51 protein-coding genes (2 of these 51 running past the window's edge) are annotated in these 56,787 nt (G+C 66.7%); 29 read left to right on the plus strand and 22 right to left on the minus strand.

What is annotated here, in order from left to right:
- From shc to AAHB16_RS05130, 3 genes are all read right to left on the minus strand, one after another.
- Positions 1-1,480, minus strand: the 5' portion of a protein-coding gene (gene shc / locus AAHB16_RS05120) for a squalene--hopene cyclase (RefSeq protein ID WP_150376700.1). The gene continues 533 nt to the left of window position 1, outside the view; the window shows 1,480 of its 2,013 coding nt (coding positions 1-1,480); the start codon lies at positions 1,478-1,480; the stop codon falls past the left edge of the window.
- 124 nt (positions 1,481-1,604) lie between these two features.
- Complete coding sequence (gene hpnD / locus AAHB16_RS05125) at positions 1,605-2,456, minus strand: presqualene diphosphate synthase HpnD (protein ID WP_150376702.1); 852 nt, start codon at positions 2,454-2,456, stop codon at positions 1,605-1,607.
- 192 nt (positions 2,457-2,648) lie between these two features.
- Positions 2,649-2,852 carry a cold-shock protein gene (locus AAHB16_RS05130; protein WP_011301065.1) on the minus strand — a complete coding sequence of 68 codons (204 nt, stop codon included), beginning with the start codon at positions 2,850-2,852 and terminating at the stop codon, positions 2,649-2,651.
- A gap of 996 nt (positions 2,853-3,848) precedes the next feature.
- On the opposite strand from AAHB16_RS05130, the gene AAHB16_RS05135 reads away from it, so the two are divergent.
- From AAHB16_RS05135 to AAHB16_RS05175, 9 genes are all read left to right on the plus strand, one after another.
- A complete protein-coding gene (locus tag AAHB16_RS05135) occupies positions 3,849-6,659 on the plus strand; it encodes a bifunctional glycoside hydrolase 114/ polysaccharide deacetylase family protein (RefSeq protein WP_223851820.1) in 2,811 nt (936 codons plus the stop codon).
- Positions 6,622-10,821, plus strand: a complete 4,200-nt coding sequence (locus AAHB16_RS05140; protein ID WP_342050285.1) for a tetratricopeptide repeat protein — start codon at positions 6,622-6,624, stop codon at positions 10,819-10,821. The genes AAHB16_RS05135 and AAHB16_RS05140 overlap by 38 nt, the downstream gene beginning before the upstream one ends.
- Positions 10,822-10,873: 52 nt before the next feature.
- Positions 10,874-11,425: a penicillin-binding protein activator LpoB gene (locus AAHB16_RS05145; protein WP_342050286.1), complete on the plus strand. Its 552-nt coding sequence runs from the start codon at positions 10,874-10,876 to the stop codon at positions 11,423-11,425.
- 28 nt (positions 11,426-11,453) lie between these two features.
- A complete protein-coding gene (locus tag AAHB16_RS05150) occupies positions 11,454-12,887 on the plus strand; it encodes a PelD GGDEF domain-containing protein (RefSeq protein ID WP_150376708.1) in 1,434 nt (477 codons plus the stop codon).
- Positions 12,880-13,881: a lipopolysaccharide N-acetylglucosaminyl transferase gene (locus AAHB16_RS05155; protein ID WP_150376710.1), complete on the plus strand. Its 1,002-nt coding sequence runs from the start codon at positions 12,880-12,882 to the stop codon at positions 13,879-13,881. Before AAHB16_RS05150 ends, AAHB16_RS05155 begins: the two co-directional genes overlap by 8 nt.
- Entirely contained in the window at positions 13,878-15,467 is a 1,590-nt protein-coding gene (gene pelF, locus AAHB16_RS05160; RefSeq protein ID WP_150376712.1) for a GT4 family glycosyltransferase PelF, read from the plus strand. The genes AAHB16_RS05155 and pelF overlap by 4 nt, the downstream gene beginning before the upstream one ends.
- 1 nt (position 15,468) lies before the next feature.
- A complete protein-coding gene (pelG, locus tag AAHB16_RS05165) occupies positions 15,469-16,839 on the plus strand; it encodes an exopolysaccharide Pel transporter PelG (protein ID WP_150376714.1) in 1,371 nt (456 codons plus the stop codon).
- A 313-nt stretch (positions 16,840-17,152) separates the two neighbouring features.
- Positions 17,153-17,851, plus strand: coding sequence for a response regulator transcription factor (locus tag AAHB16_RS05170; RefSeq protein ID WP_150376716.1), 699 nt, complete (start codon positions 17,153-17,155; stop codon positions 17,849-17,851).
- A complete protein-coding gene (locus tag AAHB16_RS05175; protein WP_342050287.1) occupies positions 17,844-19,550 on the plus strand; it encodes an ATP-binding protein in 1,707 nt (568 codons plus the stop codon). Before AAHB16_RS05170 ends, AAHB16_RS05175 begins: the two co-directional genes overlap by 8 nt.
- A gap of 192 nt (positions 19,551-19,742) precedes the next feature.
- Here AAHB16_RS05175 and AAHB16_RS05180 read toward each other — a convergent pair whose 3' ends face one another.
- Both AAHB16_RS05180 and AAHB16_RS05185 read right to left on the minus strand, forming a co-directional pair.
- A complete protein-coding gene (locus AAHB16_RS05180) occupies positions 19,743-21,551 on the minus strand; it encodes a sensor histidine kinase (RefSeq protein ID WP_150376720.1) in 1,809 nt (602 codons plus the stop codon).
- Entirely contained in the window at positions 21,548-22,294 is a 747-nt protein-coding gene (locus AAHB16_RS05185; protein ID WP_191002299.1) for a response regulator transcription factor, read from the minus strand. Before AAHB16_RS05185 ends, AAHB16_RS05180 begins: the two co-directional genes overlap by 4 nt.
- 308 nt (positions 22,295-22,602) lie before the next feature.
- Here AAHB16_RS05185 and AAHB16_RS05190 point away from each other — a divergent pair, with 308 nt between their 5' ends.
- Entirely contained in the window at positions 22,603-22,974 is a 372-nt protein-coding gene (locus tag AAHB16_RS05190; RefSeq protein ID WP_191002300.1) for a transposase, read from the plus strand.
- Here the strand turns inward: AAHB16_RS05190 and AAHB16_RS05195 are convergent.
- On the minus strand, positions 22,971-23,804 hold the full coding sequence (locus tag AAHB16_RS05195; RefSeq protein WP_150376726.1) for a hypothetical protein: 834 nt from the start codon (positions 23,802-23,804) through the stop codon (positions 22,971-22,973). The two genes, AAHB16_RS05190 and AAHB16_RS05195, sit on opposite strands and share 4 nt — an antisense overlap.
- Before the next feature lie 7 nt (positions 23,805-23,811).
- Between AAHB16_RS05195 and AAHB16_RS05200 the strand changes: the two genes are divergently transcribed.
- The 8 genes from AAHB16_RS05200 (at position 23,812) to AAHB16_RS05235 (ending at position 31,012) form a co-directional block, all read left to right on the plus strand.
- Positions 23,812-24,357: a GspH/FimT family pseudopilin gene (locus AAHB16_RS05200; RefSeq protein WP_191002301.1), complete on the plus strand. Its 546-nt coding sequence runs from the start codon at positions 23,812-23,814 to the stop codon at positions 24,355-24,357.
- Positions 24,354-24,833, plus strand: a complete 480-nt coding sequence (locus AAHB16_RS05205; protein WP_150376728.1) for a prepilin-type N-terminal cleavage/methylation domain-containing protein — start codon at positions 24,354-24,356, stop codon at positions 24,831-24,833. Before AAHB16_RS05200 ends, AAHB16_RS05205 begins: the two co-directional genes overlap by 4 nt.
- Positions 24,830-25,534, plus strand: coding sequence for a PilW family protein (locus AAHB16_RS05210; protein ID WP_191002302.1), 705 nt, complete (start codon positions 24,830-24,832; stop codon positions 25,532-25,534). Before AAHB16_RS05205 ends, AAHB16_RS05210 begins: the two co-directional genes overlap by 4 nt.
- Positions 25,527-26,069: a pilus assembly PilX family protein gene (locus tag AAHB16_RS05215; protein ID WP_150376732.1), complete on the plus strand. Its 543-nt coding sequence runs from the start codon at positions 25,527-25,529 to the stop codon at positions 26,067-26,069. Before AAHB16_RS05210 ends, AAHB16_RS05215 begins: the two co-directional genes overlap by 8 nt.
- The gene (locus tag AAHB16_RS05220) at positions 26,069-29,380 is read left to right on the plus strand and encodes a pilus assembly protein (protein WP_150376733.1); all 3,312 of its coding nucleotides are present in this window, start codon (positions 26,069-26,071) and stop codon (positions 29,378-29,380) included. The genes AAHB16_RS05215 and AAHB16_RS05220 overlap by 1 nt, the downstream gene beginning before the upstream one ends.
- Positions 29,377-29,859, plus strand: coding sequence for a type IV pilin protein (locus AAHB16_RS05225; RefSeq protein WP_150377548.1), 483 nt, complete (start codon positions 29,377-29,379; stop codon positions 29,857-29,859). Before AAHB16_RS05220 ends, AAHB16_RS05225 begins: the two co-directional genes overlap by 4 nt.
- A gap of 171 nt (positions 29,860-30,030) precedes the next feature.
- On the plus strand, positions 30,031-30,453 hold the full coding sequence (locus AAHB16_RS05230) for a pilin (RefSeq protein WP_411859860.1): 423 nt from the start codon (positions 30,031-30,033) through the stop codon (positions 30,451-30,453).
- Between the two features lie 82 nt (positions 30,454-30,535).
- Positions 30,536-31,012, plus strand: a complete 477-nt coding sequence (locus AAHB16_RS05235) for a pilin (RefSeq protein ID WP_150376735.1) — start codon at positions 30,536-30,538, stop codon at positions 31,010-31,012.
- An 86-nt stretch (positions 31,013-31,098) separates the two neighbouring features.
- Here the strand turns inward: AAHB16_RS05235 and AAHB16_RS05240 are convergent, their stop codons facing one another.
- The 7 genes from AAHB16_RS05240 to hpnN form a co-directional block, all read right to left on the minus strand.
- On the minus strand, positions 31,099-32,874 hold the full coding sequence (locus tag AAHB16_RS05240) for a type IV pilus secretin PilQ (protein ID WP_342050288.1): 1,776 nt from the start codon (positions 32,872-32,874) through the stop codon (positions 31,099-31,101).
- The gene (locus AAHB16_RS05245; protein ID WP_150376737.1) at positions 32,871-33,419 is read right to left on the minus strand and encodes a pilus assembly protein PilP; all 549 of its coding nucleotides are present in this window, start codon (positions 33,417-33,419) and stop codon (positions 32,871-32,873) included. Before AAHB16_RS05245 ends, AAHB16_RS05240 begins: the two co-directional genes overlap by 4 nt.
- Entirely contained in the window at positions 33,416-34,048 is a 633-nt protein-coding gene (locus tag AAHB16_RS05250) for a type 4a pilus biogenesis protein PilO (protein WP_342050289.1), read from the minus strand. Before AAHB16_RS05250 ends, AAHB16_RS05245 begins: the two co-directional genes overlap by 4 nt.
- Positions 34,045-34,725, minus strand: a complete 681-nt coding sequence (locus AAHB16_RS05255; RefSeq protein ID WP_150376739.1) for a PilN domain-containing protein — start codon at positions 34,723-34,725, stop codon at positions 34,045-34,047. Before AAHB16_RS05255 ends, AAHB16_RS05250 begins: the two co-directional genes overlap by 4 nt.
- Entirely contained in the window at positions 34,722-35,762 is a 1,041-nt protein-coding gene (gene pilM, locus AAHB16_RS05260) for a type IV pilus assembly protein PilM (protein ID WP_150377550.1), read from the minus strand. Before pilM ends, AAHB16_RS05255 begins: the two co-directional genes overlap by 4 nt.
- Positions 35,763-36,020: 258 nt before the next feature.
- A complete protein-coding gene (locus AAHB16_RS05265; protein WP_150376740.1) occupies positions 36,021-36,884 on the minus strand; it encodes an MlaA family lipoprotein in 864 nt (287 codons plus the stop codon).
- A 143-nt stretch (positions 36,885-37,027) separates the two neighbouring features.
- The gene (gene hpnN, locus AAHB16_RS05270; protein WP_342050290.1) at positions 37,028-39,748 is read right to left on the minus strand and encodes a hopanoid transporter HpnN; all 2,721 of its coding nucleotides are present in this window, start codon (positions 39,746-39,748) and stop codon (positions 37,028-37,030) included.
- Positions 39,749-40,010: 262 nt separating this feature from the next.
- On the opposite strand from hpnN, the gene AAHB16_RS05275 reads away from it, so the two are divergent.
- The 8 genes from AAHB16_RS05275 (at position 40,011) to AAHB16_RS05310 (ending at position 45,626) form a co-directional block, all read left to right on the plus strand.
- A complete protein-coding gene (locus AAHB16_RS05275) occupies positions 40,011-40,658 on the plus strand; it encodes an MlaC/ttg2D family ABC transporter substrate-binding protein (protein WP_150376742.1) in 648 nt (215 codons plus the stop codon).
- A gap of 280 nt (positions 40,659-40,938) precedes the next feature.
- Complete coding sequence (gene bufA1 / locus AAHB16_RS05280; RefSeq protein ID WP_342050291.1) at positions 40,939-41,214, plus strand: BufA1 family periplasmic bufferin-type metallophore; 276 nt, start codon at positions 40,939-40,941, stop codon at positions 41,212-41,214.
- Positions 41,211-41,636, plus strand: a complete 426-nt coding sequence (locus AAHB16_RS05285; protein WP_342050292.1) for a DoxX family protein — start codon at positions 41,211-41,213, stop codon at positions 41,634-41,636. Before bufA1 ends, AAHB16_RS05285 begins: the two co-directional genes overlap by 4 nt.
- A 10-nt stretch (positions 41,637-41,646) precedes the next feature.
- A complete protein-coding gene (bufB, locus tag AAHB16_RS05290; RefSeq protein ID WP_342050293.1) occupies positions 41,647-42,510 on the plus strand; it encodes an MNIO family bufferin maturase in 864 nt (287 codons plus the stop codon).
- A complete protein-coding gene (locus AAHB16_RS05295) occupies positions 42,507-42,704 on the plus strand; it encodes a hypothetical protein (protein WP_342050294.1) in 198 nt (65 codons plus the stop codon). The genes bufB and AAHB16_RS05295 overlap by 4 nt, the downstream gene beginning before the upstream one ends.
- Positions 42,701-43,453, plus strand: a complete 753-nt coding sequence (locus tag AAHB16_RS05300; RefSeq protein ID WP_342050295.1) for a DNA-binding domain-containing protein — start codon at positions 42,701-42,703, stop codon at positions 43,451-43,453. The genes AAHB16_RS05295 and AAHB16_RS05300 overlap by 4 nt, the downstream gene beginning before the upstream one ends.
- Positions 43,454-43,537: 84 nt before the next feature.
- A complete protein-coding gene (locus tag AAHB16_RS05305; RefSeq protein WP_342050296.1) occupies positions 43,538-44,263 on the plus strand; it encodes an alpha/beta fold hydrolase in 726 nt (241 codons plus the stop codon).
- A 37-nt stretch (positions 44,264-44,300) separates the two neighbouring features.
- Positions 44,301-45,626, plus strand: coding sequence for an acetamidase/formamidase family protein (locus tag AAHB16_RS05310; RefSeq protein WP_150376749.1), 1,326 nt, complete (start codon positions 44,301-44,303; stop codon positions 45,624-45,626).
- Positions 45,627-45,718: 92 nt separating this feature from the next.
- On the opposite strand, the gene hpnH is transcribed toward AAHB16_RS05310, so the two are convergent.
- Positions 45,719-46,885 carry an adenosyl-hopene transferase HpnH gene (gene hpnH / locus AAHB16_RS05315; RefSeq protein WP_150376750.1) on the minus strand — a complete coding sequence of 389 codons (1,167 nt, stop codon included), beginning with the start codon at positions 46,883-46,885 and terminating at the stop codon, positions 45,719-45,721.
- 20 nt (positions 46,886-46,905) lie between these two features.
- Positions 46,906-47,916, minus strand: coding sequence for a 4-hydroxy-3-methylbut-2-enyl diphosphate reductase (ispH, locus tag AAHB16_RS05320; RefSeq protein WP_342050393.1), 1,011 nt, complete (start codon positions 47,914-47,916; stop codon positions 46,906-46,908).
- Positions 47,917-48,082: 166 nt separating this feature from the next.
- Between ispH and hpnA the strand changes: the two genes are divergently transcribed.
- Positions 48,083-49,081 (plus strand): hopanoid-associated sugar epimerase, encoded by a 999-nt coding sequence (gene hpnA / locus AAHB16_RS05325; RefSeq protein ID WP_342050394.1) that lies wholly within the window; start codon positions 48,083-48,085, stop codon positions 49,079-49,081.
- A 23-nt stretch (positions 49,082-49,104) separates the two neighbouring features.
- Here hpnA and AAHB16_RS05330 read toward each other — a convergent pair whose 3' ends face one another.
- The 4 genes from AAHB16_RS05330 to AAHB16_RS05345 all read right to left on the minus strand — a co-directional run bounded on the left by AAHB16_RS05330 (position 49,105) and on the right by AAHB16_RS05345 (position 52,173).
- Entirely contained in the window at positions 49,105-50,247 is a 1,143-nt protein-coding gene (locus AAHB16_RS05330; RefSeq protein ID WP_150376751.1) for a glycosyltransferase, read from the minus strand.
- Between the two features lie 26 nt (positions 50,248-50,273).
- Entirely contained in the window at positions 50,274-51,284 is a 1,011-nt protein-coding gene (locus AAHB16_RS05335; protein ID WP_342050297.1) for a ferritin-like domain-containing protein, read from the minus strand.
- Positions 51,285-51,438: 154 nt separating this feature from the next.
- Positions 51,439-51,717, minus strand: a complete 279-nt coding sequence (locus AAHB16_RS05340) for a hypothetical protein (protein WP_150376753.1) — start codon at positions 51,715-51,717, stop codon at positions 51,439-51,441.
- 183 nt (positions 51,718-51,900) lie between these two features.
- Complete coding sequence (locus AAHB16_RS05345) at positions 51,901-52,173, minus strand: hypothetical protein (protein WP_223851632.1); 273 nt, start codon at positions 52,171-52,173, stop codon at positions 51,901-51,903.
- A gap of 197 nt (positions 52,174-52,370) precedes the next feature.
- Here AAHB16_RS05345 and AAHB16_RS05350 point away from each other — a divergent pair, with 197 nt between their 5' ends.
- Positions 52,371-53,486 (plus strand): AGE family epimerase/isomerase, encoded by a 1,116-nt coding sequence (locus AAHB16_RS05350; RefSeq protein WP_342050298.1) that lies wholly within the window; start codon positions 52,371-52,373, stop codon positions 53,484-53,486.
- A gap of 38 nt (positions 53,487-53,524) precedes the next feature.
- Here AAHB16_RS05350 and AAHB16_RS05355 read toward each other — a convergent pair whose 3' ends face one another.
- On the minus strand, positions 53,525-54,382 hold the full coding sequence (locus AAHB16_RS05355; RefSeq protein WP_150376755.1) for a LysR family transcriptional regulator: 858 nt from the start codon (positions 54,380-54,382) through the stop codon (positions 53,525-53,527).
- A gap of 162 nt (positions 54,383-54,544) precedes the next feature.
- Here AAHB16_RS05355 and mdtD point away from each other — a divergent pair, with 162 nt between their 5' ends.
- On the plus strand, positions 54,545-55,906 hold the full coding sequence (mdtD, locus tag AAHB16_RS05360; protein ID WP_150376756.1) for a multidrug transporter subunit MdtD: 1,362 nt from the start codon (positions 54,545-54,547) through the stop codon (positions 55,904-55,906).
- Here the strand turns inward: mdtD and AAHB16_RS05365 are convergent.
- Both AAHB16_RS05365 and AAHB16_RS05370 read right to left on the minus strand, forming a co-directional pair.
- Entirely contained in the window at positions 55,896-56,267 is a 372-nt protein-coding gene (locus tag AAHB16_RS05365; protein WP_191002304.1) for a hypothetical protein, read from the minus strand. The genes mdtD and AAHB16_RS05365 overlap by 11 nt on opposite strands.
- Positions 56,264-56,787 carry the 3' portion of an alpha/beta hydrolase gene (locus tag AAHB16_RS05370; protein ID WP_342050299.1) on the minus strand. Its footprint extends 187 nt past the window's final position, so the window shows 524 of its 711 coding nt (coding positions 188-711); the start codon falls outside the window, past its right edge — the gene reads right to left on this strand; the stop codon is at positions 56,264-56,266. Before AAHB16_RS05370 ends, AAHB16_RS05365 begins: the two co-directional genes overlap by 4 nt.

Genomic DNA, 56,787 nt, shown 5'->3' on the forward strand with positions numbered 1-56,787 from the left:
TGGCGGGCATCTCGCCGATCTGGCACAGCAGCGCCAGACAGCGTGCCGAGACGTCGGCCGTGGGCGGGTCGAGCAACGCGCCATGGTCCGCGAACGGAATGTTGTTCAGATACAGATGGGTGTTCTCGGGCTCGAACGCGCCCCAGCCACCGTTGCTGCTCTGCATGCCGACCATCCATTCGCGCGCGCGCGCCACCGCCTCGTCGTAACGGTGCGTGCCTTCTTCCTTGTCGGCGCGATGCATCGCCAGGCCGACCACCGCGGTATCGTCCACGTCGGGGTAATGCGCGTTGCGGTACTGGAACGCCCAGCCACCCGGACGCACATTGGGCCGGCGCACGGCCCAGTCACCGATCAGGTCGAGCTCCTGCAGGGGGACGAGCCAGTCGAGGCCGCGCGCGGCGGCCGCGATCGCGCGCGGTTCGCGCGCTTCCAGCAGCGCGTGGGCCGCGAGCGAGGTATCCCATACCGGCGACAGGCACGGCTGGCAGTAGGCTTCGTCGGCGTCCTCGTCGATGACGAGCAGCTTGTCGATCGACTTGCGCGCGATCGCGCGGTTCGGATCGTCGGCCGGCACACCGAGCACGTCGAACATCATCACCGAGTTGGCCATGGCCGGGAAGATCGCGCCCAGGCCGTCCTCGCCATTCAGGCGTTCCACGGTGAATGCGCGCGCGCGTTCGATCGCGCGCTGGCGTGCGCTGCGAGGGAACAGCGGTTCGGCCGCGCGCACCACGACGTCCAGCGCGGTGAACACGCTGTGCCAGAAACGGCTCTGATGCGGCGCCTTGCCCGGCAGGCCCAGCGTGCGCGCGGGCTTGAGGAACAGTTCGTCGATGCCGATCTTGCGCGGGTTGCGCGCGCGGGGGCGCAGGCTGTTCAGCACCAGCAGCGGCACGATCACCGTGCGCGCCCAGTACGAAACCTTCGACAGATGGAACGGAAACCACTCCGGCAGCAGCATGATCTCCACCGGCATCATCGGCACCGCGCGCCACGGCATGACGCCGAACAGCGCGAGCATCGTGCGCGTGAAGACGTTGCTGGCCTCGGCGCCGCCCATCGCATGGATGGCCTTGCGCGCCCGCACCATATGCTCGGCCTGCGGGTCCTCGCCGATCATCTTGAGCGCGAAGTACGCCTTGACGGAGGCACTCACGTCCGCGGCGCCTTCATGGAACAGCGGCCAGCCGCCATCGGCATTCTGGATGCGGCGCAGGTATCGGCCGATGCGGCGCTCGAGTTCGAGGTTCGGCGTCTCGCCGAGGTAATGCACCATCAGCACATACTCGGCCGGGATCGTCGCGTCGGCTTCCAGCTGGTAGACCCAGTGACCGTCGGCCTGTTGCTGGTCCAGCAGCGCGTCTACGGCGCTGGCAATGCCGGCGTCGAGCGGATCCGGCAGCGCGGCGCGGACGGAGACGTCCGGGCGCGGCGGCGACTCGGTAATGGGGCGGGGTGACAATGCAGCCTGATTCATCAATTCGGGGCGGTACTTGCGATGGATGGGCAGCGACGCTTTTCAGCCGATCTCATCTGTATCGTTTTATCTGTGTGTCGGGTTGACAGCGGGGTTGACGGCGGATCTCGTGGCGGCGGGGCGGTCAGAAGAGCGTATGCCGCAGCAGGATCCAGACGAGCCGCGCCTTGGGCACGCGCACGCGCGCGCGCGGCGGGCGCCATCCGCGCGCCAGCAGGCGCGTCAGGATGCCGTGGTAGACGTCGAACATGATGCGCGGCGATTTCACGAGGCGCGACGGGCAGCGCGCCATGATCGCGGCCGAAGCGTCGTAATGCGTTTGCGCCTCGTGCGCCAGGGCGATGCATACGCGATCGATATTCGGATGGTCGATGACCTCGTTCGGCGTACCGCGCGGAATGCCGGCGGCCGCCAGGCCTTCCGCCGGCAGATAAAGCCGGTTGATGGCGGCGTCCTCGTCGATGTCGCGCAGGATATTCGTCAATTGCAGCGCGCGACCCAGATGGTACGACAGCTCGATGCCTGGCGCTTCCTCGAGGCCGAACACGCGCACGGCCAGACGGCCTACGGCGCTGGCCACGCGGTCGCAGTACAGATCCAGCGTCTCGGCGCGCGGTGCCTGGATATCGGCGACCACGTCCATGGTCATGCCGTCGATCACGTCGAGGAAGTCCTGCTGCTTGAGCCGGAATGCGCGAATCTGCACGTCGAGCGCGCGCAGCCGCGCGGGCGGGGTGCCCGCGTAGCAGGCGGCAAGGTCGGCGCGCCACTGCGCAAGCGCGTCGAGGCGCGCCTGCTCGGGGGCATCGCCGTCGTCGGCAATATCGTCCACCGCGCGGCAGAACGCGTAGATCTCGAACATGGCCTGCCGCTGCGAGGGCGGCAGGATGCGCAGCGCCGTATGGAACGAGCTGCCGGATGATGCGGCGGGCCCGGCAATGGGGCCGCCGGGCGAGGCGATGTCTGTACCTGCCACGGATTTCCTCGGCACGCGAATGGGATTGCCGCCAGGACGGCGCTGGATTTTGAGTCGGGCGATTATAGCAACTTCACTGTGGGGGCGCCTTTTGTGGCGAAAGTGCCATTTCCGGGGGCGATCGGCAAACAAAAAGGCCCCGCATTCGCGGGGCCCTTTCTTACGACCGAGGCCGAGATGGACAGACCGGTATCACACTGCCTGGATCTTCGTAGCCTGCTCGCCCTTCTGGCCCATGGCCTTCACGTAGCGAACCTTCTGGCCTTCCTTCAACGACTTGAAGCCTGCGCCCTCGATCGCGGAGAAGTGGGCAAACAGATCGTTGCCACCCGCGTCCGGGGTGATGAAGCCGAAGCCCTTGGCGTCGTTGAACCACTTGACAGTACCGGTTTCCATATTTCTATCCAACCTTGAATTTCAGATGAGCGTGATTGCCCGCCGCATGGTGCCGACTTGTTGCCGGCGAACACATCGACGAGCTGTTCGAAGCGGTCACAAAAGCCACAAAGAACGATGGCGAATAACGCCGGGAACGACTCGCTTGCGGGAATCATTCTGCCGGTTTTTTCCAAGGTGTCAATCAGCCAAAGCCCTCGCTCACGCAGAAAGTCGTTTACGTCTGTAAAGGACAGATATAAGGATTTTTGACTTCGAATCGGCTTTTGTCTGACATCCCGCCGATTAAATCGCTGGTAAGTATCGTTATCGTTGTCCGAACGGAGCGGGAAGTCATACAACGGTATGCCCCCAATCGCCGCGGACGCTTGCAAGATCTACCAAAAAGTTACGACAATAATTACCGATTGGGTCGCACGGCTCGGTTAGGGTTATCGGATATATGAAATTCCGACATAAGAATAGCCGGTCGATGTTGCCGAGGTTGCCAATGTTGGCAATCGGTGTTCGAAGGACTCATCCTCCTTTACTCCATCTTTCTTACTCCTTATGGACTATGGGCAGCGTTGCTGCGATGCCGCGACAATGACGCCCAACGACAAGGCCGCGAGACGATATACGCGCCACCGTGCCAATACCCGCGCCGCATGCACCTGCATGATGGGCGCTTTAGAGGAACCGGGGAACATCATGCATACCACGCAAAACCGGCGGATATCGTGCGTCCGCCGCGATCCTATTCGCCACAATTTTTGACAATCTGTTTGAAACGAATGGCCTAGCATCCTGCCTGCTTGCGCCACGACCGTTTTACGGTACCGTGTCGCCGAAGCCGGCATCAGGCTGGGTCAGCGCATCGTGAATGTCCGCAACGGGGTGGGCGTTCACAGCGAGATGCCGTAACAGAAAGAAGAAGCGGAACCGCCAGTGAAGCCAACAATCAGAACGGCCTGGGCGCGTCTGTGGTCGCGCCTTTCTTCCTGCTTTTCCCTTGCCATCGCGCTGTCCGCATTCGGGACCGGCGCAGCCGCGCAGGGTACGCTCGACATTGCATTCCACTATGGCGCCAAGCCGCCCGTGGATGCGCTACAGGCCTTCGATGCCGCGGTGGTCGAGCCGGATAGCGGGTTCGATCCGCGTACCGCCAACACGCCGCATACCGCGTGGTTCGCCTACGTGAGCGTCGGCGAGGTGCTGCCGAGCCGTGGCTATTTCAAGGACATTCCGGCTGGCTGGCTCAAGGGCAACAACGACGCCTGGCAGGCACGCGTGGTGGATCAGGCCGCCGACGGCTGGGCCGAGTTCTATGTGGAAAAGGTCATCGCGCCGTTGTGGGAGCGCGGCTACCGCGGCTTCTTCCTCGACACGCTCGATTCCTATCACCTGATCGCCAAGACCGACGCCGAGCGCGCGCGTCAGGAAGCGGGCATGGTCAAGGTGCTGCGCGCGGTCAAGGCACGCTATCCCGAAGCGAAGCTCGTGTTCAACCGCGGCTTCGAGATCCTGCCGCAGGTGCACGACCTCGCCTACGCGGTCGTGTTCGAATCGCTGTTCCGCGGCTGGGACCAGGCCGGTACGCGCTTTACCGAGGTCAGCGACAAGGACCGCGAGTGGCTGCTGAACCAGGCGCGTATCGTGCGCGAGCAGTATCGCCTGCCCGTGGTGTCCATCGACTATTGCCCGCCGTTCGACCGCAAGTGCGCGCGCGAGACGGCCCGCCGCATCTCCGCGCTCGGCATCACGCCCTATGTGACCGACCCCGGCCTGCAGACGATCGGTATCGGCCGCGTCGAGGTGATGCCGCGCCGCGTGCTCGTGGTGCAGGAGAGCGAGTCCGACGTCGTGATCGACGACACGGCCGGCGTGCGCTTCGTCTCGATGCCGCTGAACTACCTCGGCTACCGCGTGGAGTTTGCCGAGACGCGCGATCCGCTGCCGGAAATCGGACCCGACCGCTATGCGGGCGTGGTGGTCTGGCTCAACGGCAACGTGACCAAGGACCCCGGCCGCTTCTTCTCGTGGGTCGAGAAGCGCATCGCGCAAGGTGTGCCCGTGGTGTTCCTCAACGATTTCGGCGCGCAGGTGGGCGGTTCGCTCGCGCGCATGCTGAGCCTCAAGCCGGTGAAGGGCCGTGTGGCCGGCCCCGTGCAGATTGTGTCGCAGGACGCGATGATGGGCTTCGAGACGCCGGTGGCGCCGGACCGTACCGAGGCCATCTCGGTGCAGGTGCCCGACATGCCCGGTAACGCAGGCGGGCGCTCGCTGCTGCGCCTGAAGTCCGGCACGCTCACTTACGATGCCGCGGCCATCATGCCGTGGGGCGGGTATGTGATGGGCCCTTATGCGGTCCGCGAGAACACGGCCACGAACCAGGACCGCTGGGTCGTCGAGCCGCTGAAGTTCCTGACGGAAGCGCTGCGCCTGCCGCGCATGCCGGTGCCCGACACGACCACGGAGAGCGGCCGCCGCCTGCTGACCATCCATATCGACGGCGACGGCTTTGCGTCGAAGGCCGAGATTCCCGGCGGCGGCTATTCGGGCGAGGTGCTGTTCCGCGAGGTGTTCGACCGCTACAAGCTGCCGATGACCATGTCGGTGATCGAGGGCGAGGTGGGCAAGTCGGGCATGTATCCGAAGCTGTCGCCGGAACTCGAGCCGATCGCGCGCAAGATCTTCGCGCAGCCATACGTCGAGGTGGCGAGCCACACGTACTCCCATCCGTTCGAGTGGACGCGTACGGTGCAGCCGCAGCAGAGCAATGCTCGCTTTACCGAAGGCGACGACGACTATCACCTTGCGATCCCGGGCTACAGGCTGAGCCTCGACCGCGAGATCGGCGGATCGATCGACTATATCAACCGCGTGCTCGCGCCGCCGGGCAAGCCCGTGAAGATGCTGCTGTGGCCCGGCGACTGCCAGGCGCCGCCCGAGGCGCTGAAGCTGACCGAGCGTGCCGGCGTGCTGAACATGAACGGCGGCGACACGATGATCACGCGGAGCAATCCGTCGTGGACCGCGATCGCGCCGCTCGGCATCCACAAGGCCGAGAACACGTTCCAGGTGTTCGCGACGAACCAGAACGAGAATATCTACACGAACCTGTGGCATGGCCCGTTCTATGGCTTCGAGCGCGTGATCGAGACCTACGAGCTGACCGACAAGCCGTACCGGTTCAAGCCCGTGAACATCTACTACCACAGCTACTCGGGCACCAAGGCCGCGTCGCTGCGCGCGCTGCGCAAGGTCTACGACTACGTCCTCAGCCAGCCGCTGATGCCGATTCACTCGACCGACTACGTGCGCAAGGTGCTCGACTGGCAGACGATGGCGGTGGCGCGCGAACTCGGCGACGGCACGGGCGATGCGCCCGCGAACGGCGCGTGGGTCGTGCGCGGCGACGGCAACCTGCGCAATCTGCGCTGGACCGGCGAGGGCAAGCCCGACGTGGCCGGCGCGCGCGGCGTGACCGGCAGTTCGCCGGCACCGGGTGGCGGCGTGTACGTCCAGCTGTCCGGCGGCGACGCGCGCTTCAACATGGCGGCGACGCCCACGACGGTCGTGCCGGAGATCGCCGAGGCGAACGGTCTCGTGCGCGACTGGAAGCGCGAGGGCGGTGTCACGCGCTTTACATTCGGCGGCTACTTCAAGCCCTTCTTCCGGCTCGCCAACGCCGGCCAATGCAGCGTGACGATCGATGGCAAGCCCGTGACGGGCGTGCGCGACCGCAATACGCTGCGTTTCGATCTTCCCGCGGTTACCGATCCAATCAATGTCAAGCAACCCGTCGAAGTCCGTTGCGCCGGTTGAGCGCGAGCGGCTCCTGCCGCCCGCGCTCGTGCTGACCTTCACCGCGATGGTGGGGATCGGCCTCGGCCTCATGTTTCCGCGCGAGACCCTGCGCGAGCGTCTGCTCGGCCAGGGCCGCACCGTCGATGGCCTGACCGTCGCCTACCTCGAGGCATGGTCGCGCGTCGCGCCCAATGACGTGAGCTTCATGGGTGTGCTGGCGGAACAGTATGCGCGCAGCGGCCGGCTCGACGACGCCGAGAAACTCCTCGACCGCATGCAGTCCGTGCAGGGCATCGACGCCTCGGGCCCGATCCTGCGCACGCGCATCGACATTACGCTGCAGCGCGCCTACGCGGCACAGCCGGACACGCCCGAGCGCGCCGAGCACATGGCGCACATGAAGTCGCTGCTCGAGACCGCGACCGGGGACCGCATGCTGGCGCGGTGGTCGCTGGCGGAGCTGCAGGGACTGGCCACGCAGGCCAGCCAGGCCGGCATGACCGATTCGGCTGGCAAGCTGTATCGGGCGCTGGCCACACGCGATCCCGCGCATGCGGACTTCTACAACAAGCAACTGGCGGGCATTGCGCTCGGCAGCGGCGATTATCGCGAGTCCGCGCGCGCGCTGTTCGACGCGCAGGCCCGCGCAGCCAATCCGGACGAGCAGCGCAAGCTGTTCCTGCAGGCGCTGCAGACGCTGCAGTCGGGCAATCTTCTGGAAGAAGCGCTGATCGAGGCGGACCGCCGTGGCGGCAAGCTGCTCGGCGATCCGGATGTGCTCCGCTACCTGACCAAGCTCGCGCTCGCGGCGAACCGTCCCGATGTGGCGGCACGCTATGTGGAGCGGCTGCTCAAGCTGTCTTCGCTCGGAACGGGCCAGCATCTGGCCGACGGCACCGTGCTCGGGCCCGTGGCCGCGCCGGTGGCCGACGCCCATGTCGTAGGTTCGCACGTCGTGCCGATGGCGGCGGCCGTGCGTCGCGTCTCCGACGCCGAGCCGTGGCTTGCGCGCAATTTCGTCTACCTCGATGGGCCGCGCGGCGTTGCGCGCCGCGAGGCGATGGGCGAGGACTTCGGTATCCGCAAGGTGGCCGACGAGCGTCCGGCGCAGGCCCCCGCCGCGCAAGCTCCCTCGCAAGCGCAGGCCCAGGCGCAGGCCAAGGCCGATGTGGCGACAGCCACCGCCGAAGGCAAGCCGTTCAATCCCGACGACTATGAACTCGCGTACCGCGTGTTCCTCGCCGCCGGCAATCTCGACCAGGCCATGCGCGTCGCCCAGACCGCGGTGCAGAAGCTGCCGGGCCAGATGGTATGGCGCGAACGGCTGGCGCAGGTCGCGGAATGGAACCGCCAGCCGACGATCGCATTGCAGAACTGGCTCGAGTACGCACTGGCGACCAACGAGGAACGCGCGTGGAACAACGTGTTGCGCCTCGCGCCCGGTCTGTCCGACGATCGCGCCTACCTGGCGGCGCTGCGTCACCGCGCGACGCGCGGCGATCTCAAGACTGTCGACGAAGTGGTGGCCGCGTACGAGCGCCTGGGCGAGCCCGAGGCCGCGATGGCCTTCCTCGACAGCCTGAGCAACGGCCCCCATGCGCGCGAGGTGATGGAGCGCAATGCCGAACTGGCCGAGCGCGCCGGGCAGGACGACCGTGCGTTCGCGCTCTACGGTCAGCTCGAACGCCGCTTTGGCGCCAGTCCGCAGTACGCGGTCAAGCGCGCGAACATGCTGTACGTCAAGGGCCGCCTCTCGCAGGCCATGGACGCGATGCTGCCGGCGCGCGCAAAGGCGGGCCCGAAGGACACGTTGTACTGGCGCACGTTCACGGAGCTCGCCAAGCTGACGCAGCGCGACGAACTGCTGCGCGATGCCTATCGACAGATGCTGATCTCGGTGGGACAGCCGCAGGACGCCGAGTGCATGAAGATGCCGGCCGGCGCCGCGCGCAACGACTGCCTGTCCGAGGTACGTGACACCGAGGAGGCCGACTTCTCGAACCTGATCGCGTATTACGACAAGACGCCGATCGATGCGGGGCGGATCGCGGAGGCGGGCTGGAACAAGCATCACAAGATGTCGCAGCTCGAACTCGCGGTCTACTACTACACGCGCGCTCATGCATGGATTCGCCTGGAGCGCCTGCTCTCGGGCCTGACGCCCGAAGAGCGCCGCGAGGCCAATCAGTCCGCGCGCTTCGTGATGCGCCGCGCCGAGTACTACCGGGCCACGGGCCAGCGCGACAAGTCGCTCGCCGACCTGCGCCACGCGGTGAGCCTGCCCGACGCGGACAGCGAGACGTATGCGGGCCTGCTGTGGGCGCTCGTCGATATGGGCACCGACGACGAAGTGCGCGCCGTGATGGCGCGCCTGCGTAACGAGGCCGAGGACGATCCGAGCCTGTGGGGCGCGTATGCGGCCGGCTCGATGCGTTTCCAGGATGGCCGCACCGCGCTGCATTACCTGCGCAAGATGGCCGTCGGCAAGTCGGCCGATCCGCTGTGGCTGGGCCTGGCCGCCGATGCCTACGAGGCCATCGGCCAGGACGACATGGCGTGGCGTATTCGCCGTCAGGCGTGGATCGACCTCCATCACAACTGGGCGCAGGGCGGTCTGAAGGGCGCGGAAGCGGCCGACGACGAAGACGACGACAACGAAGAGAACGAGCAGGGCCTGCCGTCGCGCAACGAACTGCAGCGGCAGATGGTGTCGCTGGGCCAGACGTTCGCGTCCGGCGATGTGTCCCGGACGCTCGTCATCGAGATGCTGCGCCGCGACCGCGCGATCGTGGCCGCACGCAATGCCTCGCCCAGCGACCCGAAGTCGCCCTCGCTGCTCGGCGACATTCCGGGGCTGCCGAAGCTCGAGGTCAAGCTGCCGACGGCGCTGACCGAGCGCGAACGCCGCCGCCAGAATGCGATTTCGGCCGAAAGCCGCGAGGTGGCCCTGGCGTGGGCGATGTCGTCGGAGTCGAACGAACTCGCGCGCGCGTGGCTCGCGCGGCAATACGTGCAGCGCTTCCAGCGTCCGGCGTATGCCGAGATCTCGATCGCGCTGGACAACAACGACCTGAATGCGCTGGACCGTATTCTGGAGCGCCAGGTCGGCCGTGTGCCGGTCGCGAGCCGGATCGAGGCCAACCGCGCGCTGGATCGCCTCGGTGCCGCGCAGACGCTCGCGTTCAACGCGCAGGATCTGGCGCGCACGGACGATGTGCTGCAGGACACGCTGCAGGATGCGCTGCTGTTCGACGCGCAGGCCATCGAGCCGCGCGTGACGTTCATGCACCAGAAGCCGCTGGAATACTTCGAGTACAGCCTGTCCGGCGGCGCGCGCCTGTGGGGCGGATACGCGCTGAACCTGCGCGGAACCTGGCGCGACCAGCGCTCGACGGATCCGACGCAGCTGGTCAACGTGCCCTCGCAGGACCGCCGCGCCGAACTCGCGCTGAACTATCGCGACTCGCAGAAGCGTTACCTGATCGGCGTGGGTCGCCGCGATGGTCTCGACAACATGACCACCGCGCGCTTCCTCGGCGACTGGAACCAGGATGGCCGGCTGACGTTCACGACGCTGGCCGGCTACAACCAGCAGGCCGACGAATCGCCTTACCTGCGCGTGGGCGGTGCCAAGGATACGTTCAGCCTCGGCGCCCAGTATCGCCTGAGCCTGCGGGAGTTCATCGGCGGGCGCGTCCAGTACGATCATTTCTACGGTCAGGACCGTACCGTGCTCGGCCACGGCATGGTGTACGACATCGAGGCCGGCTATCGCATCCGGACCTCGTATCCCGATTACACGGTGCGCCTCGTCGGCACGCACGCGAACTACAGCGCCAACGGCAATACGCTGTCGCCGCGGCTGCAGCGTCTGGTGCCGGCCGATGACGACGAGACCACGTCGTCGTTCTTCATGCCGCGCGGCTTCACGCAGGCAGGCGTGGTGTTCGACTTCGGCACCGAGCTGATCGACGACTACACCAAGAAATTCCGTCCGTTCGCGGAAGTGGGCCTGTTGCGCGACACGCGCGCGGGCCAGAACTTCCGCGCGCGCCTCGGCATTGCCGGCAGGGTGTTCGGTAACGACCACCTGTCGGTGTACTGGTCGCATGAAACCGCCGCCCGCAATGGCGGCACGCCGCTGACCGAAGTTGGCCTGCGCTACCGCTGGCTCTATTGAGCTGGCTATATTGATCACGATGAACGCTTTCAGCAGAAACAGGGAGATTGAGATGAACAAGCGGATGACGACTCGCATGGGACGCCTGGTGGCGTGGTGCGGCGCGCTCGGCGCGGCGCTGTGGCTGGGCGGCTGCGCGGTGACGGATGTGGGCCGCGCGCCCGCGATCGCGCGCGGCGATACGGTGGCGATGCTGCCGATCGTGAACTACACGGAAACGCCGCAGGCCGGCCTGCGCGCGGAAGCGATCACCGAGTCGCTGCTCAAGACCAACGGTATCGCCAGCGTCAAGCGCTACCCGGCCAGCCTGAACCCGGAAACGCTGTTCGAGCCGGCGGAGCGCGAGTCGGTGGGCAAGGCCCTCGAGTGGGCACGCGGCGAGCGCGCGCGCTACGCGCTGACCGGCGCCGTGCAGGAATGGCGCTACAAGGTTGGCGTGGATGGCGAGCCGGCCGTCGGCATCTCGCTGCAGCTGATCGACGTGTCGAGCGGCGACGTGGTCTGGTCGGCCACCGGCAGCGACAGCGGCTGGAGCCGCGAATCGCTGTCCGGCACCGCGCAGAAGCTGCTGCGCCGCCTGCTGGCGCCGCTGACGCAGGGTTGATTCCGAATTGATTGCGAAGGGGACAAACGTGGCCAATTCCACGGCAAAGACCCGGCAGGGGCAGGGCATCGGGCTCGGCGGGCGCTATGCGCGCGTGCTGGCGCCCGCGGTGAGCGGCCGCGCCGCGGTGGTGGAACTCATCGTCATCATGGTGGTGGCGATGGCGATTACCTACGCGATGCTGCCGCAGAACCCGCTGCTGCTCGGCATGGGGTTCCCGTGGGCCTGGCTGCTGCCGCTGATTCTCGCGCTGCGCTACGGCACGCTGATCGGCGTGGGCGCCGTGCTGATGCTGCTCGGCGGCTGGTTCTTCTTCGACAACCTGCATGCGGGTACCGACCAGTTTCCGCGGCTGTTCTTCCTGGGCGGCCTGCTGATGGTGCTCGTGGCGGGACAGTTCGGCGATATCTGGGGCACGCGACTGGCCCGCGCACGCGCGGTCAATCGCTACCTCGATGAACGCCTCGCCGCGCTGACCAAGAACCACTATCTGCTGCGCATCTCGCATGCGCGGCTCGAGAACGATCTGCTGGCTCGCCCGACCACGCTGCGCGATACGCTGTCGCAGCTGCGCGCGGTGGCGCTGGAAGACATCGCGAAGTCGCACGGCTCGCGCGGCGCGCTCATGGGCGCGCAGCCGATGTTGCAGGTGGTGGCGCAGGCGTGCCAGGTCGAAGCGGCCGCGTTGTATGCGGTCGACGGCGAAACGGTGGCGACGCGCGCCTCGGCGAGCATCGGACCGACGTTCGATCTCGATATCGACGATCCGCTCGTGCGGCATTGCATCGACACGCGTTCGCTCGCGCATTTGCGTTCCACGGGTCTGCAGCAGGACGCGCAGACGCGTTACGTCGCCGTGGCGCCCGTGCTGGCCGGCTCGGACCATCTGATCGGCGTGCTCGTGGTCGAGCGCATGCCGTTCCTGTCGCTGACGTACGAAAACCTGCAGCTGCTGATGGTGCTGATGGGCTACTACGCCGACGGCGTCGAACACGCGCCGGCCACGCACAGCATCCAGACGCTGCTGCCCGCCTGTCCGTATCCGTTCGCGCTCGACTATGCGCGCCTCTCGCGCCTGCGTCGCGAGACCGGTATCGAGAGCTCGGTGGTCGCGCTCGTGTTCGACCTGGACGAAGCGCGCGATGCGCTGTTCGAGCAGGTCGTGCGGAGCCGCCGCGCGCTCGACGTGGCATGGCCCGTGCGCAGCCCGAGCCATCGCGCGATGCTGACGCTGATGCCGCTGTCGGACAGCGCGGCCGTGTCGGCCTACCTCGTGCGGATCGAGGACATGCTCCGCGCGCAGTTCGGCGTGGACTTCGCGACCTCGCATATCGCGGTGCATAGCCTTTCCGTGCCGGCCGCGGGTGCCGAGGATGCCCTCGTCCGCCTGCTCCAGCGCTGCCAGCTCGGCGACGGCGCGCTGACGCCCGCGAGCATCGAAACAGGCCAGGCCAATGTTTAAGTTCGCCATCGGCGGCACCGCCGCCCAGATCGCCGCGCTAGCGCTGCTGTTCCGGGGCGTGCTGGGCGGCACGCAGACCGACACCGGTCTGCTGCTGTCGTTCCTCGGCCTGCAGGCCATCGCGGCGCTGCTGCTCGGCTTCGCGCTGTACCTGCTGCTGCCGCGCCGGTTTCGCGTGCCGTTCGGCTGGACGTATGCGTACCTCACGCTGTTCAGCTTCTTCATTCCGCTGGGTGGCACGCTCATCTGCCTGGGCAGCCTGCTGTTCGCCAAGCTGTTTCCCGGCAAGTACGATGCCACGGGCATCGCATCGGTGACGCTGCCCGAGTTCGTGACGCATCTGATCCAGCGCGTCACGCACGGCGGCGGGGCGCGGTTGCGCGCGCAGCTCGGCAACACGCGCGCGCCGCTGCCTGAGCGCATGACCGCGCTCGTGGCGATGCAGTCGATGCCCGCGCGTACCTCGAGCCCGGTCTTGCGCGAACTGCTGGCCGACAGCACCGACGATATCCGCCTGCTGGCCTACGGCATGCTCGATGGCGCCGAGAAGCAGCTGACGCAGCAGATCCTTGCCGAGCTGCCGCGCCTCGAGAGCGCGGAGAGCCCGCAGGCCCGCGGCGAAATCAACAAGCGTCTGGCCGACCTGTACTGGGAACTGATCTACCAGAACCTCGTGCAGGGCGACGTGTACCGGTACACGGCGAGCCAGGTCGAGCGCTACGCCAGCGCGGCGCTCGAAACGCAGCCCGACAACGCTTCGCTGTGGTACATGCGCGGCCGCCTGGCGCTTACGCGCAATGCGCCGGCCGAGTCGCGCGAATGGCTGGAGCGTGCCGAGTCGCTCGGCTTTCCGCGCGACCGCGTGCTGCCGCTGCTGGCGGAAGCCGCCTATCTCGAACGCGATTACGCCGCCGTCCGCAAGCTGATGACGGCATTCGACAGTCCTTCGCCGCTCCCGCTGGTGCGGCCCCTGCTGCGGTACTGGCAATCATGAGCGAGATTCTGGTCAAGGGCGATTCCGCCGACGTCATGCTGCTGCTCGAGGGGACGTTCCCCTATGTGAGCGGTGGCGTGTCGAGCTGGGTCAATCAGATGATCCGGGCGTTTCCGGATATCCGCTTCGGCATCGTCTTCATCGGCAGCCGGCGCGAGGACTATGGCGACATGGCCTACACGTTGCCCGACAACGTGGTCCATCTGGAGACGCACTTCCTGTACGACTTTCCGCCGCCGCCGCTGGTCCATGGCAGCGCCGGCGATGCCAAGGCATTCGCACGTTCGGACGAGCTGCACGAGATGCTGCGCGAGCCCGGCAACGAGGCGCGCGCGGGCGAGCTGATCCGCGAACTGATGCCCGCGCTGCGCGAGGGCGGGGCGCTGTCCGAGGACGCGTTCCTCTACAGCAAGCGCGCGTGGCAGACGATCACCGATCAGTACCGCCGTTTCTGCACGGACCCGTCGTTCACCGACTATTTCTGGACCATCCGCATCATGCACAAGCCGCTGTGGCAGCTCGTGCGGATCGCGGACAACCTGATTCCGGCCAAGGTCTATCACACGGTGTCCACGGGCTACGCGGGATTCCTCGGCGCGATGCTGCGTTACCGCAATGCGCGGCCGCTGCTCGTCTCGGAACACGGCATCTACACGAAGGAACGCAAGATCGATCTGTTCCAGAGCCAGTGGATCCGCGACAACCGCAACGTGTTCGAGCGCGATATCTCCCAGATCAGCTACTTCCGCGAGCTGTGGGTGCGCTTCTTCGAGACGCTGGGACGGGTCTGCTACGACGCGGGCGACGAGATCGTCGCGCTGTACGAGGGCAATCGCCGCCGACAGATCCAGGACGGCGCGCGCGCCGAGCGCACGCGCAATATCCCCAACGGCATCAACCTGCCGCGGCTGGCGGCGCTGCGCGAGAAGCGCGCGCCCGGCGTGCCGCCGGTGCTCTGCCTGATCGGCCGTGTGGTGCCGATCAAGGACATCAAGACGTTCATTCGCGCGATGCTGACGGTGGTGCGCGAGTATCCGGAAGCGGAAGGCTGGATTGCCGGCCCGGAGGATGAAGATCCGGAATACGCGCGCGAATGCCGCAGCCTGGCCGAGTCGCTCGGCCTTGGGGACAAGGTGAAGTTCCTCGGCTTCCAGCGCATCGACGAACTGCTGCCCAAGGTCGGCGTGATGGTGCTGAGCTCGATCTCCGAGGCGCTGCCACTGGTCGTGCTCGAAGGCTTTGCCGCGGGCGTGCCGTGCGTGACGACCGACGTGGGCTCGTGCCGCGAGCTGATCTTTGGGCTTCCCGGCGAGGATGCCGATCTCGGCGCCGCCGGCGGCGTCGTGCGTATTGCCGATCCGGCCGCGCTGGCGGAAGCGTCGCTCGCGCTGCTGGCCAACCCGACGCGCTGGCAGGACGCGCAACGGGCGGGCATCGCGCGCGTGGAGCGCTACTACACGCAGGAACGGATGGTCGGCAGCTATCGCGAGCTCTACAGCACGCTGATGGACAAGCCGGACCACGGCAAAGACAGCCCGGGCGGTAGCGGCAATCCCGCCCGCTGCCCGGTGCACGGAGGACACTGACATGGCCGGCATCGGTTTCGAGTTGCGCAAGATGCTGCGTCGGGACAGCCTGACGGGCATGCTGAGCGCCTATGCCTACGCGGGCGTCATCAGTTCCGGCCCCTGGGTGCTGTCGATCGTCGGCATTCTGCTGATCGGTCTGCTGTCCATCGGCTTCGTCGTGCCGGGGCTGCTGATCACGCAGTTCCAGGTGTCCGTGACGTACCTGATAGCGGTGAGCCTGATCCTGACCGGGCCCATGCAGCTGTCGTTCACGCGGTTCACGTCGGACCGGCTGTTCGAGCGCAAGGACCACCTCGTGCTGTCGAACTTCCACGCGGTGGCGCTGCTGGTGACGGTACTGTCCGGCGCGATCGGCGTGGGCTGCGCGGTGTTCTTCTTCACCGAGCAATCGGTGCTGTACCGGCTGCTGATGGTGGCGGGCTTCGTGATCATGAGCAACATCTGGATCGCGGTCATCTTCCTGTCCGGCATGAAGCAGTACAAGGCGATCGTGTGGACGTTCCTGATCGGCTACGCGATCACCGTACTCGCGGCGCTTGCGCTGCGCGGCCGCGGGCTCGAGGGCCTGCTCGGCGGCTTCGTCATCGGCCAGCTGTGCCTGCTGGTGGGCATGATCACGCTGATCTACCGCAACTACACGAGCCAGCGGTTCATGTCGTTCGAGGTATTCCAGCGCAAGAACCTGTATCCGAGCCTCGTGATCATCGGCCTGCTGTACAACCTCGGCATCTGGCTGGACAAGTTCATGTTCTGGTACGCGCCGTCCACGGGCCAGCAGGTCGTCGGTCCGCTTCACGCGTCCATCATCTACGACATTCCGGTCTTCCTGGCCTACCTGGCCATCATTCCGGGCATGGCCGTATTCCTCGTGCGGATCGAGACCGATTTCGTCGAGTACTACGATGCGTTCTACAACGCGGTGCGCGGCGGCAGTTCGCTCGAGCATATCGAGGACATGCGCAACACGATGGTCCAGACCATCCGCCTTGGGCTGTACGAGATCGTCAAGGTGCAGGCCATCGCGGCGCTGGTGCTGTTCGTGATCGGGCGCTGGGTCCTGTCCGTGCTGGGCATCTCCGAACTCTACCTGCCACTGCTGTACGTGGACGTGATCGGCGCGAGCCTGCAGGTGGTGCTGCTGGGCGTGCTGAACATCTACTTCTATCTGGACCGCCGGCGCGAGGTGCTGCTGCTGACCGGTACGTTCGTGGTGCTCAACTTCGTCCTGACGCGGCTGACGCTCGAACTGGGTCCGGCCTGGTACGGTTACGGCTTCGCGGTGTCGCTGCTGCTGGTCGTGGCGCTGGCGCTGTACCTTCTGGATCGCAAGCTCGACCGCCTCGAGTACGAAACCTACATGCTGCAGTAACAATGGTGTGCCCGGGCGCCGCCCCCTTGCGCCCCCCCGCCAGCCCCAACGCCCGCGCCAGCCGCGGGCGTTTGCTTTTCGGCATGGGAATTGCTGCACGGCGTTTTGCGGGCCCGGCTCGCGCGCCACCTTTCGAATGGCTTACACCGTGCCGCGCCGGGCGCGGTTCCGGCGCGGTTGTGCAACAGAACGCCGCCGAATGTCCGCTTGGCCGCGCCCCAGGGTCGACTTGCGGTGCCGCGATTAGGTAACATGAGCTTCATGACTTGGCCGTGCCCGCCAGAGAGAGGCAGCAGTAACGCAAAGGGATGTCATGAGAATCGCGTCAGTCGAGGACGACGAGAGTCAGGCCGAGCAGATCCGTACGCTTCTCGATGAGGCGGGCTTCACGTGCACGAGCTTCGCGACGGGGTCCGCTTTCCTGCGGGCGCTGCGCGACCAGGTGTTCGACCTGCTGGTCATCGACTGGCAACTGCCCGATATGAGCGGCTACGAGGTCGTGAGCTGGGTGCGGCAGCAGTCGGGCCGCCTGCCGCCCGTGCTGTTCGTCACGAGCCGCGCCGAAGAGAGCGACATCGTCGCGGGGCTCGCGGTCGGCGCCGACGACTATATGGCCAAGCCGATCCGCCCCGGGGAACTGGTCGCGCGCGTGCGCGCGCTGTTGCGCCGCGCCTATCCGGACGCGCAGCAGGAGCAACTGATCCGCCAGGGCGTGTACGTGCTGGATGCGCGGGCGCGCGCCATCACGCTGGCGGGCGAAGCCATCGAGCTGTCGCCACGCGAATTCGATCTCGCCCTGTTCCTGTTCCGCAATATCGGCAGGCTGCTGTCGCGCGATGTCGTGGAGCAGGCCGTGTGGGGCCGCACGATGGATGCCGGCTCGCGCACGCTGGACACGCATATCTCGCGCCTGCGCATCAAGCTCGCGCTGCGCCCGGACAACGGGGTGCGGCTGACTTCCGTCTATTCGCACGGCTATCGGTTCGAGGAGGCGGGGAGCGCCGATGCTTGACCCGGCGCGATTCCGGCAGCGCACGTTGCTCGAATGGGGGCTGCTGGTTGCCGTCGTCACGCTGGCCATGGGCGCGTCGGTGCACTTCAACTGGAGTGCGCGCGTGGACCTCGCGATCATGGATGTCGCGGTGGTGCCGCGCCTGCATGCCGCCGAGGAGGACGGCGGCATCGATGCCGTCGGCACGTTGTGGTTCTGGTGCGGCACGCTCGTACCCGTATGGCTCGCGGCATTCGCGGCATTGCGGCTCACGCCGCGCGGCGCGCTGATCTCCACCATGCTGCTGATGGCCGCGCTGGTCGGCGCGAGCGTGGCCGGTGTCGCGCTCGCCGACGTCTGGTTCGCACCCGCCACGGGCTTGTTCGGATGTCTGTTGTTCTATCCGCTCTGGAGCTGGCGCCGTCAGGAAGCCGCGTTGCGTTTCCTCAGCGCCGAAGTCGAGCGCCTCTCCCGCGAGCCCGGCCTGCATCCCGTCCGCCAGTCGCATGACCGCACGCTCGATGGCAGCATGCAGGCGGTGTATGGGATGACCGCGCAGCTGCGCGACATGCGGCGCTTTCTCGCCGATGGCCTGGAAAGCCTGCCCGAGGCCACCGTGATCTGCGATGCCGATGGCGTCATCCTCGTCGCCAACCGGCGCGCGGTGGCCCTCGTGCCAGCCGTGCTGTCGGGCATCAACGCGCGCGATGCGCGCGAGTCTGTCGATGGGCTCGATCCGCCGGCGCTGCCCGATGTCATCGAGTCGCTGTTCCCGGTACCGGGACCGGGGCTCGCGTACTGGGACGCGTTGTGTGCGACGCTCGAGGACCATGCGCCGGTGGTGTCGTCCGCCGATTCGCAGGGCGTGGAGCTGGCCACCGAGAGCGATCGCCGTTACCTGTTGCATGGCGCCGCGCTGCACGGCGAGACCGGACGACCCGCGGGGGCCATCGTCAGCTTTATCGACATCACCGCGGTGCGCCGTGCCGAGCGGCAGCGCGAACAGACCATGCACTTCCTGTCGCACGACATGCGTTCGCCGCAGGCGTCGATCCTCGCACTCCTCGATTTGCAGTCGCGACCCGATCGCGCATTGCCGCAGGCCGTGCTGCTCGCGCGCATCGGCGAACTCGCGCATCGCACGCTTGCACTGGCCGACGATTTCATCCGCCTTGCGCAGGCCGAATCGCAGACGCTGTCCTTCACGCCCGCCGATCTGCAGGGGCTGATCCTCGATGCCACGGACGAACTATGGGCGCTGGCGAAGGCGCGTGGCATCGAGCTGCGTCTCGACCTCGAACCCGATTGCCCGCCGTTGCGCGTCGTGCCGGCATCGCTCGTCCGCGCGATTGCCAACCTCGTCAGCAACGCGATCAAGTTCAGTCCGGCAGGACATCCGGTGACCGTGCGCCTGCGCCGCGGGCGCGGACATGTCGCCGTCGAGGTCGTCGACGAGGGACCGGGCATCGCGCGCGCCGATCAGGCGCGGCTGTTCCGGCCGTTCAGCCGCGTGCACGATGCCGCCGGCACCGAGGGTCCCGCGGGCAGCGGTCTTGGCCTGGTGTTCGTGAAGACCGTGGCCGAGCGTCACGGCGGCCGCGTGACCGTGCAGAGCGATGTGGGCCGCGGCGCGACGTTCGCCATTCTGCTGCCGGTTCGTGGCGAACCGACGCCCGAAGACGCGCATCCGGTGGGCGGCCGCACCGACACGGTGAGCTGACGCGCGGGACTTTCAACGCGCGAGATATCGCTCTCGTTGACATGTGTGAGGCTGCGCGCATTGGTTCCCGCGCTGACACAATTGTTGGCAATCGGTTTGCCCGAACTTCCCTAACATTCAGGCGCTGCGGACACCGCATCCGTAGTTTTTTGTGCCCGCGCCAGCCCGTCAAGCAGTTCTGGCGCGGGCACGTTATTTCACCGGCAGTACGATGGTGAACGTCGTGCCGACCCCCACCGTCGATCTGCATCGGATCTGTCCCCCCGCCTTCCTGACCGCCGCGCGCGCGAACGCCAGACCCAGACCGTTTCCGCTGGCGGGCGCGTCGCCGATCGCGGCTGTCGTCGCAAACCGCCGAAAGCGCTTGAAGATATGCGGCATGTCCTGCGGCCGGATGCCCGGCCCGCGATCGGCGATCGTGATCTCCACATGCCGGCGTGTCCGCCTGATACCGCATCGCACCGTGTCATGGCCGGGGCCATATTTGATCGCGTTGTCGAGCACGTTGAGGATCGCGCGAAACAGGCTGTCCGGCTCCGCGCGCACGGTGTAGGCCCGTCCCTCCGACGCTATCGACTCATCGGGCTGCAGCGTGATGCCGCGCTTCTGCGCCGCGACGGTCAGCGCGTCGATGGCATCGAGCAGGATCCCGTAGGCATCCACATCACTGGGCCGGTACTTCAGCACGTGCAGCTCGCTGAGCTGGACGAAATCATCGACCATCTTGAGCGTGCGGCGCGCGTGGGCCTCGATCTTCGCGAACAGGTCGGGCGTGGTCCGGTACGTCTCTGTAGTACGCGCCATGTCCAGCAACGCAAGGATGGAGGCCTGCGGGGAGCGCATATCGTGCGACAGGCTCGTCATCATCGCTTCCCGATGTCCCGCGAGCGTCGCGGCGCGCGGTCCCGCCAGCGACAGCAGCCCGCGCGCAAGGCCCTCCAACGGCGACACGTAGTGCCCGCGGAACAGCGTCAGCACGCCCGCCAGCGCGGCAAGGATGAGCCCGCTCACCACCGTGATGACGACCAGCGTATCTTCGTGGCGCGCGATATGCGCGTCGAGCTGTGTGGTAGCCGGTACCAGCGTGGCGTCGCGGAATCGCGCGATGGCGTCGGTCCCCTGTCTGTAGGCGGCGACGAAGTCCGCAGGCTGCACCGTCTGATGCACCGTGCGCTCGCCCGCATCGATCAGTTGCCGCGCATACATGTAGGCGTTGTGGAAGTACTCGTCGGTCACGGCGTCCGCGCTCGCCTGCAACTGCCCGCGATACGACTTGGTAACCATGCGCAGCGCGATCAGGTCGCGCAGCTGCATGACGCGGCCTTCCATGATCGCGATGCGTTCCCGATCGTCGCGCGTCAGGTGGCGGCCCATGACCAGTGGTTCGATCAGCAGCGAACCGAACCGCACCGCGTACTCGCGCATGTCCGCGACGATGCGCGCGAGGTGCAGCGGCTGCGCGGCGTCGGCATTGAATTCGGCGATGATCAGCGTGCATTGATTCAGCATCAGCTGGAACGGCTCGTTCGCCGCAATCATCCCGTGAATCGCATCGAGTGTCGCGCCGTGGACGCGCTGCAGCCGCTCGTCGGCATGCAATCTGTCCATCGCGGCGCGGGCTGGCACCAGCCGCGTGCGCACGAGCGCCATCGATGCGGCAAGGCTCGCACAGCGCGTGCAGCTGGTGCGGTCGAGTACGTGCTGGATGTTGCGCAGGCGTTCGTTCGTCACACTCCGCGCGAGTGCAAGCTGCTCGCGCCGCTGCACGGCCTGCTCGGGCGAGAGGCGGCCCAGTAGCGCGGTGCTGGCCTGGCGTTCGATCGACGCGGCTTCATAGGTCTGCAGAAGCGAGACGAACAGCGTCATCGCCTCGCGCGCCTGACGCAGCCGCGTGTAGTGCGCCAGCTCGTTCTGGATCGACCACACGATCGGCAGGCTGGACAGGCCCAGCACCATGATCCCCAGCAGCCAGTAACTGCCGGGCGTAGGCAGGCGGATCACCGCGAGGCGTCGCCGAAATGCGGATCGGGCGGCGGCAGCTCGCCGGCATGCGTCTGCGCGATCTCTAGCCGATAGCCGTGATTGTAGAGAGAGACGACGCGCAGTCCGTTCTCGGCGCGCAGCCCGAAACGCACGCGCAGGTTGCTGATATGCGCGTCCAGCGTGCGGGACTGCACCGTGTGGTTGCGGCCCCATACGGCGACGTGCAGACGCTCGCGCGAGACGATTTGACCCGCGTTCTCGAACAGCTCCCACGCGAGCGCGAATTCGGTGGCGGTGAGGTGAATGTCCTGCATGCCGCGCCGCGCGGCGCCCGAAACGCGGTCGAGCACGAACGCGCCGATGGTGATGCTCGACTGCGGGTCGTGTCCCTTGCGGCGCGTGGCCGACTCGATGCGCGCCAGCAGTTCGTCGCGATCCACGGGCTTTCGCACGAAGTCGTCCGCGCCGGAGCGGAGCGCGGTGGCGACATCGCGCCCTTCGTTCTTCTGCGTAAGGATGATGACGGGCGTGGCGCGGTGATGCCGCATCCTGGCCCAGGCGAGCACATCGATGCCGGACATGTCGGGCAGCATCCAGTCGAGGATCAGCACGTCGAACTTCTCTGTCTGCAAAGTGCGAATGAACGCGCGGCCCGTGCTGAACGTCGCGACATCGTGATTCGCGCCGTTCAACCATCGCGAGATCATGCTTGCCTGCACGGCGTCGTCTTCCAGCAGAGCGATATAGAGCCTGCCCCGCATTGAGCCTCCAGTGAGTGTCGATGGTGTGCTGCGCGAGTTTAACCAGAGCGGATGCGATTCTCCACATCGCGACTGTATTAGATGGTCACAGGCGCGATGCTGAAACATCAAGGTGCGTCAAGAATGACGATCGCTCCCCTCGTGGCCCGCATAGTGAAGCGGGACGTTCGTCGACCCGCGACGAAAGCCTGTCGGCGAGACGTCCTGTCGAGCGAGAGGGGATTTGGGGCCATGGCGACATGGCCTCCTTTTTTGAGTCCATGTCGCCATGGCCTCCTTTCATCTGCCACTACAAGGGAAATACGAACATGAATGAGGGAATCGTGGACGATGCACTCTGGGCACGCATCGCGCCGATCGTGATGCCATTCAGCAAGCCTCAGGCAGCGCGCGGCGGACGCGAGCCGGTTTCGGATCGCGCGGCGATCACGGGCATCCTGTACGTGTTGCGGACCGGCATTCGCTGGAATGCGCTGCCGCGCGATCTCGGGGTGGGCTCCGGGGTCAGTTGCTGGCGCCGCCTGCGTTACTGGCAGAGCATCGGCGTCTGGAGCATGGTGCAGGAAGTGCTGGGCGACAGCCTGCCGCAGGACGAGCAGGTGGACTTCTCGCGCACGCGGCGCGGCCGCAGGCTGTCCGAGAAAGACGGGGCCGCTCTCGGCCCCGGCGGCAACGGCTAGCCATCCACCATCCATGACGGTACCGGCTTGGTTTCGAAGTCCCGGATCACGGTGCCCGCATGATTGGTATGTACCGTCAGCATCTGGAATACCTGGCCACCGGTACTCGCATCGCCAACGGAGATCAGCGCCGCGAACTCGAGTTCGCCGGCGCCCACCTTCTTGCGGCCGATCAGCATGGCGAGCCGAAGGATATGGAGCGGCACGAAGGTATCCGGCCGGTCCATCTGCTCGAGCGCGCGTTGCGCGAGCAACAGCGGCGCGCTCCCCAGCTCGGTGAAGCGACGCCGCAACGCCGCGCGCGAGTCCTTGCCCAGCAATGCGCCGTATCCCCAGTTTCCGGCGCGCGTACGCGCGCGGACGCCGGGCTGCCATAGCTCTCCCATCACAAGCCGGGTTTCATTCGGGTCCGAGGGGGGCTCGTCGCCGCGCAGGCGCCAGATCTTGGCGGCCTGTCCCAGCAGGTCGAGCGCATAGCCGATCTGGCCGAACACGCGCTGGTAGCCGACGATGCAATCGATGTCGTCGTCGCAGACGGCAACGGCGTCGCGCGGCACGCTGGGATGACGAAGCTGGAAGCGACTCGGAGAGCCGGGGTACTTGCCGGACCAGGCGCGGGGCCTGTCCTCGTGTTCCGGGGGTCGGATGGACATTGGGTGGGTACTGGAAAGATAAGGGCGCGCGGCGATTGTGCGGCCACGCCATGCCCCGCCGATCGTCGCCGACACTTCTTTGCCTTTGCGCGGATCGTTCCCCACCTCAATTTTTCTCAAGGTTGCGAGTTCGCGGCGCGCGCGCCCTAAGCTTTCCGCCGTGAACATGTAGGACATGGCTGCGATGCGTAACGAACACGGCTTCACGCTGATCGAACTGCTGGTGGGACTGATCGTCATGGCGATGCTCGCGGTCTTTGCCATGCCGAGGCTTGGCGCGCTGGTACAGGGCAACCGCGTCGACGCGATGGTGGGCGACGCCGCCGCGGAGGTGGCGTTTGCCCTCAGCGAGGCGGCGCGGCGCGGGCTGCCGGTGACGGTGTGCCCGGCGGCGGGCGCGGCCGATGCCTGCGATGCCGGTGGCGCCTGGAAGGACGACTGGATGATCTTCGTGGATGTGAATGGCGATGGCCGCTTCGATGCCGGCGACAAGCTTCTGCGGCGGCGCGGTGGCTGGGGGCATGGCGTATCCATCGGCGCGCATGCGACCTATGCGCGGCTGCCCCGCCTGACCGCCGACGTGGACGGCATGTTCACCGGCTTGCCCGCGAACGCGCGCCTGGTCTTCGACGTGCCGGCCGCGTTCACGGATATCACGCGATGCCTGCGTTTCAGCAACGTCGAGGCGGAGTCCGTGACGGTCAGGAGCGGCAAGGGAGCCTGCGCATGATGGCGCACGGTACACCGCGCATGGGCGGCTTCTCGCTGATCGAGGCGCTGATCGCACTGCTGCTCACGTCCATACTTGCCGTCGTCTTCATGCGCATGATGGGCGTGTCGCTGCTGCGCACGCAGGAGTCGCGCACGCGTGCCTATGCCATCCACCAGATGCAGAGCCTCGCGGCGGCGATATCGGCGAACCGGGCCTACTGGGCGAGCGGTTCGGCCACGCCCGTGGCCCTTCGCTTGCCCATGGCCAAGAGCGCGTCCGACTGTGCCGCGGGCGAGTGCGATCCGGCCCGGCTGGCGCGCTTCGACATGACGCGCTGGGGCAATGATCTTTCAAGGCGGCTCAGCGGCGTGGAAGGAAGCGCGTCGTGCGAACCCGTCAGCGGGCAAACGGTATGCACTATCACGGTGTCGTGGCGCGAGCGCGGCGCGTCGGCGGGCACGACGTCGTCGCAGTCCATGCGATTCGTGCCATGAAGCGCGCGGCAAGCCGGGGCCACTCGCTTGTGTCGATGCTGGTGGGCATGACGGTCGGCCTGATCGTCATGGGCGTGCTGTTCGGCATCTTCGTCAGCCTGAAGACATCGTATCGCGCGCAGACGCAACTGGCGCGGCTGACTGCCTCGGAAATGCGCGTCATGGATCGGCTTGCGCAGGTCGTGCAAACCGCGGGCTTCTACCCCTCCGATGAATACAACGGCGTTCCCCGCGCGCAGTTCAATGCGGTGGATGTGTGGAAGCAGGGACAGGCGATCGGGGGCGCCAGCGGCGCCAGCAGCGATGTCCTGCGCACGCGCCTTCGTATCGGCAGGAGCGAGACCGTCCGCGATTGTGGCGGTGACCAGCTTCCACAGGTCAATGTGGCATCCATGTACGTACAGACCGTTCGGGTCGGCGCAGCCGGAAAACTCGAATGCGAAGTGTCCGCAACCGTCGGCCCATACCGGCGCGTCTACACGCTGGCGGAAGCCGTTTCGCACTTCAGGGTTCGTTACGGATTGGACCGCGACGGGGACGAGAGCGTCGAGCGCTATCTCGATGCGACGGGGGTGGAAGGCGCCCGGGCCTGGAGCGAGGTCGTGACCGTGCGGTTCGATCTGAAGCTCGCACACGGACTCTCCAGCGGCGACGTCCCGCAGGAATTGACACAGGTGGTGAAGGTGACCAATCGTGAGTAGATCGATGCAACGCCGCGGCGGGGGTTTCGTGCTGCTGTTCGCGCTGTTCCTGACCATTGCGCTCGGCGCCCTTGGCGTCGCGATATTGCGCAACGTACCCGTGCGGGAACGCATCGCCGGCAATGTCACCGACAAGCAGCGCGCGTTGCGCGCCGCGGAGGATGCCATGCGATACGCCGAAATGTGGCTCGTGCGGGAGCAGGGCGATGCCGCGATGGCATGCGCGGGCGCGATCCACGCGGGCACCTCGCGACCGCGCGTCTGCACGAATGCACTCGCGTCCCCCGCCAGCCCGCCCTGGCCGGAACGGATCGAGTACCTGCCGCTACCCGGCAACCAGCCGGACGCGAATGCGCCATCGCGTAGCGCGATCCATATCGCCCAGGGTGGCACCTCGGCCGGTGGCACGCGGCGCCTGTTCAGAATCACGACCGTGGGCTACGGCCCGAATGGCGCCGTCGGCAACGGGGCCGTCGTCGTGTTGCGCAGTGCCTTCGCGCTGACCACGGGCGCCCGTAACCTTGGAGCACAGTAATGCGCAGCACAGTCATGCGGCATCGCCGGTCTTTCGTCTCGCTGGCCTGCCTCGCGTTGCTCGCCATCGGCAATACGGCCCGCGCGCAGGCGGGTGCCGCGGGCGCGAGCAGCGTGCAGTTCATCGACGACGACCTGACGGGAAAGGCCTCGCGCTACGACTGGATACCGCTGGCGGGTGCGTGCCTGACCGCGGGCGACGGTACCGGCGCGATTCCCGCCTGCCAGGGGCACGACTACTACCGGGGAAAGCAGCAGGTCGGCGGGACGAGCGGGCGATTACCCGATTCGCCCGGCGCGGGCGCGCTGCGTCTCACGAATGGCGATTACCGATCGCGCGGCAGCAACGGCGACGGCCAGCGTGGCGCGGTCCTGTCGAAGTTTACGTTTCCAAACCACGACGGCATCGAACTGGCGTTCACCACGGTGACGTATGGCGGCGACGGACATGATCGTACGGGCGCGGACGGCATCAGTTTTTTCCTCGCGGATGGCAGCCTTCCGCCGTCGATCGGCGCGCCCGGCGGAGCGCTCGGCTATAGCTGTGGGAACGGTTCCTCGGAGAACGATGGCGTGGCAGGCGCCTATCTTGGCATCGGCATCGACGAATACGGCAACTTCTCGAATTCCAGAGAGACGACAAATACGGGGGTCGGCCGCAGGCCGAACCACATCGTGGTACGCGGAGCGGGGGACACCAACTGGGCGGGGCTCGTCAGGCAGTTTCCGCAGACCTACTCGCTGGCCAACGATGGCCTTCGCAGTTCGCAGGTGCGTGATGCCTGCAAGACCGGCAAGGCCGGGGACAGCGGTCGCACGGCCTTGTCGAATTATCCGTTGCTGAAGTCGGTCTCGCTGCCCAGCGTCATGGCGAACCAGCAAGGCGTGGCGATGCCAACGCGCGGCAACGCGCAGCCCATTACCTACTCGCTGCGCCTGAGCCAGCACGGCAGCCTCAGTCTGCATTACAGCTACAACGGCGGCATCGCCAAGCCGCTTTTCGAGGATTACGACATCGCGTCGAAGAATGGCACACCCCCCGCCACGCTGCGCTTCGGCTTCGCGGCCAGTACCGGCCAAGGCAGCAACGTCCATGAAATCACGTGCTTCAAGGCCAGGCCGGCAACGCGCTCCGAAACCAGCGCCGCGCAGGGGACGGATCCCGCGCGGCGGACCGACGGCGGTCCGCAGTTCTATTTCACCGCGCATGACGAGCGTTACTGGACGGGGGCGCTGACCGCCTACGGCGTGACCGCGCGGCAGGACGGCCGCATCCAGCTCGAGGAGCGTCCGCGCTGGGATGCATCGTGCCGGCTCACCGGCGGCAAGTGCGACGGCGTGGTCGGGACCGCGGCCGGGGTCGTGCCGGGCGATCGGACCGTGCTGACCTGGAACGGCGCGCAGGGTGTTCCCTTCCGCTGGCATTCGCTGTCGGACGCGCAACGCGCCGCGCTGGGCCCGGTCAACGCGGGAGAGGCATCCGGCGAGCGGGCACTCGATTACCTGCGCGGTTCGCGCCAGGACGAAATCGGCAGGGCCGCGGGCGGCACGCTTCGCAAGCGGCAAGGCTTGCTCGGCGACATCAGCCATTCGAGCCCGAGCTGGGTCGGCGCCCCCGGCGCGTCCTATGATGGCCCATGGTGGGACCGGCGGCATGCCTCGGAGCAGGCAGGCGAGCCCGATGGCAGCTACGCGGCCTTCAAGGCGCGCCACGCGCAGCGGCAACACATGGTGTATGTCGGCGCCAATGACGGGCTCCTGCACGGGTTTCGCGCGGGAGGCGGCCAGCCCATCCAGAACGACGGCGTGGAAGCGCTCGCCTATATGCCGTCGCCCGTGGTCGACGTGGTGCGCGCACGCACGGAAAGCTACGACCTGACCTCGCCACAGTACGCGCACAACCTGTTCGTCGATGCGACGCCCGCTTCCGGCGATCTGTACTATGCCGGCGCATGGCATACGTGGCTCGTGGGCGGACTCGGCGGCGGCGCGCGCGTCGACGGACCCATCGCGGACGACACCACGTCCACCAGCGGGATGATCTATGCGCTCGACGTTACCGATCCATCCACCTTCCGCGAAGGCAACGCGGCCGCGGTGGTGCTTGGCGAATGGTCGTCGTCACGATTGAACGCGGACGGCATCTGCAACGTCACGCAGTGCGGCGGGCATCTCGGCATGGTGCACGGCAAGCCGCTGATCCGGCGGCTGCACAACGGCAAATGGGCGGTGCTGTTCGGCAACGGGTACAACAGCGCGCATGGATCCGCGGGGCTGTTTGTCATGATCGTGGATCCCGGAAAGGGGGCGGGCGCGGCAACGTTCCACTATCTCGATACGGGCCACGGGCGTGCCCAGGACCCGCTGAAGCTGCAGCGCAGGAATGGCATCGTCGAGGTCACGGCGGCAGACTTCGACGAGGACCACATCACCGACTTTGTCTATGCCGGCGACCTGTTCGGCAATGTCTGGCGCTTCGACCTGACCGACAGCGATCCCGGCAAATGGCGCGTCCGGGCGGCGCCGCTCTATGCGACGGGCGGTCAGCCCATCTCGACGAGCATCCTGGCGGCCGCCACGCCCGCGTCCGGATCGAAGCCCCGCGTGATGTTGATCTTCGGCACCGGCAGGCGCTACGAGCAGACGTTGTCCGCGGGCAGCGCATACTCGCCCGGGCAGCATGGCATGCATGGCGTCTGGGACGGCGACCTCGATAGCTGGAACACGGGCATTCACCCGGCCTTCCAGTACGCGTCGCGATCCATGTCGGGCACGCTGACCGCCGCGGATCTGCAGGTGCAGACCATCAGCCGGCTGGCCACCGTGCCGGGCGCGCCGGAATTGCGCGCGGTCAGTACGGAGCAGGTGTGCTGGAAGGCCGATGGGGCATGCCGCGTCGCGAGGTCGGGGTGGAGGCTCGAACTGACCGCGACGGACGAGCAGATCCTCCATGATCCCACCATGGTCGGCAGCATGGTGCTCTTCAACACGCGTATTCCGCCCGCTTCGGGTTCCACGGGCCAATTGTCGTGTACCAGGCCCGAGGCCATCGGCTATTCGATGGCCGTCCGCCTCGACAGCGGCGGCGCGAGCGCGCGCTCGTTCTTCGACGTGCCTGAACTCGGCGCGACGCCGGCGATCACGGTGAGTGGCATCAGCCTCGATGGCGCCGGTACGCCGACCACATTCACGATGAATGGCAAGACCTACATGGTGCAGCAGACGGAGAAGGGCGTCGGAAAGCTCAACGAGATCCATCCCGACCTCGGCGAGCGCAAAGGCAGACGCATCAACTGGGCGAGGCTGCGATGAGCGCGGACGACCGCGCGCGTGCCGGCCCTGTGCCGCGCGGCTTCACGCTGATCGAAATGCTCACCGTGGTGGTGATCCTCGGCGTGCTGACGGCCATCGCCATGCCGCTCTACCGCGAGCATGCCTCCGCGGCGCGCCGGGCCTATGCGCGGGCAACGCTGATGGATATCGCCGCGCGGCAGGCCCGTTATATGGCCCTGCAGGGCGTGTATGCGGACAAGGCGGGACAGCTGGGCCTGCCGGGAAGGTTCCCGCTCGACGTGCTCGACGGTCAGCCCGGCGGGCCATTGCCAGCCGGCGCGCGGCGGGTGGTGTGGTATCGCGTATCGATGACGTTGCGGAACAACGGCGAGGGCTACATTGCCAGCGCCCAACCCGTCGACGGACAGCGCGACGACCGGTGCGGCACCTTTACGCTCGACGACGCCGGCCGGCAATCGACCTTCGGCGGCAGCCTGCGTCCGTCGGAGTGCTGGTAGCCCGCGCGATTCTCAAAATTTCCCAATAACGCGAGATGCATTGCCCCTGCGTGATGTCATGAACATCGCCGATCGGCATTGGGCCGATCGTCCTTGTTCATTGCCTTTTTTTCTTTGGGGGTCATCATGTATTTCTCGCGTACCACTCGCTCGGTACAAACCGGCTTCACCATGATCGAACTGATGGTCGTGGTGGCCATCATCGGCGTGCTCGCCGCCATCGCCGTGCCGCAGTATCAGGACTACACCTCCCGTACGCAGATGACGCGCGCGCTCGGTGAACTGTCCGCCTACAAGACCGGTGTCGAAGATCACCTGCTGCGCGGGGAGACCGCGATCATCAGCAAGGACATCGGCTATGTGCAGTCGAACCTCACGGCGGTGTACGACCCGAACGCGGCGTCGCTGTGGAAGTACGACACGGCGACAAAGACCGGCACGCTGAAAGTGACGATGGGTCAGCGGGCAAACACCTCGGTCAATGGCGCGACCATCGAACTCAACCGGGCAGCGGACGGCACGTGGACCTGTGTCATCAAGCCCGCGACGATGGACGGCTGGAAGGACTCGTACAAGCCTTCGAACTGCACCTGATCTCCCGCACCACGGTGACACGGTTCGCGCCGTGTCACCCGTCTCCCCTTTCCCCTCTTTCCCACCTCTGAAAGTCGAAACCATGTTTGCAAGCCGTACACCCACGGCCCAGGCCGGCTTTACGCTGATCGAGCTGATGGTCGTGGTGGCCGTGATCGGCATTCTTGCCGCGATCGCCGTGCCGCAGTACCAGGAATACACCGCACGCACCCAGATGACACGCGCGGTGTCCGAACTCGCCGCCTACAAGACGGCGGTGGAAGATCACCTTGGCCGCGGCATCACCAGGCCCACGAGCATCGATCTCGGCTATGTGGATTCCACCCTTGCCGGTGCGATCAGGACGGACGGCCTGTGGACCTATACACCGTCGGCCAAGACCGGCTATCTGAGGATCAACCTGGGCGGACGCGCCAGCAACGTGATCCATGGCGCCGCCATCCGGCTCGACCGCAGCGCGGAAGGGGCGTGGCGGTGCACCGTTACGCCGCCGGCGAATGCCGTGGCATGGCGGGCGTCTTATGTGCCCGCCGATTGCACGGTCGCCGCGTCGCCTTGACCGCGTCGCCTTGATGAAGCGGCGCGGCATGGAAAAAGCCGGTAGCGAAACATCGCTACCGGCTTTTTTGTTGTCCGGATGGGGGGCTATCGCGCGTTGGCGAACTTCGGCTCCAGTTCGAGGTCGGCGTGCACGCGTGGCGTCAGGAACACCAGCAGCTCCTTCCGGTTCTTGACGCGTGCATCGTTCTTGAACAGGTAGCCGATCAGCGGCAGATCGCCCAGCAGTGGCACCTTGGTCTCCTGCTTGCGGTCGTCCTCCATGAAGATGCCGCCGATCATGACGGTACCGCCGTTGTCCACCAGCACCTGTGTGCGCACATGCTTGGTGTCGATCGCGATGCCGCTCGACGTTGCGATGCCGGGGCTGTCCTTGTTGACGTCCACATCGAGGATGACCTTGCCCTCGGGGGTGATCTGCGGCGTGACCTCGAGCTTGAGGTTGGCCTTCTTGAAGCTCACCGACGTGGCACCGCTCGACGTGGCCGACTGGTAGGGCAGCTCGGTACCCTGCTCGATCAACGCCTTGATATTGTCGGCCGTGACGACGCGCGGGCTCGAGATGATCTTGCCCTTGCCGTCGGCCTCGAGTGCGGAGATTTCGAGGGCAAGGAAGCGGCTCGCGTTTGCATTGAACAGGCTGAATGCCAGCGCGGCGGGGTTCGAGCCCAGCAACGCGCCCGCCGGAAAGCTGATGGCGGGCGCGCCCGTCGTCGCGTCGCCCCCTCCGCTACCGCCACCGCCGTTACCGGCACCGAATGTCGGCACGACGTTGCCATACTCGCTGCCATAGTTGGCACCGTTGGACCGCGCGGCAAAGCCGAGCTTCACGCCGAGGTTGCGGCTGAAGTCGTCGTTGGCCTCCACGATGCGCGCTTCGATCAGAACCTGGCGCACGGGGATATCGATCTTGGCGATAAACGCGCGCACCTCTTCGAGCTTGCTGGCCACGTCGGAGACGAACAGCTGGTTCGTGCGGATATCGGCCGTCAGCGCGCCGCGCTTCGACAGCATGCGCAGCGCGCCCTGCGCGCCGCCTTCTCCGACCAGCATCCGCCGTATATCGTCGGCGCGCTGGTAGTTCATGCGAAAGACCTCGCTGCGCAGCGGTTCGAGTTCGCTGACCTGATGCCGCGACTCGAACTCGAGCTTCTCCTTCTCCGCGAGTTCCATCTTCGGCGCGATCCAGATCACGTTGCCGTTGCGGCGGGAATCGAGCCCCTTCGCGTCGAGCACGATCTGTAGCGCCTGATCCCACGGCACATCGTTGAGCCGCAGCGTGAGGTTGCCCTGCACCGAGTCGCTGGTGATGATGTTGAGGCCCGTGAACTCGCCGAACACCTGTAGCAGGGAACGCACCGAGACATTCTGGAAGTTCAGCGTCATGCGCTGCCCCGCGAACGACGACGAGGCGGCATCCTTCCGCGCCGCGGTGGCGGTGATGCCCGGGGTTGCCGCCAGCGCCGCGGGCGTATCCAGCGTGACGATCAGCTTGTTGTCCTGGACCGCGGTGTGATACGGCACCGAGCGCTTGAGATCGAGCACGACGCGCGTGCGGCCGCCGGTCTCCACGACATCCGCGCCATTGAGGAGCCGGTTATCGTACTTGTAGCGCGCGCGGCCCGCGGCGAACCCCGTATCGTCGAAGTCGAACGCGATGCGCGCGGGTTTCTCGGTGATGAAGTCGAGCGGCTTGCCCACGATGGCGGACTGCATCTCGATGACAAACGTGGTCTGGCCGCTCTGTTCGGTGGACTCCACCTGCCTGACAAAATTGCTCTGTGCAAACGCCACGTGCGCGGCTAGCGCGGGAGTGAGCGCCGCGCCTGTTCCAAGCACGCGCCGCCAGCGACGGGATTTCATGATGAGGATGCCTCCAGCTTCAGACTAGTCATTTGTTCCTTCCAATCGGTTTCGCCTTCGAGAACCAACTCGCGCAGCGCGATCTCCTGATCGGTAATGCGCGTGACACGGCCATGGCGCAGGCCCATGTGTTGCCCCACGCCGACGTGGTGGAGCTGATCGCCGATGCGCAGAACGGCCACCTTCCTGCCGCCGCGTTCCAGCACGCCGACCATCTGGATGGACTCGAGCGGAAAGTCCTCGAGGGGCTCGCGGCGGCGCTCGGCTTCGGGATGAGAACTGGCCGAACGCGCGGGCGCGGCGAGGCGCGCGATCGCGAACGGATCGATATCGGTGGGGGAGACAGGCGCCTGCGCGGGCGTGGTCGGCAATGCGGCGAGCTCGGCCGGTTCTCCCGCGGAGGCACGTTTCGTGGTGTCGAGCCATTTGCGCAGCTTCTCTTCGTCCGAGGTCTGGCAGGCGGTCAGCGCGAACGTGGCGAGCACGCCGGCGCACAGCCTGCGGAAGCGCGGCACGAGGGAGCGGTGTGGATCGCCGGACATCATTGCTTGCCCTCCGCCTGCGCGGAACGTTCGCCCGATTCGAGCAGGCGATAGGCAATGACATCGGCCTCCATGGCCAGTGCGCCGGACTTGTTGTGCTGGATGGCGATATCGCGCATCGAGACGATGCGCGACATCGTGGCAAGGTCGCCGGAGAAGCCCGCGAGGTCCGCGAAACGGCCCGTCACGCGAATGCGGATCGGAATCTCCGCGAAGCTGCTCGCGATGCGCGCCACCTCGGGCTTGAACAGTTCGAACTGCAGGCCGCGCAGCAGACCCGCATGGTTGATATCCGCGAGCAGCGCGTCCATTTCCGTACGGCCCGGCAACTGCCGCTCCGCGGCGGCCACGCGCAGCGCGACTTCTTCCTTCCGTGCGCGCAGCGCGGGAAGATTCGCGATCTGGCGAATCCGTACGCGATACGATTCGCGCAGCGTCTCGTGCTCGGCGCGCATGCGCTGCAGCGCGTCCATGCCGTCGCCGATCAGCAGGAACCAGCCCGCGGCGAATGTCGCCAGGCCTGCGCACACCGACAGCGCGGCGCGCGGCGCCGCCTCCCAGCTGGCCGGGTCCCGCACATCGAGGTCGCGAAACTGGGCAATCAGTTCGCCAAGGTAAGCAGGGATCTTCATGAGCGTGTGTCGTCGGCGGTTTTCTGCGGGCCGTCGTGGGTGAACCGGACGGTGAAATCGAAGGTGGTACGGCGTGCGGGGCGCGCGCCGCCGGCGCCGTCGGTCGTGCTGGTGCGCGACTCCATCAGTTGCGGATCGCGAACGCCGGCCGTCCGGCCCATGTTCGCGAGCAATGCGGAGATCTCCTGGTTGGAGGCAGAGACGCCTGTCAGCGTCACGACGCCGGCTTTCTGCGCCAGCGTCGAGACGTAGACGGTGGGCGGCACGAAGTCCGTCAGCTGCGCAAGCAGCAGGGGCGCCTGCATGCGTTCGCGCTGCAGGACCGCGATGGCGCTCTGGCGCGCCAGAAGCACCTGCATTTCCTCCTCGAGCGTGCGGATTTCGCCGACCCGGTTGTCGATTTCGCGCAGTTCCTCGTTGAGGACGGTGTTGAGCCGGGCCACGTTGTCCGTCGCATGCGTCACCACGGTCTGCGCGGCGAGCAGTCCCACGATCGCGATGCCACAGGCGATGGCGAGCATGACGGCCGCCTCGCGGCGCTGGGCCTGTCGCAACTGATCGCGATAGGGCAGCAGATTGATGCTGTCCACGATGGGCAGTGCATTCATCGTCCCGCTGCCGGCGCCCATGGCGGTGGTCGGCGCCGCTAACGAAGGTGTGGCCGATGTCGGTTTCATGGGTGCGCGACTCCGCGAAGACCCAGGCCCGCGCCGACGATCTGCGCGGGCAGATCGCGCTCGAAGTAGCGCGGATTGACATGCCGGCCGATGGTCATGTGCGCGAATGGATCGAAGATCTCGGTGGCGATGCGCGTCTGCGCCTGCACGGCTTCGTCGAGACCCGGCAGCGATGCATGGCCGCCGCACAGCAGGATGTGATCGACGGCGCCGAGCGTGGAGCGCGCCGCGAAGCTGCTGATGGCGCTCTGGACTTCCATCGCCAGCAGTTCGAGGGACGGCTTGAGGATCTGCACGCGCCATTCGCGTGGCAGCGTGTTCTTTCGCTTGTGGATCTCCGCCTTGCGCATGTCCTGGCGAAATGCGCGCGCGCAGCTTTCGGTCAGCTGTTCGCCGGTGCTGTTGATCTGCTCCCGATGCACGGGCGTGGTGCCCTGATAGAACAGCGCGGCAGAGCGGGTGGCGCCGAGGTGGACGAGGACCTCGATGCCGGGCCGCGCCTGGCCGTCGGCGAGAACGCGGGCACGCGATGCCATCAGGCGATGGATCGACATTTCTTCCACTTCGATGGCGACCGGCTTGAGACCGGCCATTTCCGCGGCGAAGATGCGCTCTTCCACGGAGTCGCGCCGCGCGGCAACCACCTGCACCGTCAGGCTCTTGGTATCGCGGTTGTGCGCGATGACGCCGTGGTCGTAATTGATCGGCTCCGACGGCGGATAGAGCCGCTGCGCTTCGTGCTCGACCTCCACGCTGAATTCGTCGTGGCTGAGGTTGTCCGGCAGCGACACCGTGGAGCATTCGGTCAGCGAATGCGGCAGCGCGAGCGTGGCCGTGTTCGTATGGATGCGGGCCTTGCGCAACGCGCTGGCAAGCGCCTTCGCCACGGCATCGACCTGCACGAGGCTGCCGTTGACGACGGCGCCTTTCTCCAGCAGCTCGCTGGCACAACGGTGCAGCGTCATGGCGCGGCCGCCGCGCGCGGCCGATATCTCGACTACCTTGACGCTGGACGCGCCGATGTCAACGCCGACCATCGTATGGCGGCGCAAGGGGACCGGCAGGAATGACGACACGGATTAACCTCGCATGAGTAGGGCATCGAATCGGGTTCGAGCCTATGCGAAGGGTCGTGCGTGTCGGCGGGGCTTGGGACAACTTTAGATTGCCGCTGCCGAGCGGAATCTCAAGTTGTCAAAAGGGAAGGGGAGCGAGGCGGCGTTGCGCCGAGAATGGCGGCTGCTTTGCGGTCCCGACAGCGTTCTCCCGTCGTGCTGTCGGGACCTTTTTCGTCGTTACTGCCTGGGCGTTTCCGAGGAATCCGCGGGCGTGGTCGTCGACTTCACCGGGGCCGGCGCCGCCGGTGCGGACGCCGCGCCCGGCGCACCGCCGAACGCGCCCGCGGCGGGCGCCGCGTCGTCGTCCTCGTCCTCGTACGCGGGCAGCTTGCCACTGCCGCTTTCGATCAGGTACTGGCGCCGCTGCCTGTAGGCATCGCGCACGAACGCATACTTGTCGAGCGCCGCCTGCGAGAGCAGGTCGGTAGCACCCAGCAGGTTCGCGCGGGTGCTCACCACGTTCACGCCGAACAGCGAGTTACGCCACGCCGGGTCCAGATAGTGCGCGGGATCGAGATAGAAGCTCGCGCCAAGGCCGACGCCATCGCGGAACGAGCTCGGACCGAACAGCGGCAGCACGAGGTACGGACCCGAGGGCACGCCCCACACGCCGAGCGTCAGGCCGAAGTCCTGCGAATGCTTGCTCAGGCCCGCCGGCGTCGCGATATCGATCAGGCCGCCGATGCCGAGCACCGAGTTGATGGCTACGCGCATCAGCGTTTCCGCGGCTTCCACGCCCTTGCCCTGCAGCACATTGTTGGCAAAGTTGCCGACATCCGCGAGGTTCGAGAAGAAATTCGTCACCGCCGTGCGCGCCGGTTCCGGTGTCACCTTCTGGTAGCCCTTCGCGATCGGCACCGCGACGTACTGGTCCACGGTGTCGTTGACCTTGAAGACGACGCGGTTCATCGGTTCGAGCGGATCGTCCTTGTTGGCCTGTGGGCCGGAGGCACAGCCGGATGCGAGGAGCGCGGCGGCCGTCAGCGCGGCGGCAGCCAGCGGACGGGAGGTGGTGGGAAAGGATGCGAGACGGGCGGGCATGGAGTACACGAGGATCGGTGATTTTTTTGTTATGGGGTGCCGGTGCGCAAGAATCAAGCGTGCGCACACATCAACGGCATGATGCGGGTGCGGCAACACACGGTTCCTGCGCGGGAATGATCGCTGCGAACGGCGGTAGCGAACTATCGCCGGGTATTGCCTTGGTCGGGCCTTTGAGAACTATCGGCCGATTTTGCCAGTTGTGTAGCCACCATGACAGGCGGCATGGAGGGACCCTGCGGGTCCGTCGCCATGCGCCGACGGGGCCGCCCCATCAATATCGGCTGAAAAAACACCGCACCCGCGAGCGTGCAGACCAGCGCCAGCGCCAGCAGCTCGCCCATGCTCGCGGTACCGGGATGGTGCGAGAACCAGAGGCTGCCGAACGCCGTGGCCGTGGTCGCGGCGCTATAGAGCACCGCATGCGTCAGGCTCGACTGCAGCAGCTTGGTCTTGCCGTGGCGCCATGCGATCACATAGTAGATCTTGAACGCGACGCCGATGCCGAGCAGTAGCGGCAGCGCAATGATATTTGCAAAATTCAGTGCAATACCGAAAGCGGCGCAGAGCTCCAGCGTGACGATCGCCGAGACCAGCAGCGGGATCAGCGTGCGCAGCACGTCCCCGATACGGCGCAGGGTAATCCAGAGCAGTACAGCGATCGAGATGACCGCCCAGATGCCCGCGTGGGCGAACGCGGTCATGATCGTGTCGGCCGAACCCTGGATGGCGATGGGTCCGCCCGTGGCGCCCGGCGCGACGTGCAACACCGCTCCGGTAAAGCGGTCGAGTGTTGCCTGGCGGGCATCCTCGTCGCTGCGCGCGGCTGCGGGCATCTTCGGGCTGACGCTGACCAGCGCCTGTCCGTCCGGCGCCAGCCAGTCGCGCACGAGCTCCGGCGGCAGCGATTCGCGCGTGACCGGCGACGGCGACAGCGCGCGCTGGAGCTTGGCCAGTGCAAGCCGAAGCGGGAGGGCGATGGCGGCTTCCGCGCGATCGCGCGTGGCCGCGTCCGCGGCCGCGAGCTTGCCGAGCGCGCGACCCAGATGCGCGGCCGCTTCGGCGCCCGGACCCGGGTGATCCTCCGCGGCGAGCGCGAGCTGGCGAGACGCATTCTTCAACGAGGCCACGCGGCGCGCATCGTCGGCCGGCGCCGACGGCTGCTGCGTGAGCACCGGCATCAGCGACTTCGACATATCGGCGATGGCGGCCAGCTTGGGCCCCTGCTCGGGCGGGATAAAGGTATTGAGCGTGACCACGCGCGAGACTTCGGGCAACGCGGCCAGCCTGGCGGCGATAGCCTGCGCGGCGGGCAGCGTGGGCGCCAGCACGCTCACGTTGTCCGTGCCGGCCTGCGGGGAATCCTTGAGCGCGAGCAGCGTGGACATCGACTCCGAGTTCGGATCCTTCAGGTGCAGCGGATCGAAATCGAAGCGCAGATGCATCAGCAGCGGAATGCCGGCCACGATGATCGCGCCGGTGGCCAGCAATACCGACTTGCGATGCCGTTCGAAGAACGCGTCGGCCGGCGCAAGCCAGGCAAAGCCCGGCGCCTCGCGCTCGCCCGTGGGGCGCAGCACGCGGATCAGCGCCGGCAGCATCGTGAACGTGGTGGTGAACGCCACGATCATGCCCACGCCCGCGATCTTGCCGAGCTCGGCCACGCCGCGATAGTCGGTGGGCAGGAAGCAGAAGAAGGCCGCCGCCGTGGCGGCCGCGGCCAGCGTGAGCGGCGTGGCGACGTCGCGCGCAGCCAGTTCGAGCGACAGCGACAGGTCGCCGTGCTCGCAGCGTTCGGCCCGGTAGCGCACGCCATATTGGATGCCGAAGTCCACGCCGAGGCCCACGAACAGCACCGCGAACGCGACCGAGATCATGTTCAGCGCGCCGACCATGGCCAGGCCCAGCGCCGCCGTGATCAGCAGGCCGCAGATCAGGCTCGTCAGCACGGCCACGATCAGGCGGCCCGAGCGCAGCGCCATCCAGAGAATGCCGATGACGACGATCAGCGTCAGGATGCCGTTGAGTTCCGCGCCCTCGCTCACGGACGCGAACTCGTCGTCGGCCAGCGGCTGCGAACCCGTCAGGCGCACCTGCGCGTTGTAGCGCTCGGCCAGCTTGAGGTCCACGGCGGCCGCGCGGATCGCGTTGCTCGCCGCCGAACCGGCCTTGAGGTCGCTGAAGTTCAGCACCGGCGAGACCGTGATGAAGCTGAATGCGCGGCCCTGCGCGTCGGGCTTGAGTTCGTCATCGACGAGCCCCGCCCATGACAGCGCGGCCGGCTTCTTCTCGAGCACGCCGTCCACGGTCTTCGCGCTCTCGCCGAGCAGCTTCTCCATATCGGACAGCTTGACCTGCCCCAGTTGCAGCGGCAGCGCGAGCGTGGTCGTCAGCAGATCGGACAGGCCGCGCAGCGTGGGATCGTGCGCGAGGTTGTTCAGCAGCGGGCGCGCCTGCGTCAGCTTGCCGCCCATGTCCTGCACGGTGGCGGTATCGGCGAACAGCAGACCGTTGTGCTCGAAGAACGGGCCGCCGCCGGGCTGGCCCACGGCATGGAAGCGCTTGGTCTGCTCGCGCAGCTTGATCGCGAGTTCGTTGGCGGCGGCGTCGGCCAGTTCCTTGGCCGGGGCCTGCACGACCGCAAGGATCAGGTTGTCCCGTTGCGGAAATGCCGCACTGATGGCCTTGTCGTTGGTGGCCCACGGTGCGTCCGATTCAAGCAGGCGACTGATATCGGTATTGATCGCGAAGTTGCGCGCCACGTAGACGCCGCTTGCGGCGGTGAGCAGCAGCGATACCGCGAGCACGCCCCAGGCGTGACGGGTAGCGAACTTGACGGTACGGATAAGCAGCGGTCTCAGCATTGGGGGTCGGTTTGGGTGCGGCCGTATGGCGTGGCACGACGATGCGCGTGCGGCAGCCCGGAGTATAGCGGTTGCCGCTGACGTCACCTGCGGGTGGGGTATGGATCACCCTGTTGGCGCGCCGCCGATCCGCTATATACTGGTTTGCCTTCCGATCAGTCTTTTTTTGTTACTGCCTGATTCAACTGGATTCGAACGAGGTCGAACTAAGTTCGGTGTTTCGTTTCGAACCTGTACGTTTCTTACTCGTACTTAGTCGCCCATGAAGCTCTCCGGTTTCCATCCCGTCGCACTCGCTCCCATCGTGGCTCCCATCGCCGCCGTCATGGTGGTTTCCGTCGCCCACGCGCAGGCCGTCGATACCAAGGCCGCGCCGGACCGCCTCGTGCGCGCGGCCGTCGAGGGCGTGATTTCCCAGATTCAGTCCAACCCCGACACCCGCAGCGGCGATCTGTCCAAGATCACGGCCGTCGTGCAGAAGCAGTTCCTGCCGTACACGGACTTCGGGCGGACCACCCGCCTCGCCGTCGGCACCGCGTGGAAGACCGCGACGCCCGAGCAGCAGAAGACGCTGCAGGAACAGTTCACCCAGTTGCTCGTGCGTAGCTATGCGGTCTCGCTGTCGCAGCTCCGCGACCAGAATCCCAAGTTCCGCTACCAGCCGCCGCAGGCCGGCAGCAATGCCAACGACGCGGTCGTCGGCACGCGCGTGCTGAACAACGGCGACGAAATGCTGATCGACTACCGTCTGACGAAAACCGCCGACGGCTGGAAGATCTACGACATCAATATGATGGGCGCCTGGCTCATCGAGGTCTATCGCAAGCAGTTCTCCGATATCGTCGCGCGCGACGGCGTGGACGGACTCGTCAAGTACCTCACCAACCATAACGCACGCGGCGCCGCCTGAGGGCCGCGGCGGTCCTGTCATTCGTCGGGGCAGTCCCGACTATGGTGGGATCGCCGCCGCGTTTGTATCCGGGTTTGTATCGGTAGCGGCGCAGCGACCTGTCCCGGCGAGTTTTTTTTAAACGTTTTGTATCGCCGCCGATACCGGACACACGGCGAAACACAGCGCGTTTCCTCCCCCGCTATAACTCCCGTCACCTGACGGGAGCGCGCGAATCGTCCGACACTCTCCTCGTTGTTCTCCCGCCAGGTTGACCCTCAACCTCACATCGGGAGAACCCATGCCTAACAAGCGCGCCGCCCTCGCGGCTTCCCTCGCGGTCTCGATCGCCGCACTCGCCAACATCGCCCACGCCGAGGGCAAGAAAGCCACCGAGAAGTGTTATGGCGTGGCCCTCGCGGGACAGAACGACTGTGCCGCCGGCGCCGGGACCACGTGCGCGGCCACGTCCAAACGCGATTACCAGGGCGATGCCTGGAAGCTCGTCGAGAAGGGCACCTGCACCGAGATCAAGACGCCCAAGGGCCCGGGTTCGCTCACGCCGGTCAAGCGATGAACCGCTGGGCCGACCGCATCCTGCCGTCCGCGCTGCTGTTGCTGGTGGCGCGGCTGGGCATCGCGTCGGTGTTCTTTCTTTCGGGCCGGACCAAGGTGGAAGGCCTGCTGACGATCAAGGACACCACGTACGAGCTGTTTCGCGCCGAGTACGCGCTGCCGCTGATCCCGCCCGATCTCGCGGCGCAGCTGGCGACCGTGTCGGAGCATCTGTTCCCGATCCTGCTCGTGCTGGGGCTGTTCACGCGGCCGGCCGCGCTGGCGCTGCTCGGCATGACCGCCGTGATCGAGATCTTCGTCTATCCCGACGCATGGGCCACGCATCTGAGCTGGGCCGGGCTGCTGTTGCCGCTGATCGCGCGGGGCGGCGGACGGTGGTCGCTCGATGCAATGCTGTGGCGGCGCGCGCCGGATCTTCGCTGAGGCCATCGACATGCCACTTCCCAATACCGCGTTCTCCGGCTTTGGCCTCGGCCTGCGCAAGGAGCACTATCGCGATTTCCTCGACGGCGAGGTTCCGGTCGACTTCGTCGAGGTCATCTCCGAGAACTTCATGGTCGAGGGCGGGCAGCCTCGCCATATCCTGCGGCAGGTGCGCGCGCGCCATCCGGTGGCGTTGCATGGCGTGTCGATGTCGATCGGCTCGGCGGACGGGCTCGATCGCGACTACCTGCGCCGCCTGCGCGCGCTGGTGGACGAGGTCGAGCCGCTGTTCGTGTCCGACCATCTGTGCTGGACGCGCATCGACGGGTTTCAGTCGCACGACCTGCTGCCCGTGCCTTACACGGAGGAGGCACTCGGTGTCGTGTGCGCGAACATCGCCCAGGCACAGGATGCGCTCGGCCGCGCGATGCTGTTCGAGAATCCGTCGAGCTATATCGCGTTTCCGGGCGCGGCCATGACCGAATGGGAGTTTCTGGCGGAGATGTGCCGGCGGACGGGCTGCGACCTGCTGCTCGACGTCAACAATATCTACGTCAGCGCGGCCAACCATGGCTTCGATGCGCAGGCGTATCTCGCCGGCGTGCCCGCCGGGCGCGTGCGGCAGATCCATCTGGCCGGACACAGCGTCGGCAAGGACCTGCTGATCGACACGCACGATGCGCCCGTGTGCGCCGATGTGTGGGCGCTCTATGCGCGGGCCATGTCGCTGGTCGGGCCGGTGGCGACGATGATCGAGCGCGATGCGGAGGTGCCGCCGCTGGGGACGCTGCTCGACGAGCTCGCGCTGGCCCGCATGCACGCCAGCATGCCCGGCCGCCCGCACGCCACGTCCGACATGCAGGAGGCCGCATGACGCTCGCCGAACTCCAGCACGACTTCCGCGCGTGGCTCGTCGATGCATCGCCGGACGCGGCCGATCGCGTGATCGGCGCCGGGCATCCGGGCCTCGCGGTGTATCGGAACAACTATCGCGCGCAGAGGGCGGGATGCGCCGAGGTTGCGCACGCGAAGACGCGCAATCGCTTTTCGCCGCGGGAGGCCGCATGACGCTCGCCGAACTCCAGCACGACTTTCGCGCGTGGCTCGTCGATGCATCGCCGGACGCGGCCGATCGCGTGATCGGCGCCGGGCATCCGGGCCTCGCGGTGTATCAGAACAACTATCGCGCGCAACTGGTCGGTTGCCTCGAAGCCTCGTATCCGAAAACGCGCGATCGGCTCGGCCACGCGGCGTTCCTCCATACCGCGATCACGCATATCGACGCACGCCCTCCGCATGCCTGGACGCTCGATGCCTATGCCGACGGGTTTGGCGACACGCTTGCCACGCTGTTCCCCGACAACCCCGACCTCGAGGAACTCGCGTGGATCGAGCATGCGCTCTCCACGGCGTTCGTGGCGGCCGACGCCGCGCCGCTCGACGCCGCCGATCTGGCCGCACTCGACTGGGACCGTGCGCGCCTGTGCCTGTCGCCGGCCCTGCGCATGCGCGCGGTCACCACCAACGCCGAGCGTGTGTGGCACGACGCCACAGAGGCCGAGATGCTGCCCGAACCCGCGGCGCTGCTGGTCTGGCGACAGGACTACACATCGTGTCTGCGTCAGGTATCGATGCTCGAGTTCGAGGCGCTGGCGCAGTTGCGCCGCGACGGCAGCTTTGCCGCGCTCTGCGACATGCTGGCCGAACGGCTCGGCGAAGACGCGGGTGTCGCGCAGGCGGGCGCGTGGCTCGCCGGGTGGATCGGCAGCGCGCTGATCGTCACCACACCGCCGGAAGAGGAGCCCTCATGTCCGTGAACCCGACGCACCCGCTGCGCCGCGCCCGCACCGACCTGCTCGATATCGGATACCTGACCCGCCGGGGACGAGACCGGCCGCCCCGTGATCCTGCTGCACGGCTTCCCTTACGACGTCCGCGCGTTCGACGCCGTGACACCACGGCTCGCCGCGCAAGGCGCGCGCGTCATCGTGCCGTACCTGCGTGGCCACGGTCCCACACGATTCCACGACGCCGCCGCGCCCCGCATCGGCGAACGCGCGGCGCTGGGACAGGACGTGATCGACCTGATGGATGCACTGCATATTCCCGAGGCGGTATTCGCGGGCTTCGACGCAGGCGGCCGCGCGGCCAGCGCCGCCGCCGCGTTGCGCCCGACGCGCTGCGTGGGCCTGATCGCAGCGTCCGAAGACCGCGTGGCCGACCGCGCCGCGCTGCGCGCACCGCAGCCCCCGCGCACCGAGTGGGACCACTGGTATCGCTTCTATCTGCTGACCGAACGTGGCCGCGCGGGCCTTGCACGGCATCGGCGCGCGATCGCGCGCATGGTCTGGCGCGATCAACTCGTCCAGTACGACGACGATCTGTTCGACCGTTCCGCAAGGACGTTCGACAACCGCGACTTTATCGCCGTGACCGTGCAGGGCCTGCGCCACCAGTTCGGTGACGACGCGGGCCATGCCGACCAGGCGGATGCCGACCGCAAGATCGCGCAGGCACCCGCGCACGGCCGTCCGGCCTTCGCCATCGACACGCTGCCACAGAACGACCCATCCGCGTGGGTGGAAGCCGCGCTGCAATGCATGCGGCAAGGCAAATGGCGCACCTGACTCACCTCGAGCTTTTCCCCCACACAAGGAGACTTTCATGAGCACGACATCGCAACCCACGACCGAGGCGGTCGATTACCTTCGCGTGGACACCTACACCAGCGGCATCATCGGGCCGAGCCAGCCGATGCTGGGCCCGCTGGCCGATGGCGGCACGCTTGTCACCGGCACGCCGCCGGGCTGCTGGGGTCCGATGATCACGCCCGCGTTCGAAGGCGGACACGAGGTCACGCAGCCCGTGTACGTCGCCGGTGCCGAGGTCGGCGATGCGGTCGCGCTCGATATCCGGCGCATGCGTGTCACGTCGGCCGCGACGTCGTCCGGCGTCATGCGCTTCGTCGAAGGCCGCTACAACGGCGATCCGTTCGTCGCCAAGTTCTGCGGCCACTGCGGCACCGAGCATCCGGCATCGCATGTCGAGGGCATCGGCGAGGACGCGATCCGCTGCAATCACTGCGGCGCGGAAGTCAGCGCGTTCCGCTTCAGCCACGGCTACGTGATCGTGTTCGATGCGGAGAACGAGGTCAGCCTCACGGTCAACCAGCAGGTCGCGGACCGTCTTGCCGGCAAGGCATCGGAGATGTCCGCGCTGCCCGACCATGCGGCGCAGCACTCGATCCTCTCCCTGGCGCGCGCGGACATCCCGGGCGTGGCCGCACCGATGCGCCCGTTCCTCGGCAATATCGGCACCACGCCGTCGCGCGACCTGCCGGACTCGCACAACTGCGCGGACTTCGGCCAGCACCTGATCGGCGCGCCGCACCGCTTCGGCATGACCGAGGCACAACTGCATGCGGCCAAGACCGACGGCCATATGGACACGAACTCGGTGCGCGAAGGCTGCATCCTGATCTGCCCGGTCAAGGTGCCCGGCGCCGGCGTGTATATGGGCGATATGCACGCGCAGCAGGGCAACGGCGAAATCGCGGGCCATGCCACCGACGTGTCGGGCGAAACCGAGCTGACGGTCGAGGTCATCAAGCACCTGACGATCGACGGCCCGATCCTGTTACAGAACCTTGACGACCTGCCCCCGATGGCCCGCCCGATGACCGCCGCCCAGCGGCAAAAGGTCGCCGAGCTGGGCGAACGCTGGGGCCAGCGCGAGATCGAGCAAAGCGGGCCCATCACGTTTATCGGCAGCGGCGTGGACCTGAACGCCGCCACAAAGAACGGTCTGCAGCGCGCGGCAGACGTCACGGGCCTGCCCTACGACGAAGTGCTGAACCGCGCGACGATCAACGGCTCGATCGAAATCAGCCGCTTGCCCGGCACGGTCCGCGTCACGATCCTGTGCCCCATGCCCATCCTCGACCGCCTCGGCATCGGCCATCTGGTCCGGGAGAAATACCAGATCGGCTAACGCACCACGGGAGCATCACGCGTCGGGGCAAAACAAAAACGGCTGCGATCGCTCGCAGCCGTTCTTGTTTGCGCGGGATACGCCGTACGGGCTTAGTGCACCGTGGCGGCATCCTTGGCGGCGTTGCCTGCCTTGGGCTTCTTCTGCAGGCCGCCGATCTCGGCGAGCTTGATCTCGACGTGGCGCGAGAACACGTAGTCGGCCGGGCGTTGCTTGTCGAGGTTGATGTCCGGGGCCATCGGGCCCGAAGTCTTCACGCCGCGCAGGGTCACGCCCAGTGCCTTCAGCGGATGGGCGAAGGTGTCGGCCACGGCCGTCGCTTCGTAGCCGCTGTGGACCATGCAGTCCGCGCACTTTTCGTAGTTGCCGGTACCGTAGGCGTCCCAGTCGGTCTCTTCCATCAGTTCCTTGAAGGTCTTCACGTAACCTTCGCCGACCAGATAGCACGGACGCTGCCAGCCGAACACCGTACGCGCCGGGTTGCCCCACGGCGTGCAATGGTAGGTCTGGTTGCCGGCCAGGAAGTCGAGGAACATCGTCGACTGGCTGAATGCCCAGTTCTTGCCGGCATTGCCGCGCGACAGAATGTCGCGGAACAGCTGGCGGGTCTTGCCGCGGTTCAGGAAGTGCTGCTGATCCGGCGCGCGCTCGTAGGCGTAGCCCGGCGACACGGTGATGCCATCGACGCCCATTTCCTTCACGGTGTCGAAGAACTTCGCCACGCGGTCCGGCTTGGCGTCGTTGAACAGCGTGCAGTTGATGTTCACGCGGAAGCCACGCTTCTTGGCTTCGGCGATCGCGGAGACGCAGCGGTCGTACACGCCTTCCTGGTTCACCGAGTGATCGTGCATCTCGCGGTCGCCGTCGAGGTGGACTGACCAGACGAAGTACGGGCTCGGCTTGTAGTCGTCCATCTTCTTTTCCATCAGCAGCGCGTTCGTGCACAGGTACACGAAGCGCTTGCGCGCGATGATGCCCTGGACGATCTCGGGCATGTCGCGATGGAGCAGCGGCTCGCCGCCGGCGATCGAGACGACGGGGGCGCCGCACTCATCGACTGCCTCGAGGCATTCCGCCACGGACAGGCGCTGGTTCAGGATGGGGTCCGGATAGTCGATCTTGCCGCAGCCCGAGCAGGCGAGGTTGCAGCGGAACAGGGGCTCGAGCATCAGGGCGAGCGGGTAACGCTTCTGACCGGACAGATGCTTGCGTGCAATGTAGGCGCCCACGCGGGCGACCTGCAGGAACGGAATGGCCAAGGTGCTTCCTTCTGTGGTATTCAGGCTTGCGCTTCGGCTTGCCGGGTGTCGGCTAGCTGAGCGTCGCTGTCGTCTTCGGTGTCTCTGGCCGTCCTTGCGGCCAGCTTCGGGTCGGCCAGTTCGGCCGGCAGGCGGAATTCGGCATGCTCCTCGCGGCCTGTCATGGTCGATACTTCGACCGGCCCGAGGCGGCGCAGTGCCGCGATGACGTCTTCCACCATCTCCTCGGGCGCGGACGCCCCGGCGGTAATGCCGATCACGCGGGCGTCACGCACCCACGCGGGATCGAGTTCGCTGCCGTCGGCGATCAGATAGCTCGGCACGCCGCTTTCGGCACCGATTTCACGCAGACGGTTGGAGTTGGAACTGTTGGTGGCGCCAATCACCAGTATCACGTCCACATGCGCGGACAATTCTCGCACCGCACTCTGGCGGTTCTGCGTGGCATAGCAGATATCGCGCGTATCGGGCCCCACCAGGTTGGTGAAGCGCCGATGCAGCGCGGCGATGATATGACGGGTGTCGTCCACGGACAGCGTGGTCTGCGTGACGTAGGCCACGGGCGCATCCGCGGGAATGTCGAGCGTTCCGACTTCCGCCTCGTTCTGCACCAGGATCACGTTGCCCGGAATCTGGCCCATCGTGCCTTCCACCTCGGGGTGGCCGGCATGACCGATAAGAATCACGATGCGGCCGGCCGCCGCGTACTGGCGGCCTTGCGTATGGACCTTGATCACGAGGGGGCAGGTGGCATCGATCGCATGCAGCTCGCGCTCGCGCGCTTCCGCCACGACGGTCCGCGCCACGCCATGAGCGCTGAATATCGTCACGGCGCCGCCGGGGACCTCATCCAGCTCTTCCACGAATCGCGCACCCTTTTTCTTCAGGGTTTCGACCACATGCTTGTTGTGGACAATCTCGTGGCGAACGTAAACAGGGGAGCCGTGCTTGATCAGCGCACGGTCGACAATCTCGATCGCGCGCACGACTCCGGCACAGAAGCCCCTGGGCTGGGCAAGGATCACCTGCATAGAGACGGCCCCCCGACTCTTGTACGATTTTTCATCATCTAATTGGTATTTCTGCATCACTTTTCCGACGCACGGTGGTTACTATATACCGGTGCCGATTTTCTTGTTCGATACGTTGGTATGGGCCAACGTATTTGCAGGGCATTTTGATGACAGGGGAACTGAAATTAGCGATTCGATTCTGGTGACCGGCGCCTCCGGTTTTTTGGGCTCTTCTGTGATGCGTCAGGCACTTGACCGCGGATTCCGGGTGCGCGTGCTCGTACGCGCCTCGAGCCCGCGCACCAACGTCGAGGGCCTGCCCGTCGAACTGGTCGAGGGCGACCTGCGCGACGCCGCGTCCATGACCCGCGCGATGGACGGCGTGCGATACCTGTTCCACGTCGCCGCCGATTACCGCCTGTGGGCGCCGGATCCCGAGGAGATCGTGCGCAACAACCGCATCGGCACGGTCAACGTCATGGAAGCCGCCCGCACCGCCGGCGTCGAACGCATCGTCTACACGAGCAGCGTGGCGACCCTGCGCGTGGCCGGCGCCACGGCGCCCGTGGACGAGACCGCGCCGCTGGCTGCGGACGAGGCCATCGGCGCGTACAAGCGCAGCAAGGTCGTGGCCGAACGTGAAGTGGAGCGCATGATAGCCGAAGGTTTGCCCGCCGTGATCGTCAATCCGTCCACGCCGATCGGTCCGCGCGACGTCAAGCCGACGCCGACAGGCCGCGTGATCGTCGAGGCCGCCACCGGCAAGATCCCGGCGTTCGTCGATACGGGCCTGAACCTCGTCCATGTCGACGACGTGGCCACGGGCCACTTCCAGGCGCTCGAGCGCGGCCGCATCGGCGAGCGCTACATCCTCGGCGGCGAGGACGTGCTGCTGCGCCAGATGCTGCGCGATATCGCGGGCATGTCCAACCGGCGCGCGCCGACCATCGAGCTGCCGCGGTGGCCGCTGTATCCGATTGCCCGCGTGGCCGAAACCATCGCCCGCTTCACGGGCAAGGAGCCGTTCGTGACCGTGGACGCGCTGAAGATGTCCCGTTACCGGATGTTCTTCACGTCGGCCAAGGCCATGCGCGAACTCGGCTACGCGCCGCGTCCGTATCAGGACGGGCTGCGCGATGCGCTGGCCTGGTTCAGGCAGGCGGGGTATCTCGACAAGCGCTGAATGCCCGCGCTCGCGGCATGCGCTCACGGCCGGACGGGCGCCTGCGAGCGCCCCTTCCACTGGCCGCCGCGCTTGAGCCAGTAACGGCGCGCGGAATCGAGCGTCGCGCCCAGATAGAACAGGGCGGTCACGGGCAGCAACGGCGCCAGCCAGGCCGGCTGGCGGTATTCGCGCAGCATCGGCCGATAACTGGCCGCCATCAGGATCCACGCGAGCCAGGCCGGCCATAGCGCCGGACCGCCGCCCAGCGCCAGCACGGGCGGCGCAATATAGGTCAGCAGCATCCCGGCCGTCGCCCCGGCCAGCATCCACGGCGAGTAGTGCAGCTGCGTATAGGCGCTGCGCGCGATCATGTTCCAGAGGCTCGACCAGTCGTCGTACGGACGCAGCGACAGGCTGTCGTCGGCGAGATCCAGCCGGATCGAGCCGCCTTTCTTGATCTGCGCGGCCAGGCTGCAATCGTCGATCAATTCGCCGCGAATGGCCTCGAATCCGCCGATGCGTGCGAGCGCGTCGCGCCGGGCCAGCATGCAGCCTCCGGCCGCCGCCGCGACGTTGCTGTTCACGTCGGCAACTTTGCGGAACGGATAAAGTTTGGCGAAGTAGAAGACAAATGCCGGCACGATCATGCGTTCCCACCATGATTCGCAGCGCAGGCGTACCATCAGCGAGGTCAGGTCGCGGCGTTCGTCGATAGCGCGCGCGACCAGATCGCTCACCACATTCGGGCCGTGCCAGATATCGGCATCGGTCAGAAAGACGAAAGCCGCGTCCGGCATCGCCTTGTCGGCGGCGGCCAGCCCTTCGGACTGGGCCCAGACCTTGCCGCTCCAGCCCGCGGGCAGGTCCCGTGCGCCGATGACGGTCAGCGCATCGGCCCGGCCCAGCGTGACCGCGGCCGCGCGCGCGATATCGGCGGTCCCGTCGGTGCTGTGGTCGTCCACGACGACGAGGTGCAGCGGTCCCGGATAGCGCTGGCCCAGCACGCCGCCAACGGCTCGGCCGATCACGTCGGCCTCGTTGCGGGCGGGAATCACCGTGACCACGGGCGGCCAGGTTGCGGGGCGTGGCGACGGCGCGGGCTTGGACACACGCCAGAATCCCGCGCGCGCGAACACCAGCACGCACCAGATCACCAGTGTCAGCAGGGACAGGGCAAACATCATCTCGTTATCAGGGCAGGGGCAGGGACTTACTTCACGAAACGGCGTACGAGTCGTGCGATGCGCGGCACGAAGTCGGGCCGCAGCAGGCGCGCATCATACCCTGCCATGCGCCGCTCGTTCTCGACGAGGCACAGGTCGATCAGCGCGCCGGGCGTCAGCGACTCCGTCAACGCGCCCGACGCGTTCATCGGGAAGTTGGCGTCCTGGACGCTGTCGCCCGTATCGATGCCCTTGGCGATGCCGATGCGCTCGCGGATCAGGTGGATCCAGACCCGCCACACCTTGAGCGTATAGAACGGGCGGCGCCACCAGGGCAGGCTGCGCCGGTACCAGGCGGCCCAGTTCACGAAGAACAGGATATGACGGCCTTCTTCCTGGATCACAGGCTCGAACGTCTCGACCAGTTCCGCGGGGAAGAACCCCGACTGCTTGGCCGCGGCGAACAGGCCGAACGCGGCAAAGCTGTCGATGCACTCGCTGTAGCCCGTGGCCAGCCAGCCCCATTCGGGATCCGCGGGCACCGGATATTCGGGCTCCGGCTCCAGCGGGATGCCATAGGCCTCGACCAGCTTCGACAGCACGACCTTGTGGCGCGCTTCCTCGTCGCCATCCATCTCCAGCGCACTGCGCAGCAGCGGATCGCGCACGGTCCCGGCAAACGCATGCACGCGCACGGACGCGCGGCCTTCGGTCTGCACGGCGATATCCCAGATCGGCAGCGACGTCACGCGGCGCAGGGCGTCGGGCGCCAGCTTCGGCCAGTCGATGACGGCGGGTTTGTAGGGGTTGTGGGTCTGGAGCAGCATGTTGCTGAACAGGCGCAGATGCTCGGGAGATCCGATGCGGATCGGGCCCGGCGTCGGGTCGGTCCAGTTGCGCATCGCATGGTCGGCCTGATCGATGGCCTTGCGCGCGATGGTCGCGGCGACGGCGGCGGCGCGCGCCTCGGCAGTGGCTTCCCCATGGGGGTTTCCGTGGGTGTCCGGGAGACTGGCGACTCCGTCCTGTACAATCCCGTCCTCTGCAATCCTTCTCATCGGTTCTCCCGCTTTGCATGCGGGTGTCATTGTAACGATGGTGCGCGCGGTACGCAGCCGAGGTGCGCACCGTGTAGCAATTGCCGAAGCCGAGGGAAAAGCGGACGCAGGGGAAGGAAAGAGAAGGGGGAAGAGAAGGGGAAAGCGGCGCCCCTCAGGGCGCCGGGGCCGAGTGATGACGCGGGCCAGGGACCCGTGGCGGCCAGTCCTGCGAAATATCGGGCACCACGTCGCACTCGCCACGCACGATGTTCTCGATCGTCGCGCAAATGCCTTCGGTGCCACGCGGGCCAACGCAAACCAGGCCGCGCGGATGCTCGGCGTGGGCCGGAATGGCGTACACATGCATGCCTTCGCGGTACAGCGGATGCATGGTCAGCCGCTCGTTCAGCAGTTCGACAAAGCGGCGGGGACTCACAGTCTGCTTGTCCATCGCTCTCTCCCAATACCAATGCGCTCCCGCTCGCTCTGGGGGGAAGCGAGATGCCGGGCCGAGGAGTAAACAGCCTAGGGCAATCCGTGCAAAGTGGCAAAAACGCGCTGAAAAGCAATGGCGCGTTTCAAACCGGTGGGTGGAACGTGGCGCTCAGGGCCCGTTTCGGCAGCGTTTTGCGCCTCAGTGATGGCGCGAATGCCCGGCGGCGGTGCGCGGCACATCGAGCATGCCGTTGCCGCAGGCCCAGCAGGCCGCCTCGGCCTCGGCCATGGACGCATAATGCATCGACGACTCGATCGTGCTGTCGCAGTCGGCACCGCCGCAGTGCTCTTCGACGACGATGCGCCAGGAATAGCGTCCTGGCGGGTCCTCCATCACATGCATGACGAGCGTGCGGCGCTTGTCGCTGAGGGTTGTCGGGGCAGTGGGCGTGATATGGGGTTGCATGGCCATGGTGCGCTCCCGTGGCGTGCCGCGAGCCCCGGCGGGGCCGTCGGACTTTTACCATAGCACCGCTTTGCAGCAATGCCAGCCGCAAAGCGGCCGTGTGCCGGAGGCGCCCCGGCAGCTTTCGCGGGCGGCGCATTTCCAGTATCTTTGCCGCTCGGCGCCTGCCGCACCCGCGGCCATGTGCCCTTTTCCCTTTGCCAATGTCCGTACCGTCTTCCCTCGTCCGCGCGATCGACACCCTCGTTGCCCACTACGACGCCACCGTGCTGCCGGCGTGGACCGGCGCGGGTTGGGACGCCGACCGGCAACTCGCGCACGAGGCGCTCGACGGCGCCACCGGGGCGCCCCGGCCGGATCAACGCTTTCGCGCGATGGCCTGCGCGCGCCAGTTGTTCGTTTTCTCCCGGGCCGGCCACCTGGCCCACGCGCGCACGCTGTTCACGTCGCTGCGGCGGTATTTCGGCGCGGCAGGCGGCGCATGGCTCTACAGCGTCGGCCCGGACGGCCAGCCGCTCGACACCGCGCGCGACCTCTACACCCATGCGTTCGTGATCTTTGCGGCGGCGCACTACTATCGCGCCTCGTCGGACCCCGACGCGCTCGCGGTGCTGCGAGCCACCGTGGACGTGGTGGAAGACCGCTTTGCCAACGGCGCGGGCCTGTATCACGCCGCGCTGACGGCCGACTTCGGCGACAGCGGCGCCGGTGTGCTGCAGAACCCGGTCATGCACCTGACCGAGGCCTACCTCGCCGCGCTCGACGCCACGGGCGACCCATGGTTCGCCGGCCGGCTGCAGGCGCTGGCGCGGGCGGTTCACGTAACGTTCGTCGATCCGCTCAACGGTTGCATCGCCGAACTGCCGCAGGGCACCGCGGGCAACCGGATCGAGCCCGGGCATCAATTCGAGTGGTACTCGCTGGTGGCGATGGCACCGCAGGTCTTCGGCGACTCGCCGCTGCGGGAGACGCTCGACAAGGCCTTTGCGTTCGCACGCACGCACGGGGTGGCCGATGTCGATACGCTTGGCGTTTGCGCCGCGATCGATGGCAAAGGCCATCAGATCGATACGACGCAGCGCATCTGGGCCCAGACCGAATTCGCGCGGGCGCTGGGACTGCGCGGCACGATCGGTGGCGATGCCGGCGCGTTGGTGCAACTAGAAGCCTGGATCGCGAGTTTTCGGATTCGTTTCCTGCATCCGCTGGGCTGGCACGAGGTGTTGGCCGCCGACGGCAGCGTGCTGCGTGCCGAAATGCCGTCCACCACGCCGTATCACCTGCTGACCGCCTACGAGGCGTTGCGCGCGCTGCGCTGAAGTCGTGCCCCTTATCGCGCGCTCCTTATCGCGGGCCCTTAGTCGTCGCGGGACGCGCGCAGGTCGCTCTTCTGCAACAGCCGGAGCAGCGTCTCGGCCGGCTTGCTGAGCCGGCGCGCGGACAGCGAAATGAACTCCACATCGGGCAGCGCGGGCAGTTCCGCGTGGTTCACGGGCGGCACGAGGCCGCGCCCGGAGAGGTTCTGCGCCCGCACGGTAATCCCGAGCCCGCCGCGCGCGGCGGCGATGCAGCCCGAGTGACTGCTGCTGGAGCAGACGATATGCCAGCGCCAGCCGCTTTTGGCCAGCGCATCGAGCACCACGGAGCGCGTCACGCTCGGCTCGTGCACGAGGATCAGCGGCAGCGGCTGCCGCACGTCGATGACCGTCCCCGGCCGCGATAGCCATTCGAGCTGCCCGCGGAACAGCGGCACCCCACGGCGGTCGCCTTCGCGCCGCTTGCCGACCATCAGGTCCAGCGCGCCCGCATCCATGAGTTCGTAAAGCCGGCCCGTCATACCGATGGTGATCTCGAACTCGACGTCGGGATGCGCATCGCGGAATGCGGCCAGCACGTTGGGCAACGGGCCCTGCGCGAGGTCTTCTGAGGTGCCGAGGCGCACGCGCCCCTGGAGCTTCGGGGCGCTGAACTGGCCTTCGGCGCGCGCGATCGACTCGAGAATCAGCCGCGCATGGACCAGCAGCGCCTCGCCGTCCGGCGTCAGCGCCAGCGAATGGGTATCGCGCACGAAGAGCCGGCGGCCGACGCTCTGCTCCAGCCGGCGGATATGGTCGCTGACCGACGACTGGGACAGCCCGAGCTGGCGCCCCGCGTCGGTGAAGCTGCGCGCCGTGGCTACCGTGGAGAAGGTCTGGATCCAGACGGGATTGAGCATGGGGGCATTGTCATCGGAATTTCCGATTGCAGTCAATAACTCCAGAGGGGTTCCCGATGGGCGATGCCCTCGTTAACATTTCAGCATTCGCTACAAAACCATGCAATGACTGCCGTTTCACCCCCCACCACCGCCGGAACATCCGGGTCTTCGCAGAAGGCCATGCTCTGGATCGTCTTCGCGGGCTTCTTCATGCAGGCCCTCGATACGACGATTCTCAACACCGCACTCCCGTCCATCGCCCATAGCCTCAACGAGAAACCTCTCGCGCTGCAGCCGGTGATCGTTGCCTATACGCTGACGATGGCGATGCTGACACCGGCCTCGGGCTGGCTGGCCGACCGCTTCGGCACCCGGCGCGTGTACTTCGCCGCCATCCTGATCTTCGTGCTCGGCTCGGTGTTCTGCGCCACCGCCCATACGCTTACGGAACTGACGATCGCGCGCGTGCTGCAGGGCATCGGCGGATCGATGCTGCTGCCGATCGGGCGGCTCGCGGTGCTGCGCAATGTGCCGAGCGAGCAGTACATCGCGGCGCTGGCGTTCGTCTCGGTGGCCGGGCAGGTGGGTCCGATCTTCGGCCCCGTGCTGGGCGGCTGGCTCGTGGAGAGCGCGTCGTGGCACTGGATTTTCCTGATCAACGTGCCCGTGGGGCTGATCGGCCTGCTCGCGGTGCGCCGCTACCTGCCGGCCGGCGAGTCGGGCGTGGCGCCGCCTTTCGACTGGCTCGGCTGCGGCCTGCTGTCGCTATGCATGGTGTCGTTCTCGCTGGCGCTGGATGCTTCGCACGGTACCGGCGGCCCCGCGCTCGGTATCGCGCTGGCCGCGCTCAGCGTCGTGTCCGCGCTGCTCTATATTCCGCACGCCCGCCGTCATCGCACGCCGCTGTTTCGTCTTGCGCTGTTCCGCGAGCCGAATTTCACCACCGGGCTGATCGGCAATCTCGTCGCGCGGATCGGCTCCGGCGCGGTGCCGTTCCTGCTGCCGCTGCTGATGCAGCTGCAACTGGGCTACACGCCGTTCCATTCGGGGCTGATGCTGCTGCCGGTGGCGCTCGCGGGCGCGGTGGCCAAGCGCTGGATCGTGCCGCTCGTGAACCGCTTCGGCTACGGCAACTTCCTCGTGGTCAACACGCTGATCGTCGGCGGATCCATCGCGTCGTTCGCGGCGATGGCGCCGGGCTGGCCGCTTGCGGTGTCGATCCTGCAGCTGGCGACCTTCGGCGCGTCCAACTCGATGCAGTTCGCGGCGATGAACAGCGTGACGCTGAAGAACCTGTCGCGCGAGGATGCGGGCAGCGGCAACAGCTTGTTCTCGATGGTCCAGATGCTGGCCATCGGCCTGGGCGTGACCATCGGCGGCGGGCTCGTAAGCCTGTTTTCGGTCAAGCTCGGCGTGGCCGCGCCGGCCTACCGGCTGGCCTTCGTCAGCGTGGGCATCATCACGATGCTGTCGGCGCTCGTGTTCCGCCGGCTCGATATCGCCGAACTCACGCGGCCGCGCCGCGGCGCGATTACTCAGTGACGCCGTTTTCCCGCAGCAGCCGTTCGCATTCGTCCAGCATGTCGTGGGCGAATGCGGACTGGTAGTTCGGGTCCAGCGCTTCCATCATCTCGTGGGCCGCATACAGTCCGGCTTCCCGCGACAGCGTCTCCGCGAGCTGGCGCGCGAACTGGTCGCTGAGCTCGGACAGCAGCCGCCGCTCCGATAACGCCAGTTGCAGCTTGGACCGCGACAGCCACATGCCGGCCAGCGTCGCGCCCTGTGCGTCCGTCATCCATGTCCGGTGTTCGTAATAGGCCGAGAGGCGTTCCGCGGCCAGCGCGAACAGCAGGGCCTTGCGCGTGTTGAAGTCGATGCGCGGGGGAGGGGTCTGCGGAATCATGCGAGCGAGCCCTGGAAACGGGCCCGCAGCCACTGACCGATATCGGCAATCTCTTCCAGGCACACCGAATGCGGCATCGGATACGTATGCCATTCGGGCGCATGGCCCCGCGCGCGCACGAAGTCGCGCGCCTGCTCGCCGAGCGCAAGGGGGACGACATCGTCGCCCGTGCCATGGGCCGCGAAGATCGGCGTGTCCGCATTCGCGGCGGACGCCTCGGCCGTGACGAGGTCCGGCGAGGGGATATACGTCGATAGCGCGATGATCCCGGCCAGGCGCTCGGGATGCGTGAGGCCGGCCGTGTAGGCAATGGCGCCGCCCTGCGAGAAACCGGCCAGCACGATGCGCTCGGATGGGACCCCGCGCGCGTTCTCCCGCGCGATCAGCGCGCGAATCGCGTCGCGCGACTTGCGGATACCCGCTTCATCGCCGCGTCGGCCGACTTCGTCGAACGAGAGGATGTCGTACCAGGCCGGCATGACGTAGCCGCAGTTGGCGGTGACGGGCATGGCCGGGGCAT

The sequence above is a fragment of the Cupriavidus sp. OTU4054 genome, from assembly GCF_038440175.1.
GTDB lineage: Bacteria > Pseudomonadota > Gammaproteobacteria > Burkholderiales > Burkholderiaceae > Cupriavidus > Cupriavidus pauculus_D.

What these genes read in the sequence shown, in the direction of transcription:
- AAHB16_RS05300 (WP_342050295.1), top strand. Translation starts at nt 42,701, where the DNA reads ATGACGCTCGCCGAACTCCAGCACGACTTTCGCGCGTGGCTCGTCGAT.
- AAHB16_RS05265 (WP_150376740.1), bottom strand. Translation starts at nt 36,884, where the DNA reads ATGCCCGCCCGTCTCGCATCCTTTCCCACCACCTCCCGTCCGCTGGCT.
- AAHB16_RS05245 (WP_150376737.1), bottom strand. Translation starts at nt 33,419, where the DNA reads ATGATGTCCGGCGATCCACACCGCTCCCTCGTGCCGCGCTTCCGCAGG.
- AAHB16_RS05140 (WP_342050285.1), top strand. Translation starts at nt 6,622, where the DNA reads ATGTCAAGCAACCCGTCGAAGTCCGTTGCGCCGGTTGAGCGCGAGCGG.
- bufA1 (WP_342050291.1), top strand. Translation starts at nt 40,939, where the DNA reads ATGCCTAACAAGCGCGCCGCCCTCGCGGCTTCCCTCGCGGTCTCGATC.
- pilM (WP_150377550.1), bottom strand. Translation starts at nt 35,762, where the DNA reads ATGGTCGGCGTTGACATCGGCGCGTCCAGCGTCAAGGTAGTCGAGATA.
- AAHB16_RS05365 (WP_191002304.1), bottom strand. Translation starts at nt 56,267, where the DNA reads ATGATTCCGCAGACCCCTCCCCCGCGCATCGACTTCAACACGCGCAAG.
- bufB (WP_342050293.1), top strand. Translation starts at nt 41,647, where the DNA reads ATGCCACTTCCCAATACCGCGTTCTCCGGCTTTGGCCTCGGCCTGCGC.
- AAHB16_RS05230 (WP_411859860.1), top strand. Translation starts at nt 30,031, where the DNA reads ATGATCGAACTGATGGTCGTGGTGGCCATCATCGGCGTGCTCGCCGCC.
- mdtD (WP_150376756.1), top strand. Translation starts at nt 54,545, where the DNA reads ATGCTCTGGATCGTCTTCGCGGGCTTCTTCATGCAGGCCCTCGATACG.
- pelF (WP_150376712.1), top strand. Translation starts at nt 13,878, where the DNA reads ATGAGCGAGATTCTGGTCAAGGGCGATTCCGCCGACGTCATGCTGCTG.
- AAHB16_RS05285 (WP_342050292.1), top strand. Translation starts at nt 41,211, where the DNA reads ATGAACCGCTGGGCCGACCGCATCCTGCCGTCCGCGCTGCTGTTGCTG.
- AAHB16_RS05185 (WP_191002299.1), bottom strand. Translation starts at nt 22,294, where the DNA reads ATGCGGGGCAGGCTCTATATCGCTCTGCTGGAAGACGACGCCGTGCAG.
- AAHB16_RS05330 (WP_150376751.1), bottom strand. Translation starts at nt 50,247, where the DNA reads ATGATGTTTGCCCTGTCCCTGCTGACACTGGTGATCTGGTGCGTGCTG.
- AAHB16_RS05275 (WP_150376742.1), top strand. Translation starts at nt 40,011, where the DNA reads ATGAAGCTCTCCGGTTTCCATCCCGTCGCACTCGCTCCCATCGTGGCT.
- AAHB16_RS05200 (WP_191002301.1), top strand. Translation starts at nt 23,812, where the DNA reads ATGCGTAACGAACACGGCTTCACGCTGATCGAACTGCTGGTGGGACTG.
- AAHB16_RS05240 (WP_342050288.1), bottom strand. Translation starts at nt 32,874, where the DNA reads ATGAAATCCCGTCGCTGGCGGCGCGTGCTTGGAACAGGCGCGGCGCTC.
- AAHB16_RS05355 (WP_150376755.1), bottom strand. Translation starts at nt 54,382, where the DNA reads ATGCTCAATCCCGTCTGGATCCAGACCTTCTCCACGGTAGCCACGGCG.
- AAHB16_RS05155 (WP_150376710.1), top strand. Translation starts at nt 12,880, where the DNA reads ATGTTTAAGTTCGCCATCGGCGGCACCGCCGCCCAGATCGCCGCGCTA.
- hpnN (WP_342050290.1), bottom strand. Translation starts at nt 39,748, where the DNA reads ATGCTGAGACCGCTGCTTATCCGTACCGTCAAGTTCGCTACCCGTCAC.
- AAHB16_RS05350 (WP_342050298.1), top strand. Translation starts at nt 52,371, where the DNA reads ATGTCCGTACCGTCTTCCCTCGTCCGCGCGATCGACACCCTCGTTGCC.
- AAHB16_RS05175 (WP_342050287.1), top strand. Translation starts at nt 17,844, where the DNA reads ATGCTTGACCCGGCGCGATTCCGGCAGCGCACGTTGCTCGAATGGGGG.
- AAHB16_RS05170 (WP_150376716.1), top strand. Translation starts at nt 17,153, where the DNA reads ATGAGAATCGCGTCAGTCGAGGACGACGAGAGTCAGGCCGAGCAGATC.
- AAHB16_RS05235 (WP_150376735.1), top strand. Translation starts at nt 30,536, where the DNA reads ATGTTTGCAAGCCGTACACCCACGGCCCAGGCCGGCTTTACGCTGATC.
- AAHB16_RS05295 (WP_342050294.1), top strand. Translation starts at nt 42,507, where the DNA reads ATGACGCTCGCCGAACTCCAGCACGACTTCCGCGCGTGGCTCGTCGAT.
- AAHB16_RS05130 (WP_011301065.1), bottom strand. Translation starts at nt 2,852, where the DNA reads ATGGAAACCGGTACTGTCAAGTGGTTCAACGACGCCAAGGGCTTCGGC.
- AAHB16_RS05205 (WP_150376728.1), top strand. Translation starts at nt 24,354, where the DNA reads ATGATGGCGCACGGTACACCGCGCATGGGCGGCTTCTCGCTGATCGAG.
- AAHB16_RS05145 (WP_342050286.1), top strand. Translation starts at nt 10,874, where the DNA reads ATGAACAAGCGGATGACGACTCGCATGGGACGCCTGGTGGCGTGGTGC.
- AAHB16_RS05195 (WP_150376726.1), bottom strand. Translation starts at nt 23,804, where the DNA reads ATGTCCTACATGTTCACGGCGGAAAGCTTAGGGCGCGCGCGCCGCGAA.
- pelG (WP_150376714.1), top strand. Translation starts at nt 15,469, where the DNA reads ATGGCCGGCATCGGTTTCGAGTTGCGCAAGATGCTGCGTCGGGACAGC.
- AAHB16_RS05225 (WP_150377548.1), top strand. Translation starts at nt 29,377, where the DNA reads ATGAGCGCGGACGACCGCGCGCGTGCCGGCCCTGTGCCGCGCGGCTTC.
- AAHB16_RS05310 (WP_150376749.1), top strand. Translation starts at nt 44,301, where the DNA reads ATGAGCACGACATCGCAACCCACGACCGAGGCGGTCGATTACCTTCGC.
- AAHB16_RS05220 (WP_150376733.1), top strand. Translation starts at nt 26,069, where the DNA reads ATGCGCAGCACAGTCATGCGGCATCGCCGGTCTTTCGTCTCGCTGGCC.
- AAHB16_RS05340 (WP_150376753.1), bottom strand. Translation starts at nt 51,717, where the DNA reads ATGGACAAGCAGACTGTGAGTCCCCGCCGCTTTGTCGAACTGCTGAAC.
- AAHB16_RS05345 (WP_223851632.1), bottom strand. Translation starts at nt 52,173, where the DNA reads ATGGCCATGCAACCCCATATCACGCCCACTGCCCCGACAACCCTCAGC.
- AAHB16_RS05255 (WP_150376739.1), bottom strand. Translation starts at nt 34,725, where the DNA reads ATGAAACCGACATCGGCCACACCTTCGTTAGCGGCGCCGACCACCGCC.
- AAHB16_RS05210 (WP_191002302.1), top strand. Translation starts at nt 24,830, where the DNA reads ATGAAGCGCGCGGCAAGCCGGGGCCACTCGCTTGTGTCGATGCTGGTG.
- AAHB16_RS05250 (WP_342050289.1), bottom strand. Translation starts at nt 34,048, where the DNA reads ATGAAGATCCCTGCTTACCTTGGCGAACTGATTGCCCAGTTTCGCGAC.
- ispH (WP_342050393.1), bottom strand. Translation starts at nt 47,916, where the DNA reads ATGCAGGTGATCCTTGCCCAGCCCAGGGGCTTCTGTGCCGGAGTCGTG.
- AAHB16_RS05335 (WP_342050297.1), bottom strand. Translation starts at nt 51,284, where the DNA reads ATGAGAAGGATTGCAGAGGACGGGATTGTACAGGACGGAGTCGCCAGT.
- AAHB16_RS05190 (WP_191002300.1), top strand. Translation starts at nt 22,603, where the DNA reads ATGAATGAGGGAATCGTGGACGATGCACTCTGGGCACGCATCGCGCCG.